Consider the following 55,634-nt stretch of genomic DNA (forward strand, 5'->3'; position numbering starts at 1 on the left):
CCAGGAGTTTGGGTCCTGAGATGGGCGGCGCGCGGCAAATCGGCAGCCAGATACTCGGCGTGTGGAAAACGCACGGTGACCTTCCATCTGGATTATCGGGAAGACAAAGCGTGGCGTCGAACAACTAGGGATTGAGACCTTTGTATCCATGGCATCGATGATTTTCATTCAAAAAATCGATTTTACCGATGTTGCCCAGCGCTACTACAAAAGCGCGAAATTCACCCGGTGTCCGACGCACCTCGGCTAGATTCAGCCCGAATTGAAGCGGCCGCGATCGAGCAGACGGATCCGACCGATCGCCGAGCTTTTGATGAGCGAGGCCGTGAGAAGGAACTCCGGCAGGCACCGCAAGCTGGGATCGTGGAGAGGGGTCGGGCGGCGACCGAACGATGCCATCGGGTATTCGAACCTGGTGGGATTTGCTCGGCACGGCAGGAGCGTCGTTCGGCATCCCCGCTGCCGAGCGTGAGCTAAACAGCACCGTCCAGCAAGCTGGAAAGAAGACCTGCTCGGGCTCCGACGCCCCAATGATATCGCGCACCGGAGGGCTGACGCTAAAGCTAGGGCGGTGCATACGGGCTCGGAAAAACTAGTTCCAGATCGCCGTATAAGCCTTAGCTTATCTTTTTGGAGCGCTTCGTAGCGGTAGATCACATCTCGATGACCTGCATGGATACTGCTGAAGAGTGCGGCGCTTCGACTGGACGTTATGATACAGGGCGGCAGGAGGAGCTTTCCGTGAGTACGAGAATTCCGATCCGGATCGAACTGGAAGCGCTCAACTCGCGTGTTATCGAGCTTTTCGAAAGGTCTCTCCGGAAGCATCCAGTAATCGAGGAATGCTACGCTGTTGCTGGCAACACCGATTACCTTCTGTTCGTCTCCGTAAAGGAAATCCAGGAGTTCGAGGCGATACACCGTAATGTTCTTTCGAAGCTTCCCGGTGTGAAGAAGATCAAAGCCGAGTTCCCCTTGCGGCGCGTGATCCCGATTTGATGGAAATTGCTCCACGAGCCGGGCTGGTAGACACCTTGGATATTCTCGGCCCAATTTCTTGAGGGCCCGTCCGCTTCACCGATTTCCAGGGCTGCCAGAATGTTGCCTCGGCCTCCACCATCACGCCGCGAGGAACGAAGCATCCGACTGCCTTCGGCATTACGACTCCGTCTTTCAAGGACACTGCGATTTCAAATCGAGCGACGACGGCGGTCAGAACGTCCTGGGTAGGAAGCCCGGCCTTGGGAGTGAAGCGACGGTTGCCGTGAGAGATCGTGGGGATGCTGCCGCACCTGCGCATGGCTGCCACGCAAGTCATGAAACGCTGGGCCCACTCCTTTGCCGACCGATGTTCCAGGAGACACCCTCGCGCTGCACTTTGCCAAAAACCTCTTTGCCGATATGCCGCTCGAGCACCGGCCGCCACGGGACCAGCACGAACTCGCGCGATTTCTCGATAATGGCGTATTTGCCGCTGACGAGCTCAACTGAGCGGCGGAGCGTGCCCTCTACCCGGTCTCCGGGTCGCGCTTCAGCATAGGACAGACCGAGCTCTTCCGAGAGCTGACCGGCAACCCGGTTCAGCTCACGCTGGCGAAGGATCGAAATCATGTTGGCGCGATAGACGGTCCGGTCCTGCTCTTCATACGCGAGTCCTTGAGCAATCAGCCACTGCCGCCTGCGGGCTTGCGCCTCCCGCACCTCACTGCCAAAGCCGGAGTTGCGCAGGGCCTCCGGTGTATCAGAAACCATCTCCCGGTCGATCCAGGTGGCGCCGTCGAAACCGACCTGTTGCTCCAGCGGCATTGATGAGAGCTCGTCGACGACAACAGGCGCAGCCGCGGCTCGCTTGCGCTCGTAGTCGGCGACGTGGTCGAGATGGTTCGGCGCGATGGTCCATGTGCCGTCGGCTTCGCGCTTGACCGTGCCGGTCTCGCGGCGAATGGCTTCCAACCGTCGCACGTGGGTTTCGGCGAACGGTTCGCGGGCAGATGGATCATGCTTCAGGTGGATATCAACATTGTAGCGCCCGCCATGGACGGCGGCGATCTCGACGACGGTGCGATCAACCTGCCTCGGCTCGGTGCTTCTCGGGGTGACACGGACGATGCAGCCCTCGGGCTTCGGTCCGGTGGCCTCGCCTTTGCCGACATCGATGTAGTGGCTTTTTCCGTCCACCCCATCCACGATGAGGTAGTGGCGGTCGTTGATCTCGTCGGCAAGGCCGCGCGCGACAACGCGGCCAACGACAGGTTGCGCGAACTGCCTGGATCGTTCGTGGATCACACAGTCGGCGGCACTTCGGAATAGTCCTTTGCCGGCAATTTCGCGGTGCATCGTCTTGATGATGTCACCGTGCTGGCCGATGCGCAGCAGTGTTGGTTCGAGTTCATCGTCGAGGCGCCAGCGGCCAGAGCTGATCTCCTCGGCCAGACCCATCCGCTCGAGTTTGCGCAGGCGACCCTGGTGCAGCGTCTGTCGAAAGGCGTCGCGACCGACCGGCGCAACCAGTCCGTCGCCGCCGCGCATGCTGATCAGCTGCCGGTCGATGCTGGTGAAGCGCTCCTGCTCCATTTCCTGGCGCAGGCGCCCCTCGATCTCGCGATCGGTTCGCGGGCCGAGATCGAGGCTGACCAGCTCGGCCGCCCGTTCGCGCATTCCGCTCGAGATATATTCCCGCGCTATGACGAGGTTCTCGCCGCGATCGTCCTTGCCACGGATGATGATGTGGGTGTGCGGGTGGCCGGTGTTGAAATGATCGACGGCAACCCAGTCGAGCTTCGTGCCGAGATCCTCCTCCATCTGCGCCATGAGCCGGCGCGCGAGTGGCTTCAGGTCATCATACTCGGTGCCGTCTTCGGGTGCCACGATGAAGCGGAACTGATGTCGATCGCCCTCGGCACGTTCGAGGAAGGCCTTGCCGTCGACGCGATCACCGTCGGCGCCGTATAGCTCGCCAGGCGCGCCCTCCCGGGTAACGCCGTCGCGCTGGATGTAGCGCAGATGCGCACGCGCCCCATCCTGGCCTTTGCCGGCCAGCTTGACGACGCGCGCCTTGACCACCACCCGCCGCTGCCGGAAGGCATCATATCTGTCGCGTGATTTCAGCAGCGCGGCGGCCGCGCCGCCGCGCCCTGCCCGGCTGCCGTTAAAGCGGCCGCCGCGCTGGGGCCTGCCGCCGGCTCTGTTGATCGCCGCCCGGACCTGGCTGGCGAAGCGTTTGCCTGCCTTCGAGCCGCGCGAGCCTATTCTGCCGAGCTTCGGCCTGAATTCGTCATCCTGCACCGTGGCCTCCCGACAATTTCAAGCAGAGTCAGAGACTTGCGCGTTCCACCCTCCCGGCTCGGCCGGCAGCCTCCGCGAAAAACGATGTGCAGACAAAGACTTCGCCGGCTCCTGGAGGCGATGCCTTTATCTTGCCTTACGCCGACCTTCCGCACCCGCCCTTTCCCGCCCCGCAAAACCCCGCCCCGCTCGCCGAGTCACCCGCCATTCGGCTCTTTCGTCCGAGCGCGATCAGCGCCGAGCGGCACGAAGAGATCGCCTTTCGCTTCGCCGGTGGGAACGCCATCACGGAGGAAGAAGAGCGAGCGTCCGGAGGGGGCGTTCTGGCTGTTTGGCGCCTTGGACTCCCCTTCGAGTTCATCCATGTCGGTGGCTAAAGCCCCCTTTTCCCTGAGCTGTTTAAGGTAGGCAACCGTCTCCTTCGGCAGCGGCTTCCCACGCTTCAAATGCTCTTCGTAACGCTCGGGTCCTGCGTTGTAGGCGGCAAACAGGCCGGGGAATCCGAAGCGGTCATACATGGCGCAGAGATAGGCGGTTCCGGCCAGGATATTGTCACGCGGATCGTGCGGATCGGCTCCCAGACGGTATTCGGCACGCATGTCCTCATAAGTTTCGGGCATGACCTGCATGAGGCCCATTGCGCCCGCGCGTGATGTGATCGGGTGGCCGTCGAGCATGGTCCTGCCACCGCTTTCGGCATCCATGACGGCGTAAATCCAGGCTTCGGGAATACGGAAGCGTCTGCTTGCTTGCGCTGTGAACTCGTGCCACCTTTGAAGCTGCGGACTTTGGGAGATGGCGACCGGCTCAGCGCCGATCGAGGCGGAACAGACGCATGACGCAAAGGCAATCGTGCCGAACATCAGGAGAGTCACTCGGTCCATATCGGCACGAGCCTCCCGATGACATTTGGAGCTGGGACAGGCCCGAAATAGCGGCTGTCGAATGACCGGATATTGTCGCTCCCGAGCAGGAAGACTTCAGTGTCGGCGAGCGTGCGGCATCCGTTCCACCATGGCAGCGGGCGGCCTCTGGTGTCAGTTGGCAGCCGTCGCGCAACGATCTCGCCGGCGATGATGATGGCGTCATTGAAGGCGCAGACATGGTCGTCGGGCAGCGCGGCAAGACGTTTTACCAGCGGCACGTTGCGGGGCAGATAGCCGCGCTCGGCGGCGAGTTCGGCGACCGATTCTGGCGGACGGACGAGCACGAGATGACCCGTAGCCGGTGCTGCAAACCCGACGCGATAGAGGCCGACGGGCGCGCTAGCGGAGGCGTTCCAGACCAGCCAGGGCGTTGGATTGACGAAGCCGGCGAAGCCGATCAGGGCCAGTCCAATCACGGCAGCGGCGATGGTTTTGCGTGCCCGGAAGCGCCGCAGCCGGCTGCCGATCAGATGGATGGAAGGGTGCCGGCTCATGAGCGGCCTCCCTGGCCGGTTTGGCCGGAACCGGCCTCACCACCCTCGGCAGTGGAGTGCTGCGGGTGTCCTTTCGACCAGCCGTCGAGTTCGTCGATGTGGTAGCGGACGTAGCGGCCGTGCTTGCGGAAATTCGGGCCGCCGCCCGTGAGCCGCATCTTTTCCAGCGTGCGCTGGGAGAGCCCGATATAGAAGGCGGCTTGGGCTGTGCTGAGAAAGGGACTGCCCTTTTTGGCGCGGGCCGCGCGTTCGTTTTCGTCGTCCATGATGATCCTCGTTTCGCTTCGGAGAAGTGAGGACGAGGATGGGCGAGCGAGATCGTCTCAGGGACGGGCGAAGAGTCGGGGGGGAGTTTTCGCCGCCCTTTCGGGCGGACGGGGTTTGAGTGGAGCTCCTGGGAATGAGCCCCGCGCCGGCTCGGCGCGAGGCTCGAGGTCGGCCGATCAGTCGGCCGGGTTCCAGATGATGGCGTAGGTGTCGTCATCGTCCTGGCCGGCGGCGCGGCCGAGATTGGCGTAGAGCTTGCGCGGTCCGAACTCCGGCGCTGCAATCGACAGGCTCACATAGTCCTTGCCGGAAGTTTCGCCGGTGCGGATCCAGCCGGCGCCAACTTCGACCCCTTGCGTCAGCACCCGGAAGTCGGGATGGTTGTCGGCGCTCTTGGCTTGATTGGGGACGATGTCGATGTCGGCGCGGACGCTGAGCGTCTTGAGCTGGCCCTTGTAGCCGCCGTTTTCCTGCTTGTTGACGTAACCGATCGCGGTCATTTCGAAGTCTCCTTTTGCTTTCGCCGGGGACCATCCCCTGCGATGGCGGACCGTGATGGGCGCGTCCGGACCGCCTGAACCCGACAGGGCCGAAGCGCTAGCGGAGGACCCGAGCGGGCAGCTTTTTTGAAGCGAAGCGGCGCGAGGAAGCCGCCGCAGGCGGCGGGGAAAAAAGCTGATTGGCGAGGGTTTCGGGCGGCCGGATCCGCCCATAGGTCACAAGCCAGCCGCAGGGGAATGGTCCTTGAAGAGAGCATGGAGATCGATCGTGGAAAGCGCGGTCGCTGCAGCCAGGCTGGAGGGCGGGGAATTGACAAGGCCTGCCGCTGATGCCGTGCCCATGCCGATCGAGACTGTGCCCGCAGGTCGGGCGCCAGAGCAGGCATCCGGCGGGCTGATCGATCCAAGGCATTAAGCAGTTTCCCGGCCTGGATTTTGCTGCGCGATGCCATGCAGCCAGTGCGACCGTGGTACAGTGCCAGCGCGGCGGCTACCGCGAAGCCGCCGCCAGCCGATGACCTCGATCAACGAGGTTTCGAGGGCGGCGGCGTCGCCAGTCCATGATGGCGCGGGCAAAGGATCGGGCCTCGCCGCGCTCGTCGGGGAGCGATTTCGCTGCGAAATAGCGTCGCCGTCCTGCACGATCTCTAAACTTCCGGCGAGCCGTTGGGCCGCACCAGAAGCGGCACGAGGACGCCGCGCGCGAACGGACGGGAGGATGTCGGCGATAGGCGGCGCGTTTTGCGTGGCGCATGTTGAGCGCGGACATGTTCAGTCGGTCAAGTGGAATATGGGCAGCTGCATGGTCTTTCTCCCTCGTTTGGGGTGCGAGTGTCCCGCCGGGAAGGCCGAAGGTCGATGCGGCGGGACGGTTTTGCTCTAGCGGCGCTGTTCCGCAGCGTCGGGCGGAAGCTCGGAATGGGATTTGGCAAGTGGTTCCGCTGCCTGCCGCAGAAGCCGCTCGGCTTCGGTGATCTGGCCGGCGCTACGCGCGGCCTTCGCATAAACGGCCAGCGGAAAACGCGCTTTGAAATGAAGATCGCGCTCGATGCCCAGTCCGAGCGGCCCCTTGACGCTTTCGAGTTCGGCAAGGCTGACGCTGCCGAGTTCAGGGAAGCCGAAGCCGAGGTCGCAAAGGCCGAACAGCGTGTCGCCGTCGGCATCGAGTTCGGTTAGAAGCCAGGTCGCGGGCCCGGTCGGATCGAACAGTTTCACGACAGGTGCGTGGTCGGTTTCTGTGTCGGCAACGCCATTGGCGAGGAGACGGGCGCGCAGTTCATCGGTGATCAGGATCATTGCGGAATTCCTTCAAAACGGTTCGGGCTGATTGAGGGCGGCTTTTTGAAACAGGCGGATACGAGCGGCTTCTGCGCCGCGCGGGGCATCGGCGCGCCTCAAAAGCGCAAGGCGGTCGCGCATGGCGATTGAGCGCGCTCATGCGGCGATATCGGCATGCGCCTCACCTTCGACGTCGGCATTGAGACCAAGCAGGAAATCGGCGGCTTTCGAGGCATGGCTGGCGGCGCGGAAAATGGCGCGATTGTCCTCGCGCAGAACCGTCAGCCATGAGCCGATGTAATCGGAATGGCGCACGGTCGGCTCAATGCCGAGACTGGAGCAGACGAAGGCGGCGGTGATTTCGGCGACCAGTTCCTCGCGCGCATAAGTCCTGGAGCCGAACGAGCCTGACAGGTCGCGCGCGAGTCTCGCCGGGTGGCCGGTCCAGTGGCCAAGCTCGTGAAAGCAGGTCCGGTAATAGTCGATCTGTTGGAAGAAAGCTGGCTGGGGCGGCACGTGGATGGTGTCGCTGCCGGGCATGTAGAAAGCGCGATCGCCACCGATACGGAAATCCGCACCGCTTCTGAGAATAAGTTGCTCGGCCTGCGGAACGATTTCGCGCGCCGGCAGCGGCTCGTCGGCGGCGTGGAGATGGTCGGGCAGATTATCGCACTGCGCGACATTGAAGACGGTAAAGCGCTTCAAAAAAGGCACGGCCTGCGGTTCGTCGCCATCGACCTTGGCGCGTTCCTTTTCGTCCTTGGGAACGAAGCGGTCAGCGTGAACGATGGTCGTGCCGCGCTCGCCCTTCCTGACATTGCCGCCAAGGGCAAGCGCCTGCCGGAAGGTGAGCCAGTTCTGGCTGGGGTATGAGCGCTCGATGACGGCGCCCCACAGGATCAGGATATTGATGCCGGAATAGCGGCGCTGGGTGGCTGCATTCCTGGGCAGGCCAAGGCCTGCCTTTGCCCTGCCCCAGGGCTTGACCCACGGCACGGTGCCTCGCTGCAGTTCGGCAACGATGCGGTCTGTGATCTCCTGATAAAGGCTGGCGCCTGAGCGCCCGCGCTTGCGTGCGCCAGCCGCTCGGCTGCCGGAACGCTTGTTGTTTGCACGCATTGTCTGGTCCTCCGTTCGCTAATCGCGCGCCCTCCCCCGGAAGCGGGGTGGGCGGCGAAAGCGACCGGAAAGGCCTGCCGTAGAAGGCCGACCGCATCCGAAGGACCGGAACGAAGAGGAGGACCCGGAGCCGCAGGCGGAGGGTTGCGGGGTGCCGCGGCTGGCCTAGAAGGGAGTGCCGCCCACCCGCGCCACCGGGGAAGGCCACCACAAAATCGACGCCGGCCAACTGGCCGGCGACCGTCAGCAGCCGACAGGCTGCCCGCGTCAGGGGGCGAAGCCGGATGGCCGAGACCGCCTGAGCCTGTCGAAGAAAAGCGGGCTCGGTGCACGAGCACCCGGCGCGCGCCTTCAGGCGCGCGGGCGCTCAGGATTCTGGTCCTCGAGAGCAGTTGATGCGGTCAAAATACCGATTTTGCAGCTGTGGAAGACTGAATCTTAGCCTTTGCGCGCACATCAGCGATGCAGCGTTGCAGCCCGGCCATCTCGACCACCCCGACTAGCACTTGGTCGCCGACCACCAACGCCGGCGGGCCGGTGATGAACAGGTCGTTGGCGAGTGCGTGATCGCGTGCGATGGCGTCGGTGATGGCCGGGTCTTGCATGTCCCGCTTGAGCTGCTCAACATCGAGGCCCACGCTTGCCGCAACGGCTAGAGTGGTCCTTTGATTGGCTGGGCCGCGGAAAGCAAAAAGGGCGCGATTGAACTCGTCATATTTTCCCTGTTTGCGAGAGGCGAGCGCCGCGCGCGCGGCGAATTGGGAAGGCGGTCCCAGGACCGGGAACTGTTTACGCACAATCCTCAGATTGGGATCATGCTCGACGGCTTGCTGGAGAATGAGGTCCATTCGCTCGCAGTGCGGACAGTTGTAGTCGAGGAATGAGACGATGGTAACGTCGCCTTGCGGATTGCCGGCGATCGGCGAGGCGGGGTCGTTGAGGAGGGCGTCGCGATGCTGCGGAATGAGTATCCGCCAGTCCGCCGCGAGCAGGCGACGGCCTTCCGGCAGTTGCAGGTTCCCGAGGGGATGTCGATTTTGCATTAGCGCCCCCAGCACGGACACGGCGAGGGCTAAGAGAGCGATCACGGCGGCATTTGGCTTCGGCATGGGTAGGGCTCCAATCAGCAGTGAACGGCAGGGCAGCGATGGCTGGCCCGTTGGCGAAAAAGTTGGTCGTTGCTTTGGACCGCTTGACCCGCAGTTCCGCCAGTATCGGCAGTCGTGGGGAGCAAATAAGTGTCGGTGCCGGCGCCATCTGGCGGTTCCTCCATGTCGCCTTCGCTCCGACGAGCCGACCCCAATCGCCGAGCGGCGTTCGCGTGAGTTGACCAGCAGCGGCCGCCGTTCGTCACGCCCGGCGACCTGAGCTTCCAACGCCAGAGCGCCGAAGGACTCGCTCGTGAGAGCCTCTGACAAACCTCCTTTATCCGGCTCGCTCTGTACCGTGCGGCAATGAGCGTTCCCACTGCGTTGCGGAGAAAGATCGCCAGCACACGGCACTCCGATATAAAGTGGTCGACGCGAAGAATAAGCGCCACGCCGGCACCCGGGACGGTCGGAACGACAAAGAGCATTGCAGCGAACGTGACGACGCCTGCATCGGTGATGCGAATTGTTCCCTTCGAAGGGAGCAAGGCGACGAACAGCAGCAGGATCCGACCGCCGATCGACAGATGCGTGTGCGTCGCCTGGGCGATGAACAGGGCGGGCAACGTCATGTAGATATTGATGCCCTCTCGATTGAAAAAATGTCCGGCCGGGATGACCAGGCCCAGGACCGAACGCCTGGCGCCCGCCCCTTCAACAGGCGCGGCTTGCATCAGGATGCCGACCAGCTTGAACACCGGCGCGAGGAGCGCCTGAAGCAAGGAAAGCACAGGCTTGCCCGTGTCCCCGACCATCGCCAGAGCGATGCCGAACAGAACCGAGAAGAACAGGACCTGCAGGATGTCGCCTTCGGCGAACGCACCAACGATCGTCGACGGGATGATGTTCATCAGGAAGCCGGTCACCGACTGCTCGTGGGCCTTTGCCGCATAGCCCATCACGGCCTGGCCATCGAGCGAGGCCGGATCGATGTCGAGGCCGGCCCCAGGCTGAACGACATTGCCGACAATGAGACCGACGATCAATGCGAGGCTCGAGAAGGTGACGAAATAGATCATCGCCTTGCCGGCGACCCGGCCAACCTTCTTGAGGTCGTTCATGCCGGCGATCCCGGTCGCAATTGTCAGGAAGATGACAGGTGCGATGATCATCTTCACCAGCTTGATGAACGCATCGCCGAGCGGCTTCAGAGCCTCTCCGGTCCCCGGATAGAAATAGCCAACTGCGACACCGAGGGAGATGGCAGTGAGCACCTGCACATAGAGCGGGGCGTAGAAGGCCTTGCGGGGCGCGGGATCCGCGCTGTGGACTTGTGGAGCTAACACCGTCGCTTTCCCTGACCGGATCGGGGCGGGCTCTTCCTCGCTTCAAGGCTTCTCCCGGGCGGCGCTCCGGTCGAACGCTGCTGCCCCCCGGGCGCAAGTGCCGTGCCAAACAGCGGCGCGACAACGTGGGGGACCTTTCACGCAGTGCTGCATCGCCGCAGGCGTGTGCCCGTCTTCGAAACAAGGGCAGACTGTTGGGGATTGGAGGACACGCAACCTGACAGCGGCCGAAAATCCGTCGAGGCAACCTGTTGCCTTGGGTGGCTGCGATCGGGATTTAGATGGTCCACATCTGGCTATGGCAATGTCCAAGGCCTCGCTCAGTCGGCTAGTATGTCGGATATCGAACAACTCGGTCGACAGGCGATCGCTACCACGACCGTCTAGTCTGCCGCCCCACAAGATGGAGTAAATCGACCGGCCGTGTTTATGACACAGGCCCTAAGCTGCCTCCTGGCGCGCGATCGTGCTGGTCGCACCACCCGCGAGCCACAATAAGTTTATCCCGTCTCTTACAATGATCCATCAAAGCGTTTACCTCGGCAATCACGAGGTCGGGCGTGATGTCGAACTTGCAGCGCACTTTGATCGGACAGGCCGCACCTTGTCCAGACCACATCCGCGACATTCAATAACGCTCATAAGCATGCTGACCAGGGGACCTCGAAACCCCCAAATTTCCGGCAGGTGTGACGCGGTGAAAATGCCGATGGTAGGGCGGCCAAGCTGGGCAGCGACATGTCCAGCGCCTGAATTGTTCGACACCACGAGCGCGGCCGCTTCGATGAGATGATTGAATTCCAATTCTGACAAGTCGACTGCCGTTCGGATCTCCACGGCTCCACGGTCGCGAGCTGTCATCGCGACCTCCTCAAGCGCTCCCGGCTTTCGCCACGGCCGACGAGACCACCTCACCACGGGCAGAAAGGGCAGCGGCAAGTTTGCCGAAATTTGCAAGCGGCCAATCTCGAAGGCTGGAATTCGAGAACGGGGCCACGACGATCGGGGCCTTGCTTTTCGTTGAACTCTGGCGGTGACCCGCTTGCCCTTCGCCGTCGAAACAGGCCGCTGCCTTCGCGACCAGAAAGAGGAGGATTTCCGACACATGCTGGAGACGTACCTGCTTGCGGTCAACGGACCAATCAAGCCATCTGCGAGGGAATTTGTCGGCGATCCTTATTTTTTGGGCGAGCTTGTAGAAGATGGTTCTGCGTAATTTCAGATTGAATGGCGCTATCGCAATATCGATCTGCTGCATGCCGTGACGATCAACTATCGCTGCACGATGCCTGGCTGGGACTTCCAGCAAAATCGGCCTTGTCTCATCCGGAACACGCATATCAATGGCAAGATCAAACTCTCCGGTCAGCAGCGGCCTTATGTCGGCCGCTTTTTTGCGCGTTTTGACCGTTGGGTCGCGATGAAAAAAATCAAAAGCAACGTAATCGTCGGCGAGGTCGAACTGTTTTGCAGTATCGATGTTCCAGCTTCCGACCACCAGCGTAATGTGGGCATGCGCAAAGCGCTGACGCAGGTCCTTCAGGGGCGCCAAAGACATCCAAAAGTCGCCGACATAATCAAGCTTGAGCACCAAAATTCCATTTTTGCGCTTGACTGTTCCGGTTCTTCCCAGCTTCCGCGAATGGCCGATGAGCGCGCCGGCAGGCCCCGGAAATCCTTCCGCACGCTCAGCGTCAAACACCAGGAAAGTCTGTCCGGCGATCGTCATCGTAGAGCCGGGATCTCCGTCCGACGCCCGGATGATGCGTAGCGCTTCCTCGGCCGAGTGTCGGGTCGGGTCGAGGATACGGTCGGACCTCCGGCAGGCGGGTCGCTCGCACCCTCTGCCCCAGTTCGCCGGCAGCGCCGCCCCTTCCCTGCGCTCGATGCGGCCGATCGCTTCGAAGACGCAGGCTACGGCAGCCTGGGTCACTTCATGTCAGTAGAGGCTCGACTTCCGAGCGGGGCGCATCGGAAATTCCGCCCAAGCCAGACGGGCCCCGCATCCATTTCCTCCCGAGCCTCGATCAGTGTGACGCCCCAGGTCGCTTCGCCGTCGAGGATCGCCCAGCACGAGGGCGCTCGGGCCGCGATCGCCACGGATGCCCGGATGGACGATCAGGCAGAGCGTTCCGCGCCAGACATCGGTCGGGATCGGCCGATTGAGGAAGGGCGCGATCACGAGGTCCGGCGAAAAGAGAACGACCGGCTCGCGAGTGAAGTCGTCATGGATGTCGAGCTCGACCGTCACTTCGTGACCAGCCCGTCTCAGGTCGACATGCAGGCGCTGGGAGAGCGAGTTGAAATCGTGGCAGAGAAGCAGGATGCGCATCACCCTCTCTTAGCAGATCCGGGGCAGTTGTTCGCCCGACAGCCAGTCGACAATCCGGCCGCCGCCAAACGAGGTCGTCATCTGGACAAAGCAGTTGTCGTCGGCCACGACGTGGCCGACCAGCGCCGCCTCACGGCCAAGCGGATGCGCGCGCATCGTCGCGAGCACGGCGTTAGCGCCCTCCGGCGCCACGACTGCTACCAGTTTCCCTTCATTGGCGACATTGAGCGGATCGAGGCCGAGGAACTCGCAGGCTGCAGCCACTTCCGGTTTGAGCGGGATCTTGTCTTCGTCGATTCGGAAGCCGACCCGCGACTGGCTGGCGATCTCGTTCAGCGTCGCGGCGATGCCGCCGCGCGTCGGATCGCGCATTAGCCGGATATGCGCCCCGCCAGCCGCGATCATGTCTGCTACCAGCCCGTGCAAGGCCGCGCTGTCGGACGCGATGTCGGTGTCGAATTCCAGGTTTTCGCGTTTCGACATCACGGCGACGCCATGGTCTCCGATCGAGCCGGAAATGATCACCGCATCACCGGGCCGGGCGGCGTCCGACTGGAGATCGAGCCCGTCCGGAACCATGCCGACGCCGGCGGTCGAGATGAAGACACCGTCGGCCTTGCAGCGCTCGACGACCTTGGTGTCGCCGGTGATGATCGGCACGCCGGCCTCGCGCGAGGCGGCGCCCATGCTCTGGGCGATGCGCTCGAGATCGGCGAACGGAAAACCCTCCTCGATGATGAAGCTTGCCGACAGATAGAGCGGTACCGCGCCCGCCATGGCGATGTCGTTGATCGTGCCGTGCACGGCGAGGGTGCCGATATTGCCGCCGGGGAAGAAAAGCGGCGAAACGACGTAGCCATCCGTGGTCATCACCATCCGCCCGCCAGGCACCGAAAAGGCCGACTGGTCGTTGCCCGCCCTCAGCCAGTCATTGTCGAAAGCCTTGTGGAAAATGCCCTCGATCAACTGGCCCATGGCGCGCCCGCCGGCCCCGTGCGAAAGGTCGACACGGTCGTTCGCTACATCGAGCTTGCGCCTGTAGGCCTTGATCATCATGTTCATGCGACCGCCCTCCCGACATCCACCTGCCGCGCCTTCTCGCGGAAGCGGCCATAGGTCCAGTGCGCGGCGCAGGCGCCCTCCGACGACACCATGCAGGAGCCCATCGGTGTATCGGGCGTGCAGACCGTGCCGAACAGCTTGCAGTCGGCCGGCCTCTTGACGCCGCGCAGGATCGCGCCGCATGCGCAGGCCGGGTTGTCCTTCGCGGCGGGCGTTACCATCGAAAAGCGCTTCTCGGCGTCGTAGACCACATATTGCGGCCGAAGCCGCAGCGCGCCATAGGGCACTTCGCCGAGACCGCGCCATTCGAAGCTCTCGCGCAGCTCGAAGAAATTCGCCACCTCGGCCTGGGCCTTTTCGTTGCCGAGCGCGGTCACCGCGCGGATATACTGGTTCTCGACCTCGTGCCTGCCGTCATTGACCTGGCGCACCAGCATCAGGATCGCCTGGATGACGTCGAGCGGCTCGAAGCCCGCCACCACCACCGGCTTCTGGAATTCCCCGGCGAAGAATTCGTAAGGTTCGGTGCCGATGACCGTCGAGACGTGCGCAGGACCGACGAAACCGTCGATCTTGATCGTGCCGAGCTTGCGAACGTCAGGGCTTTCCAGAATGTTCTGGATCGCCGCCGGCGTCAGCACGTGATTGCAGAAGATCGAGAAATTGCCGAGCCCCTTGGCTATCGCCGCCTTGAGCGCGAGCGCGGTCGGTGGCGTCGTGGTCTCGAAGCCGATGGCAAAGAACACCACTTCGCGTTCGAGCTCGGCCTCGGCGATCCTGAGCGCATCGAGCGTCGAATAAACCATGCGGATATCGGCGCCGGCCGCCTTGGCCTTCAAGAGGCTCGATCCGTTCGAGTCCGGCACGCGCATCAGGTCGCCATAGGTGCAGAGCGTGATCTCCGGCCGCATGGCGAGCGCGATTGCCGCATCGATACGGCCGATCGGCAGCACGCAGACGGGACAGCCGGGTCCGTGGATCATGCGCACATTGGCCGGCAGCAGGTCCTCGAGACCATAGCGGGAAATAGCATGCGTATGGCCGCCGCAGAACTCCATGAAGTGATAGGAACGCCCCGGATCGGCGAGAGCCGCGATCTGCCGGGCGAAATCCTTGGCAAGCCTGCCGTCGCGATATTCGTCGATATATTTCATGCCGCATCTCCCATGGCAGCAGCTTCGCGGATGAGGGCGAGCGTCCTTTCCGCCTCCTCCGGATCGATCTTCGCGAGCGCATAGCCGACATGAAGGACGAGATAGTCGCCCGGCCGGACATCGTCGATCAGCGCGGTCGAAACGATCTTCGATACGCCGTCGAGCGTGACCTTGGCCATGTTGTCGGGCAGTACTTCCTTGACCTGGACCGGTATCGCTAGGCACATGTCCGGCTCTCCTCCGCTGATGCGTTCTCGTTCATGATGACCTGCCGCGCATGAGCGGCTTGGCCGAGCGCGATGCCGCCGTCATTGGCCGGCGCGAGACGTGGCAAATAAGCTCTGAGACCGCGCTCCCGAAGCGCTTGCGCAAGTCCGGCCGCAAGGACCCGATTCATCAAGCATCCGCCGCCGAGCGCGACCTCCGGGATGCCGAGGAGTGCCGCTTCCCTCGCGGCCCATTCCGCAAGTCCCGCGATCAGCGTACCGTGAAAGAGATCGGCCGCGTCCGCGCCGCTCAGTCCTTCCCGCGCAAGATGCAGGATGAGCGGCCGGAAATCGAGCACCTCGTCCCGAATTGCATAGCCGTCGGAGAGACAGCGCGGCACCCGGACCAGGGCCTCGAGCTCCATCGCCGCCTGCCCTTCGTAGCTCTGGACGAGACGAATGGCTGCTATCGCCGCGGCGGCATCGAAGAGCCTGCCGAGGCTGGTTGTCCGGGACGGCTGCATACCGCGTTCGAACATCGCCGTGAGCTGCGCAACACCCGGATGACCTGGCCAGAGCTGCGACGCGAAATCAAGGCATCCGGCCTCCTGCAGGGCTGCCACCCCCATGCGCCAAGGCTCACGCGCCGCGCGGTCGCCACCAGGCAGCGGCAGCGATGTAAGCGATCCCGCTCGGCGCCAATGACCCTCATCGGCGATGAGCATTTCGCCCCCCCAACTCGTGCCATCGGCGCCGAAACCGTGGCCATCGAGCGCAAGCCCGAGAACCGGGCCGGAAAGCCGATGCTCCGCCACCACGGCCGCGACATGGGCGACATGATGCTGGACTGCCACTACCGGCAGGCCCAGGCTCTCTGCCATCCGCACCGAACGGAAATCCGGATGCAGGTCCGAGGCCGCGAATTCCGGCTTCACGTCCAGGATCGAACAGAGATGGGTGATCGCCTCGCGCTGGAAACGGATCGCCTCGGCATTATTGAGGCCGCCTATATGCTGCGAGAGAAAGGCCTCGCGCCCACGTGTGACGCAGATAGTGTTCTTGAGGTCGGCGCCGGTCGCGATCACCGCAGGTCCATCCTCGCCGAGATCGACGGGCTCGGGCACGAAGCCGCGGGCGCGACGGATGAACGCGGGGGCGCCATCGATGACCTGCATGACGGAGTCGTCGGCGCGGACGGTGATGTCGCGATCATGGGTGACGATCAGATCCGCAATCGCGGCAAGGCGGCGCGCGGCGTCGGCGTTGTCGCCCACAAGGGGCTCACCACCGGGATTGGCGCTGGTCGCGACCAGCGCTGCAGGTCGGTGCGGCGAATGGCAGGCGAGTTCGTCGAGCAGCACATGATGCAGTGGAGCATAGGCGAGCATCAGCCCAATCCGCGCGAGGCCGGGCGCGATGAGCTTAGAGAGCGCACCGGCATGTGCCTCGACCAACACGATCGGGCTCGCGGGCGAGGCCAGCAAGGCTTCTTCGGCTTCGCTCAGTCGTGCGAACTGCCGCGCCGCCTCGATGCCGGCGACCATGACGGCAAACGGCTTCTGGTCACGAGCCTTGCGCAGCCGGAGGAGATCGATCGCTGCATCGTCGCGGGCGTTGCAGAGCAGGTGGAAACCGCCGATGCCCTTGAGCGCGACGATGGCGCCGCCTTCGAGCCGCGCCGCAATCTCCGCGATCGAATGGCTGAGACTCGGGCCGCAATCGGGGCAGGCGACCGGCTCGGCATGGAAGCGCCGGTTCTCCGGATCGATATAGTCCGAGGCACAGGCACGGCACATCGGAAACGATGCCATCGAGGTCTGCGTCCGGTCATAGGGCAGCGCGCGAGTGATGGTGAAGCGCGGGCCGCAATGGGTGCAGTTGACGAAGGGATAACCGAAGAAGCGGCTCGCGGGATCGGTCAGCTCACACCGGCATTCGGCGCAGGTCGCGGCATCCGCGCCGATCCGGGTCGCGCTCTTGCCGCCAAGGCTCTTGAGTATCTCGAACCCCTCGCCACCGGCTGGCCAGAGTTCGAGCACGTGGATCGAGTCGATGCGGGCGAGCGGCGGGGCCTGGGTCCGGATCGCGTCGGGAAAGCGGCCCGCATCCGGACCCTCGATCTCTATCAGCACGCCGGCACTGTCGTTCAGCACGAAGCCAGATAGCCGCATAGTCCGCGCGAGCCTGTAGGCGAAGGGCCGGAACCCGACGCCCTGCACGGCGCCGCGCACCCGGAGCCGGAGTCGCCGGATCGGGTTTTCGATCGGTGGTGCGAGCGCCCTCGCCATGGTTCATGCCACCTTCGGTCACGCGGCCCGGTGGGCGGCGGATGCCTCGAGCCACGCATAGAAGGCTTCCATGCCCTCTCCCGTGCGGGCGGAGACCGTCAGCGTCTGGAGGCGCGGATTGACGCGCAGGGCGTTGGCGATGCAGAGGCCGACATTGAAATCGAGATGCGGCAGCAGGTCGGCCTTGTTGAGGATCATCAGTTCGGCGGCGGCGAACATGTTGGGATATTTGAGCGGCTTGTCCTCGCCTTCGGTGACTGACAGCACCACAACCTTGTGGGCCTCGCCGAGATCGAAGGCGGCGGGACAGACGAGGTTGCCGACATTCTCTATGAAGAGCGCAGAGCCTGGTTCGAGCGCGAGATCCTCAGCCGCGTGGCCCACCATGTGGGCGTCGAGGTGGCAGCCCTTGCCCGTGTTGATCTGGATGGCGCGGGCGCCGGTCTCGCGGATCCGGGCCGCGTCGTTCGAGGTCTGCTGGTCACCTTCGATAACCGAGATCGTGAGGCGGTCCTTTAGGTCATCGATCGTGCGGACCAGCAGGCTGGTCTTGCCCGAGCCGGGGCTGGAGACGAAGTTGAGCGCAAAGATGCCCTGGCGCTCAAAATATCGCCGGTTCTCTTCCGCATAGGCGTCGTTCTTGGAGAGGATGTCTCTCTCCACCTGGATGATCCGCTCCTGGCTCATGCCTGGTACATTGACGCCGGCGATCCCCTTGCCATAATGGTCGCTGCAGTCCGCGGCATGGTGATGATTATGCCCGCCATCGCCATGGTGGTGGTCGTCGTGGTCGTGATGATGGTCATGGCTGTGACGGTGCCCGCGCTCTTCGTGCTTTTCACCCTCGACGGAAGAAGTCCCGCAACCGCATACCGTGCACATCATCTCACCTCCATATCCCTGATCTTCAATTCGTCGCCTGCCGTCATCTGGACCCGATGCCGTCCGCAGTCCGGGCAGGCGCCGAACCGCTCCTCCAAGGCGACCGTCTTGCCGCAGTCAAAACACCAGCCCTCGCCGGCAATGCGGTTGATCTCGAGCGTCGCCTCGTCCGCAATCGTGCCGTGTCGCACGGCCGCATAACAGAACATCAGCGCAGCCGGTTCGACGTGGCTCAGCACGCCCACGTCGAGCCGGACCGACTTCACGCGTGTCGCGCAGTTCTGCCGCGCCGTGTCGCAGACGATCTCGATCACACTCTCCATCAGCGACATTTCATGCATGTGCGGCCTCGCGAACATTGACCTCAAAGGCCACGCAGGGATCGAACAGGACCGCGAGCCGCGACACCGATCTCACGGCGGCCTCATCGGTCCCGACGGGTGACGACAGCAGTGTCTCGACGAAGGGGCCGGCGGGATGAAAATTCCATTCGGTCGGGGCGAGGATGCGATAGGACGAAAGCCTGCCGTCACCGCCGATCTCGGCCTGATGATAGAGCCGGCCACGCGCGCATTCCACAGCACCGTAGCCACCGGCGCCCGGCGAGGTCCCGCCGCAGGCGAGTGATGTTCCGTCGTGCTTGCCGGTTGCTGCGAGAACCGTCAGTCGTTTGAGGCAGAGGCGCACGTCGTTGATGCGGGCTACCAGTCGTTGGACCAGATGAGAAGCCTCCACGCCATCGGCGGCGAGCCGGGCATAAGCGCCCGTCTCCGCGACGCGGCCTTGGAGATGCGGCAGGCTTGCATAGCCGGGCTCAGCGCAAAGCCGGGCGATGACTTCCGGATCGTCATTAATGGTCAGTGGATCGGGCCGCCGGCCATTGAAGACCCGATCGTCGCCTATATCCTGCAACATCGCGGCACAGGCTGATTCCGGCAAAGGTGTATCGCCCTGCCTCGGGATGCCGAGCTTACTGGCCGCCGCAGATAGCCGCGCAGCGGCGGCCGCCAAATGTGCCCTGTCGATTTGCCCGGCCTTGGCCGCGGCGATGATTGCTTGCGAGGCGGCGAGCGCTTCGCGGAGATGTCTACCGGCGGTTGCGCCGAGCGATCCCGGCAGGGGGCATGGCCAATGGAGGATGAGCGCCCGCAAGGTTTCGAAAATCCGCTCGGCGAGCAATCCGGCCCCGGAGCCGATCCGTTCGTCCACCTTGATCGCCATATCCGCTGCATTCAGGACGGCGAGCCGCGCCGCTACGGATTGCGCAAAACCGCAGAGCGAAAAGACTTGACCGGCAAGAGGGGACGCCTCTTCGGGCCTGCGGCCGACGAACATGCGCGTCAGCCCCTGCGGGCGGTTCGCCTTCACCGCGACGGAACAGGCAAGCGCGCGCCACACGGTTACATCGATCCTTATCGTGCCTGCCCCGAGAAGGAATGTCATTCCGACGCCTCCTCGCGCCTGCGGAAATGCCCGCCCAACAGGTCACGCCGGTTGACCGCCGCGGGCGGGGCGGGCGGCGGTTCGAGCGTGGCAGGATCAAAGAAGGCCCGGGCCGCTTCGTCCGCTGTTTCGAGGGCAGCCTCCATCGTCGCGAACTCGAAGACCGGCGAAAACAGCGAGCAGGAATCGACACGGTCAATCGCATCGAGTTCACCGGCAATGAACGCGACCTCACCCGCCGGCAAGCCGACACGGAAGGTCGTACCGGTGGCAGCTGGGGCGGAGGAAGGGCCCTGCGGCAGATCCGCTGCCACGAGATTCATGAACCATGGTGTAGTCACGATGCCGAACGCACGACCGCCGTAAGTCCGAAAACCGGTCGAGGCAATGCCAAGCGCGGGATTGCAGATCGGCACATCGGCCATGGCGGTCGCGTAAATGTGCCGGTAGCAGGCCTCGAGCCGCCGGCCGAGCGCCTGCGCGGGATCGATCTCGGCCCTCTCTGCGACGTCAGCGTCCATCACCTAGCCTCATGAACTTCGATTGCAGCGCATCGCAATTTGGGCAGCGCCAGTCTTCCGGCAGGTCTGCAAACGACGTCCCCGGAGCAATCTGCCAGACCGGGTCACCCTCAGCGGGATCATAGACATGCCAGCAGATACCGCATTCCATCTGGTCGTCGTCCGACACGGTCTCGCGCTTGCCGAAATTCTCGAAGGCGCTCATTTGAAATAGGCCTCCTCGATCTCACGCAGCCTCGCCTCGGAGTCGCGGAAATCATCCTCGGCGGCGATCGCGACCAAGGGAATGTCGCAGATCTCCAACGTATCGAGGATGATCGTGTCCATGGCGTTGTAGAACTGAACCGACCAGACATTGCGCGCGCCGGTCACCACGATGCGGCAGGTGCCATAGCCGCGCGAGGTGAGCTGCACCGGCCCGGCACCCAGCGTTTCCTGCAGGAAGGCCATGTCCTCCGGGCTCATCGGGAAGAGCGAGAAGGTGATGATATGGCCCGGATCACCGTCGCTGTAACGGGCGATGCGATCACCGATCTCGGTCAGCACGGGCATGACGTTCATGGCGCCGGTCGGCGCCGGCCCGTGGCTGATCGACTCCGGCAGCGCCGAGCACGCCTGTTTGACAGCGGCGGGAATGCTCGCGACCTCGACATAGTCGGCAATGATCCGGCCCTCACCGTCGGTGAAACGGACGCGCCAGACGCCAGCCATCACCGCCTCCTGGATCTGGGCCGTGATGCCGTTCGCCAATGCCGCGACGCCGGCGACCTCGCCCACGCCGAGAGTCTGGGCGATCAGTTCCTTGTCGTCGTCGGGGAAATCGGTGATGTCGAATAACCGGCCCGGCCGGTCGGCCTTCTGAACGGCGAGCGCGTCAGCGAGTTCCGGCAGGAGCATCGCCGTCCGCCGACATCGGCGGATCATTTCCTCGGCGCTGCTGGTGGCGAGGAAATTGAGCTTGCGGGCACGCAGCGGCGCCTCGGCGCCGATCGGCATCACCGTCATCGCCGCATCCTCGCCCTCGGGGGCGACCCAGAGTCCGGCCTTCATCGCACGATCTCCTTGCCGGCATGGGTGATCTCGACCTTCGGTCCGCCCGAGGGCACCATGACCGGCGCGTCGGGCGCGAGCCAGGCACTGATCTTCTCGACATATTCGGACCAGTCGCGGATCTTGCCCAGCACGCCGACCGGTTGGTCTCGACGAGTCACGGCGAGGCTCGGCATCACAACGACGTTAAAGCGGGCCTTTAGCTTGTCTGCGGCCGTGCGGAGGACCACGGCGCCGCGCAAGCGGCCTTGGAAGGCCTGGAGGATATGCGGGAGGACGACGGCGACGTCATCGGCTTCCGGCCGCTGCGACGGATCGCCGGTGAAGAATAGCACGGCATTGTCGGGTTCACCCGCCGCCGGAGCGAGGAAGGCATCGATGTTCGTCTCGTCGATGAGGGGCAGGCGCGCCCGCTCGCTCAGGGCGCGGACCAGGACAGATGGCATAGTCTCCTCCACAAATCACGATGCAAAGCATTCAAAGGAAATGATAAGCAAGCGGCGTGCCAGACTTGGGAAAGTGAGCACCAAGATTCATGCAGCCGGCGATGCGCTCGGGCTACCGGTTCGCCTGATCGCCAGCCCCGGACAGCGCAACGATATCGCCTTTGCCCATGATCTCGTCGATGGCTTCGAGGCTGGTGCCACGATCGCCGACAAGGGCTATGACGCCGATCACCTGCACGAAAAGATCGCTGAAACGGGAACTGAAATCCGTCATCCCACCGAAGCGCGGCCGCAAGGTCCAGCGTCCCTACGACACTCACCTCATCGAGCGCTTCTTTGCACAAGCAGTTCCGCCGTGTCGCAACCCGCTACGACAAGCTGCTGGCAAACTTCATGGGCTTCGTTAAACTCGCAGCTATCGCTATCTGGCTCAGATGTTAAATCGTCACTACGGCCTAGATGGAAAGTCCTTCCCCTTTGGAAATTTTCTTCTCACTCGCTACGCAGATGCGGCGGCAGTTCCGGCTCGCGCGAGGTGAGATCGGCAAATAGGGCGTCGAAAGCCCTCCCCTCGACAGCTTCAGCAAGACCCGCGAGTGCGTTGTCGATGGCGCGGGCCTCGTCGGCGTCCAGCACCCGGATGGCGGAGCCGAGATGGGTGAGTAGGTAGGTTCCCGGCGGTTGTGGGCCGACCAGCATGAGGGAGATCGAGGATATCCGGCCATGTCGCTCGCAGTGCGCGACGAACTCATTGCCGGCGACGACCCGCATGGGAATGCCGATGCACATGATGCTCCTCCTCCGTCGTCCCAGATCTTATGAAATCGGGAGCCGCGGGCCCTGGGAGAAGTTCAGCCAGCCAGCTGGACTGCACCGGCAAGGGCAATGGCCACGCCGGCGGTCCGCGCGGCAATTCGCTGGGCGTTGCCGAACCTCAACAAGGCCAGCCCGAAACCGGTAAGATGCAGGATGACCGTGGCAGCCATGAAGCCCGCCACATAGCCGCCCGCATGCGCCATCGCCGGAAGTTCGGTGCCATGGGCGTGGCCATGGAAGAGCGCGTATGCTCCAACCACCGTCGCCGCGACCGACGTTGAAACCTTCACTTCGAAAGCAACCAGCAGACCGAGCAGCGCGACGGTCAGCGCGATCCCGGTTTCCACCATTGGAAAAGCGAGGCCATAAATACCCAGGCCGCCGCCCACCGCCATAACCGTCACGAAGGCCAAGGGAACGATCCATCGGGCTTTACCGCCCAGCGTCAAGGCTCAGAAGCCGACCGCGACCATCGCCAGGATATGATCGAGACCACTGAACGGATGGCTGAAGCCGGCAAGCGCGCCTACGGTGTGAAGGCCGACATGCGCGTGGCGATGTCCGGTAGCGCCATCGCGACGAGCGTCGCCGCAACCCTAAGGAAATGCATGATATCCTCCTCAATAGCCCAATGCGGCCGATTCGGCTCGGCGCTCGTAACGTTCGAAATCGATGTCGTTTTCAAGTAGTGGCGGAACCGCGGCCCCTTCCGGTCGCGCAGTGACGACGACGCCCCAGTCCCGCAGTATTCCTACTGCCGTTTCGATTGCGCGCGGTATGACTGCCTTGACAGGCGTCGTCAGCGGGCCGCCCCAGTCCTCGAGATCCAGCGGCTGGCACCCGATGAGAACCAGCCGATCGGGACAGTGCCCCATGAGGTCAGCGGCGCTCAGCACCTCCTGGAAGCCGGTCTGATGCAGGCTCATCTTCTTGGCGCCAGTAAATTTCGGCACCTCGTCGTCTTCCACGATCTTTATCGTGCCCGGCTCGAGGCCGTAGTCGATGGCGTCGAACACGATCAAACGATCGTGTTCATTGACGAACTGCACGAGATAGAGCCCCTGCGTGCCGCCATCGAGGACGGTGACGTTGTCGGGCACCCGATACGCCTTGTGGAAGGTTTCCACCGCGCGCACGCCGAAGCCTTCATCGGCCCAGAGGATATTGCCTATGCCAAGCACGAGAATCCGAGGGGAAGGCGAAGAGGCCAAGGGATTTGGCGCGACCATCTAGTCCTCACTGTCCTTGAAGAGCCGTTCGCCGGAAATCATCGACGAGATGATGCTCTGTCGGCTCATAATGTCCTCGCGGATCGCCACATAAATGTGAACCATGACGAAGACGAGGATTACCCACATGCCGAGATGGTGGAATGTGTGGATGTCCTGGCTGTTGGGCCAGATCGAGAACACCCAGCCGAAGAGCGCATATTCCCAGCCGTCGCGGCCGGCACCCTCGCTATAGAGCCCAAAGCCGGTGATCACCATGAAGAAGAGCGGCACGGTGAACATCAGGAACATGGTGAACTGGGAAAGCGGGTTGTGGCCGACATACTTCGGCTGCCGGGCCAAGAACGTGTACCACCGCAACTCATGCAGCCATTCCTTCCAGAAGCGGCCGCTCCAGAAGGGCACATAGAAGATCTGGCGGGCATGGATATTGCCGACAAAGGCCCAGTAGACCCTGAGGATAAGGAACACGGCAAGGACCTGCCCCGCCGCGAAGTGGATGAAGCGGATATACCCCATCAGGAAATTGGCGATGGCCTCGCCCGGCACGGAAGGCAGCGGCGAGCTGATGAAATAGCCGGTTAGCGCAAGCGTCAGGATCGAGACGGCGTTGACCCAGTGCCAGATGCGCACTGGGGCTTCGTAAACATAGATGCTCTGGTGCTCGACGGCCTTTTCACCGTGGGCGTCGGCGGCTGCGAGAGTTTCATGGATATGACTTATCCTCCTCACCGGACCTGGACCTTGGCCATTTCCTGACCGTCCGGGCTCATGACATGCGTCGAGCATGCTAGGCACGGATCGAAGGAATGGATGGTCCTGAGGATTTCGAGAGGTTGGGTGGGGTCTGACATCGGCGTATCCATCAACGAAGCCTCGAAGGCGCCAATATTTCCTGCCGGATCGCGAGGGCTGCCGTTCCATGTGGTGGGCACGACGCACTGGTAGTTGTCGATCTTGCCGTCCTTGATTTTGATCCAGTGCGCAAGCGCGCCGCGTGGGGCCTCAGTAAAGCCGACGCCCTTGACCTCCTTGGGCCAGGTTTCCGGCTTCCACTTGTCGACATGGGCCGTAGAGAGGTCGCCGGCCCTAATATTGGCAATCAGCTTGTTCCGGAAATAGCGCATCTGGTGGCCGGCCCAGCTCGATTCGAGCGCACGGGCTGCCGTGCGGCCGAGTGTCGAGAAGAGGGCTGAAACTGGAAGGCCGAGATCCTTGAGCACCTTTTCGATCGGATCCTTGAACTCCGCCTTGTTCTGGGCGTAGCCGACGACCCAGCGGGCGAGTGGCCCGACCTCCATGGCATGGCCGCGCCAGCGTGGCGCCTTGATCCAGGAATATTTAGCGGCCTCGTCGAGCTGCTCGATATTGGTCTTCGTCCCCTTGGCGTTGGGGCCGAGTTCGTAGTGTGGCTCGGTAACCCCGTCCCAGGGATGCAGGCCCTTTGTCTCGTCGGGATATTTGTACCAGGAATGGGTAACGAATTCCTGGATCTGTTCGGGATCCTCATGGTCAACCGGCAGCACTTCGGCGAGATTGCCATTGATGATCGCGCCGCGCGGCAGCTTCAGGCTTGCCTCGGAGTAGTCGTTGACGTGCTCGGGTACGTCGCCATAGGCTAGCACGTTCTTGCCCGACAGACCGCCTCCATAGAGCCAGTCCTTGTAAAAGGAGCCGATGGTCATGATGTCGGGAACGTATACCTTGTCATTGAACTCGATAATCTGGTCGATGATCGAGGTGACCATGTTAAGCCGCTCCATGTTGATCGCGCCGACCGCACCAGTACCGTCGATATTGATCGGACAGGGTACCCCGCCAACCAGCCAGTTTGGATGCGGGTTCTTGCCGCCGAAGATCGTGTGGATCTTGACGATCTCCTTCTGGAAGTCGAGCGCCTCCAGATAATGCACCACCGCCATGAGATTGGCCTCCGGCGGCAGTTTGTAGGATGCATTGCCCCAATAGCCGTTCTTGAAGGGTCCGAGCTGGCCTGACTCGACGAATTTCCTGAGCCGGGTCTGGATGTCTTTGAAATAGCCGGGAGAGGAAAGCGGCCAGTCGGACACGGACTGCGCGAGCGCCGAGGTCGCCTTCGGATCGGCCGAGATCGCAGAGATCACGTCCACCCAGTCGAGCGCATGAAGATGGTAGAAGTGCACGACATGGTCATGAACCTGCAGCGCCAGCTGCATCAGGTTGCGGATCGAATTGGCATTGTCCGGGATGGTGATGCCGAGCGCATTCTCGACCGCGCGTACAGAGGTCAGCGCATGCGTGCCGGTGCAGACGCCGCAGATGCGCTCCGTGAAGGCCCATGCGTCGCGGGGGTCGCGGTTCTTTAGGATGACTTCGATGCCGCGCCACATGGTGCCGGTCGAGACCGCATTCCGGATGATGTTGTTCTCGTCGACATTGACCTCCACCCGCATATGTCCCTCGATGCGGGTGACGGGATCGACGACGATACGCTTGCCCGAATTGTCCAATGTGAAGCCGTTGGGTGTTTGAATTGTCACGATGCTGTTCCTCCCCGAGAGTGATTATGATGGGTCGGCTTTTTCGCGCTTGGTGGTCACGCGCTTGAAGGCGGTTACCGCGGCATGGGCGGCGATTGCGCCACCCACGATGCCGGCGGCGGTCATGCCAACCCTGTCGGCGTTGGCCTCGACGCCGAACTGGTGGAGGTTCGTCAGCCGGTCATAGAAGCTGCCGTTGTCCCAGAAGCCGTCTTCCGAGCAGCCGATGCAGCCGTGGCCTGACTGGATCGGGAAGGAAACGCCCCCGTTCCAGCGCACGGTAGAGCAGGCATTGTAGGTGGTCGGGCCCTTGCAGCCCATCTTGTAGAGACAGGAGCCCTTGCGTGCGCCCTCATCGTCCCACTCCTCGACAAACTGGCCGGCATCGAAATGCGGTCGGCGGTAGCACTTGTCGTGGATGCGCTGCGAATAGAACATCTTGGGCCGGCCCTGCCGGTCGAGTTCCGGCAGCTTGCCGAAGGTCGTGATGAAGGTGACGACCCCGGTCATCACCTCCGCGATCGGGGGACAGCCTGGTACCTTAATGATCGGCTTGTCGAGGATGACCTTGTCGATCGGTGTCGCCTGGGTCGGGTTCGGCTTGGCCGCCTGGACGCAGCCCCAAGAGGCGCAGGCGCCCCAGGCGATAATCGCCATGGCATCCTCGGCCATCCACTTCAGCTTCTCAACGAAGGGTTTGCCGCCGTCGATGCAGAACATGCCGTCCTCGTTGAGCGGCGGATTGCCCTCCACGGCGAGGATGTACTTGCCCTTGTACTTCTCCTTCGTCTCTTTGAGAATCGCCTCCGCTTGATGGCCGGCGGCCGCCATGATCGTATCGTCGTAGTCGAGCGAGATCATCGACAGCACGACGTCTTTGACGAGCGGATGGGCCGAGCGGATGAAGCTCTCCGAACAGCAGGTGCATTCGAGCCCATGCATCCAGATGACGGGAACACGTTCCTTGGTCTCGAGTGCTTCAGCCATCGCTGTCGCGGCACCCGGGCCGAAACCGAGGCTCGCGGCCGTCAGGCTGCAGAACTTGGTGAAGCTGCGCCGGGTGATCCCCTGGCGACGAATGACGTCATATAAGGTTTCGGCAGCTGGCATGTTGCTACTCTATGCCCCATCGCATCGTCCGGATGGACGCCGGGCTCTGTCAGAATGCTTGCAGCAAGAAGCGGACCAATTTTCATCATTTCGACCATTTTCTTGCTAGAGATTTGAAATGTATGGCGTATTTTTTAAGCGGCCGCCCGGTGGGCGGTCGGCATGGCGAAAGGGGGCCGGAAAGTCGGCTTTCACCGCTGAAAACTGTCTTACCGCCGCCGCGCGGCGCCAACTGCATCCCAATGCGCGGTGCAGTCCATGCAGGGATCGAAGGAGCGGATCACATGCTGCAGCACCGCGGACTTCGAGCCCAGTCCACCGGTATCGAGCCCGGCAAGCGCCGCTTCGAGCGGCCTCTTCCTGGAAGGCCGCCTATAAAGCGGGCAGCTGAACTTCTTCGGTGAGATCGTCCATCTGACGGAGCCCGCCTCCTTCAGTCGCCGGCTTGCCGAGGTCCGCCGCCGCGAGTGCTGCGGCTGCCGCCGGTTCGCCAACGGGGTTCTGGCGCATGTCTGGACACCCGGCGGTCCAACAGGCTCTGCGCGACCACTACTTCGAGGAGCTCGGTCTTCCTCGCCTCTATGTCTCCGCCCAAGCTTAATTCGGCCGAACCGTCGTGGTACGTGACCCGTATGCCCGGTGGTGGGAGGGGCACCGCCGCGAGGCGGCTCCTATCCGACCAATGTCGGATTTCCGACGATGTCGGATTTCCAACAGGATGGCAAATCCGCTAACTCATTGCGTGACGCTGTCACGTTGTCTGCGTATGAACGCGCTGAAGCGGTGTACGCTGCTGTCAGCAGAGCGCAGTCACGGCCTTCCACTTCGCAATTGCGTTCAGACGGTGAAGATGGATCTGAAACGCGGAGTGTCTTGAGCGAGGTGGAACGAAGCGGTTGCGCAGGGGCGGAGAAGATCGAGACGAAGCGCTGAGGGGTTTCCGGTGATCGGAAGCCCTGCATCGTTCGCTCCCGTTTTCGCAACGGCACATGGCCCCAGTGCATTATTGGGACACAGATTACGGTAGGGATGTCGGCGATCATGAGGCGCCAATCCTAAGCGGCAGGAACCCTTCACCATCGACCATGAGATGGTCTGACCAGACGTAATCGCCCGTGATGTTGATATGGTCCCAGCCCAACGGCGAGAGCTGGTGGATTATCCGCTTATCGAATGCCGTTCCGCGCCGGCGCGAGAACGTGCGCTCCATGTACGCTCATTGCGGAATTGCTCGCGGCGGATTCGCTTACAGAATGCGGATCGATCGTGATCGATCAGTACTTGGGCGCTTCATAGCATAGGCGAAACATTTTAGACTCTCATTTACGAGCATTTGCCAGAGGTCAGCCGGAGCGCGAGCCCGGCGTCGGCGGTGAGCCACTTGGACGGCAGCAACGTCTTCAAAAACCGTTGGAATGTGCGTGGGGCCGGTGGACGAAGGCGTGGGATCGGCCTAGACGACGTTCGCAACTCCCCGAATCCCTCCGAAAGTACCACTATGAGGCAGCAGCAGCGCCCCTTTGTCGTCGAGATCAAACAGAAGCGTGGGCTCGTGAAGCGGCCACAGTCCATCTGGGGCGGCGTCGACCTGGCCGCGATCGCGAACGATGTCGCGGAAACGAAGACGGACGGTGCGATCGCGGAAACGACGCCGCAGCCGATATTTCCCGATGAAGATGTTCGTTCTCAGCCCATACTCACCACCGGTGAAGTAGTATCCGACGCCAAGCACGTGACCATGCCCGACGCGTCGCTTCCCGAGCCGTCAATGGCTGAGGAAGCGAGGGTTCCGGAGACATCGAACGCACCGGCTGGCGTCAGACGGACCCGCAGCAAGAAGCGGTAGTAGAAGATGCGCCTTTGCCGTGTGGTGAACGATGGAAGGGACGCGGCGCCTGCCAGTGAGTGCTGCGGCAGAGCCGACATCACCGATAGGCGACGGCATCAGGATTGAATCTGCCCTTGTCGAACTATCCGATGGCGGGAAAATTTCTTCTTTGGCGGCAGTACCGTGCTGACGTTGGCCCGCCGAATTTCCGTCCTGCCGGAACGCGCATCGTCACCAACATGATCGATACAGCCATCGCAGCTGCCGACGAACATCGGCACGTCATGCTGGGCGGCGATTTCAATGTCGATCTCCAGACCGCGACAGTATTTGCCGGTCTGCGTATCTTGGCGATCAGCACGATATCGCTTTCATCGCCGTGCATCCAGCGCTTAGCGTCTTCGACCCCATGAACAGGCGCGGAAAATTGTCATTCTCGCCGAACACACCAAATTCGGCTCGTTGGCGCGCTACCGGATCCTTCTCATTCCGCGAAACGTCACACATCGGCACTCACGACGATCCATATGCGCCCTGATGATAGATCAATGCCGGGCCCGGCTCTCCGCTCGCCACATATCGGACGCTGCCGAGGATCAGCGCGTGGCTGTGGCGGACGATCATGTCTTCGACCGCGCAGTCGACGGCGGCAAGCGCCCCGTCGAGGGCCAACGCGCCGGTTGCAAGTCTAAGCCAGCGGGCCCCCTCGTAACGTTCTACCCCCGTTAGGCCATCGCGTCCGGCGAAGCGGTCGGCAATCGCGACCTGGTCGGCACGCAGCACGTTCACGCAGAAATGCCTATGCCGCCTGATTGCTGCCCAGGTTGACGAGTTCAGGTTGATACTGACGACCATCACCTCCGGCTCGACGGACAGTGAGTGGGCGGTCGTAACGGTTGCGCCCGTCCTTCCGGCGCCAATACCTGCGGTAACCACGGACACGGCTCCAGCCAGGTGACGCATGGCAGATTTCAGGGGGGTCCGGGTTTCAATCAGGGGAACGCGCTCGGTCAGTGTCATCTGGACAGCCTCATTGTGTTTTGCAGCTTTACGACGCCTCACGACGCAAGGCCGTCTGGTATCCAAACCATTGATGAATTTCGGCGGCGATGCGCTCGGCATGCGCGGTGACTTCGGGAATTCCCATCAGTTCGCCAACGCTGCCGCGCGCCAGCGGTCCGCTGACGAAAATGCTGCCAATCGGCCGCCCGGATGTGCCGACCGCACGGCCTCGCGGATCAGTCTCCAAGCCGAGTCCAATCGGGTCGAGCCGGGCCAATCCCATCCGCGCGAGCGCCGCAATCGCCGTGTTGGTCCGCAAGATATCGGCATGCGCCGGCCCGGTTGTCACGATCACACTGTCAAAAGCCTCGGCAATGAGACGCCGTTGGCCACGCAGTCGCTGCCTGACGCGAATGCGTCCGTCGATCTGATCGGCGCCGACTATCGATGCGGCGCGATAGGCAAGCCTGCCCCCGGCAACTTGGCGATCGAGCACGTCCATGATCTGTGGCGCAACACGGAAGCGATGCACATCCCACAGCGCGCGAAGATGGCGCACCACACGGCGCTGCTCAGCGAGCGGCAAAGCCTGCCAGATGACCTGTCCCTGCCGCCGGACGGCGTCGAGGACGGGATGCCAGTCTTCGCCCGCCCGAGCGGCTGTAGCAATCGCGGTGCGGATGCGCCTGAGCAGCACTGTGGCGCTACGTGAAGGTAGGCTGGTAAAGTCGCCGGCCGGACCGACTGCTTTCAAAGCATGTCCACGCGATCTGTAACCATGGCGCGAAAGTGCCGTGATGCGGCCGCGATGGCCCTTGCGGTGAAGCGTCGCGATCACGTCCGCCGATGTCAGTCCGGTGCCGATGATGAGAACATTGTCATTGCGGCCAACCGCTTCCAGCCTCTCCAGATCATAGGGATTGGCCACCAGCCCGGCCTTGCCAGCCACGGACTGCAGGGCCAACGGCAAGGCCGGGGGCGGATGCGTCGTCGCAATGACCAGAGCGTCTGCCACAAGCGCTGCGCCGTCAGCAAGGATCAGCCGGTAGCGCTCACCACTGCGTTCGACCGAAGCAACGGCCGATCTGACATGCCGGATCGTTTTGCTTTGGAGAAAGCGCTGGAGGTGGTCTTCCACGTAACGGCCGAAAATACGGCGCTGCGGGTAGATCGCGCCGTTTGCGGCAACAGCCTCGGCATCGTCCGCGATGGCGCTGGTTTGCTGCAGCCAGTCGGCGAAGTGGCAGTCCTGGCCAGAGATCAGCGTCATCCGCGATGCCGGCACATTGGTGCGGTGTGAAGGATCACCGGTCGAATAGGCCAGCCCATAGCCGAGCCCTTCGCGCGGTTCGATGACCACGATATCGGCAGCACCGGCGGGCAATAGCCGCGCAAAATGAAAGGCGGTCGCCGCACCGGAAAAGCCGCCGCCGATGATGGCTAGGACCGGTCCCCTGCCCGATTCTCTGGTGCTCAAGATTGACTCGCGCGCAGCGCCGATGGCCGATGATCGCCGGCCACCGTTTCGCCAAAAGGTCCCATGTTCACGGCCGTGGGTCGCGTCGAGATTTCGTGATCGAGCGGCAACAACGGCAACACCAATTCGCCAAATCGATAGGCCTCCTCCAGATGCGGATAACTGGAGAGGATGAAGGTATAGATTCCGATACGCCGGTATTCCTCGATCCGTTCCGCCACCGTCGCCGCGTCCGCGCAGAAATCACGGCGCACCGCAGGGATGTGCTATGCAGCATTTTCATAGATCGGTAAAATTAGTTGTTTGGATAAGACCCATCCATGTCCCAAATTGTTGGAGGAGCCAGTAGACGAAGTGGTTTGCGCAAAACGACCACCTATGCGCCAGTGTGTTGAGGCGGTGCAGCAGAGGTTGCATAGCCAGCAGTGTTGCGAACGGAGATCGTGTCTCAGGAAGTTCTCTAATCGCTTTCATCAATAGGCTCCTTCTCTCCTCGTTGGTGCAGCGCCTGCCGGGCTCAGGGTTCTCTCCGGGGTCGATCGCAAGGATCGCCGCATGTTTGCGTTGGAACGGGTGGGTCGAAGTGGTGTTCCCGGTTCCGTAGGACCGCATGCATGGGAGCGACCTCGTCCGCGCAGCGTCCCGGCAATGACGCATCTCGGGAACTGGAGTTGATCGGGAAATCGAAAGCTCCTTGTCAGGCTGCAGCGACGGCGGGGCGGAACGGCTCATTCGTCTTCCACATGGCGGAGGATGACGGCAAGCTTGCGCGCCACCGCGATCTTCGCCTTCTTGGGATCAGAACAAGAGCTGCTCAAAATCGATGGGATGGAAGGCTCCCGCTCCGCCGGTGCTAGATAAGCATCGGGTTCATGCGATTGATGCCGCCGGCAATGTTATCGTTCGGCGACAGTTGCGTCGCCAGCAGCGAAGGCCAAATGCAGCATCGCCTGATAGCGGATGCCGGAGGATCCGACGCGGGTCCGGCGCGTCGAGCAGAACCTGCGTCTCGTCGCGGGTGAGATGACTGACGACGGCCTCGTCGACCTTCTTCATCGGGATCGCCCGGATCCGGCGCGCCTGATCCAGACAGAACGGCAGCCTATACTCGAGGAAGCGGAAGAAGGCTTTGATGGCGGTAAGACGGACGTTGCGGGTGCGCGGCGAGTTGCCGCGTTCTTCTTTGATGTGTTCCAGGAAGGCGAGAATGGGCGGCGGATTGAGCTGCTCAATCTCGATGCCGGACGGGGTGGTCCGCAGTCCGGCAGCCGCGAAGCAGAGCAGCAGTTGAAAGCTGTAGGCGTAGGCCGCGCAGGTGTGCGGGCTCGCTCGCCTCTCGTGCGGCAGATGCTCGCGCAGGAAGGCGGTGAGATGCGGAGCCAGCGCGATCATGAGACGGCTCCTTGGTGCAAGGCCTCGCCGACCGCCGCGATCTGCCTCATCAGGATCGGCGTTGCCTGAAGGTACCAATATAGGTGTCGGTGACATGGGCATGGCCGAGGTAGGTGCTGAGGGCAACGATTTGGTGGCCGACGGCATCGCGATCGTGGAGGCACTGCTCGTCTTCGGTGCTTTCTCGCTGGGACTGTCAGGAATCTTGTGCGCGAGGTCATGATGATGGAAAGGAGAGAATCATCACATGGCTATCGAGAAGGAACTGTTGGACCAACTGCTTGCCGGTCGCGATCTGAACGAGGTGTTCGCCAGGGACGGGTTGCTTGACGATCTGAAGAAGGCACTTTCGGAGCCCATTCTCAACGCGGAGCTCGAATGGATGAGGAGCGAAGCGATGGCGGCGACAATGGTTGTAACGGCCAGTCGAGGAAGACGGTGCTGACGGGCACGTCGAAGATGCAGCTTTCAATCCCGCGCGACCGGGCCGGTACCTTCGACCCGAAGCTGATCGCCAAACACCAGCGCCGCTTCCCGGACTTCGACGACAAGATCATTTCCGCTTGTTTTCTTCGACGCGATCCGGGTGAAGATCAGGGACGAAGGCTTCGTGCGCAACAAGGCCGTCTACATCGCACTCGGCATCCTGCCGGACGGCACGAAGGAGATTCTCGGCATCTGGATCGAGCAGACGGAAGGCGCCAAGTTCTGGCTGGGGGTTATGAACGAACTGAAGAACCACGGCGTCGCTGACATTCTCATTTTGGCGTCGTCGACGGCCTGAAGGGCTTTCCTGAGCCATCAACGCCGTCTTCCCCCAGACGGTCGTGCAGACCTGCATCGTTCACCTGATCCGCCATTCGCTCGAGTTCGTCTCATGGAAGGACCGCAAACCCGTCGTACCGGCGCTGCGGGCGATCTACCGGGCAAAGGACGCCGAGGCGGGGATGAAGGCGCTGGACGAGTTCGAGGCCGGCTATTGGGGCCAGCGTTATCCGGCAATCGCACTTAGCTGGCGGCGCAATTGGCAGCACGTCGTGCCCTTCTTCGCTTTCTCCCGAAAGCGTGCGCCGCATCATCTACACCACGAACCAAATAGAAGCCTTGAATTCAAAGCTGCGGCGCGCCGTTCGAACCAGGGGCCACTTCCCGAATGACGATGCGGCCATGAAGCTGCTCTACTTGGTACTGAACCACGCGGCCGAGGAATGGAAACGACCGCCGCGCGAGTGGTTCGAGGCCAAGACCCAGTTCGCCGTCGTCTTCGGCGAGAGATTCGTCGGTCAATGACGAAAACCGGCCTCGCGCACAAGATTCCTGACAGTCCCTTCTCGCTCTCTCCACTTCATCAACATCTACCAGCTGCTGCTGAATTTCACTGGCGAGCGCGAGTAGCGACTGTCCGTTGTGAGTGAGGGAGAGGTAGCCGGAGAGATCCTCCGGCCACAATTCGTTGCGCAACACCCGGCCACACCTTGAGTCCCCAAGAGCTTTTGCTTAGTCTGCCACAGCACCGGCCTTCAACACCCGCCCGCGAGGACATGTGGCACAAGACAGCCAAACCCTTCATGGCGACGGCATCTCAGCTGTTATAGTCGGGCAGGGTGCCGAACTGGTGTCGCTGCAGGATGCGCAAGGATTTGAGTTCTTGTGGCAGGCCGGGCCGGCGTGGCGGCGCCATTCTCCGGTGCTGTTTCCGATTGTCGGCCGGCTAAAGGGCGATCAACTGCGTCACCGCGGCCAGACCTATACGATGACGCAGCACGGCTTCGCGCGCGACAAGCCTTTTGTGTGGGCGGACAGAGGGCCTCGATCCTGCACGCTGGTTCTTACCGACGACGCCGACACCCGCGCGCACTACCCCTTCGCTTTTCGCCTGGCCGTGACTTACACGCTGGAACGCCAGCAACTCGGCGTGACCTTCGAGGTCACCAACACAGGCGACGAGCTGCTGCCGGCCTCCATCGGCGCGCACCCGGCGTTCAACTGGCCGTTGCTGTCGGAGTTACCTAAGGAGGCCTACCGCCTGACCTTTGCCGATGATGAGCCGGCGCCGATTCCTCGCCTTAAGGATGGCCTCCTGCTCGCAGCACCGCGGCCGACGCCCATCGAAGGCAGGACGCTTGCACTATCCGAACGGCTGTTCGATGACGACGCCGTCATCCTGGATCGGCCCGCAAGCACCAGCGTGCGCTACGCGGCAGAGCGTGGTCCGGCGATCGAAGTATCATGGCGGGGATTTCCAGAACTGGGCATCTGGTCAAAGCCGGGCGGCGCCCCGTTCCTTTGTATCGAACCCTGGCACGGCACAGGCAGCCCTGTGGATTTCAATGGCAACTTCATCGATAAGCCGGGCCTGATGCTGGTCGCACCGGGGGCGAAGCGGTCGCTTAATTACCGGATCAGGCTGGAGCAGGGGCCGCGGTAATCCCCGGACCCGGAGAACCAACGCCGTGCGGTACCCAATGAAACTTGGCTTCGTCGGCACCGGCGCGCTTACTTCAGCCCCGTTAGCCGATCGGCAGATATGTTGAGTAATCGCTGCTCAAATACCGCAGGTGGCAAGGAATTACCGCCGCGGACTCCGCATAATCCGGCGCTCCACATAATTGCGGAAGTCGACCGGCTTCGTGGCCACCATGACCTTGACCACGCCCGTCGGCCCGATCACGACGTCGCCTTAAGCGCGCGGATTACAGCGGCCACCGTCTTGGTGTCGCTTTGCAGTTAATGAGGGTCTTCCTTGAGTGGAAACCCGATGATCTGCGACTCCGGGTTGTCGGACATTGCCACGCGGCTTTGCGCTCGCGTAGCCGACCGCGCCCTCATTGATGACTATGCGCCACCAGGCCGACAGGAAGGCATCGCCGCGAAAGGCGCTAAGATGGGCTAAGGCCCAACACAGGCCTCCTGCAAGATGTCCTCGGCCTCGGCGTCATTGCGCAATAGGCATGCCAATGCGGTGGACGGTAGAGCAACTGGTTATGAGTTTTGATATGGGGTTGGAAGGCATCCGCCTCGCGCTTCAAATGGCGCGCACCTGCGCCATGGCGGCGGCCATGCCATCATCGGTCCTAGCAAGCGCGACCGTGGGTATTGCCGACTTTCTCATCGGTCTCTACTCAAACAGTGTTCATCCGAAGATTGGATGCGCCTGCCGGCAGAAGGGTCTGAACCTGCGATGTTCGGATGGCCGCTATGCTACTGCTTTGAGCGGCGACTCGTCTGCCGTCTGCAGGCGCGCCGCCGCCGCCAGCAGGTCGGTCTGGGTGATCAGGCCGAGGATGCGCTGCTCGGCATCGACGATGACGACGGCATGGCTGCGGCCGTCGGTAAGTACGGGAAGGAGGCTCATCGCCGGCGTGTCGGGCGGGGCGGTGCCTGCCTTCGACGTCACGCCCTTGACCGTGTCGGTCGCTCGCGTCAGCTCGCGCAGACCGACGGCGCCGACCAGCTTTGCCTCGGCATCCACAACTGGCAAGGTGCGGATGTTGTGGTCGGGAAGCTGCTTTCGGGCCTCCTCGGCGGTGGCATTTTCCGGCACCGAAATCACGTCACGGGACATGATGTCCCGGCAAAGCAGCGTTCGGTGCGAGCGCACCATGGCGTGCAGTTCGACCTGCCGCAGCAGCCTCTCGAGGTCCTCGCGGCCAATGTCGAAAGTTTCGTCCAAAGCGGCGAGTGCCGCATCGACATCCTCGGGACGGAAGCCGACGCGCTTCGTGGCCGGTGGATCTGCGGTGCCGTGGGTGCTGGCCGCGGGTACATGGGCATGCGGATAGTTGCGCCGCGACAGCCGGTGGAAGAGCAGGCCGAGCGCCACCAAAATTGTCGAGTTCAGCGCCACCGGCACTAACGGGAACAGGAAGCCGAAGCTGAGCACGGCCGGTCCGCCGAGCACGGCCGTCAGCGCCGCGGCACCGCCTGGCGGATGCAGGCTACGCGTGAATGACATGGCGGCGATCGCCAGCGCCACAGCGACGCCCGACGCGATTACCGGGTCGTGCACGAAAAGCGCCACGGTCACGCCGACCAGTGCCGAGATCGAATTGCCGCCGATGATCGGCCAAGGCTGCGCGAGCGGGCTCGACGGCACAGCAAAGAGCAGCACGGCGGATGCGCCGATAGGGGCCACCAGCAGCGCCACATGTGGCCCGCTGCCTATAGCAAGCCCGCTGATCACACTGGTCAGCGCAATACTGATCGTGGCGCCGATGCAGGCGAGCAACCGCACGCGCAAGGTCGCGCCGGCGAGGATTGGGACGAAGAGGCGAAACGCCATGCTAAGCCTTGGAACGAGAGGAACTCTGCGCTGTTCGCAATGCCGCCGAAGCCACGGATTTGAAAGTCAAACAAATCCGAATGTTCAGGGCCAGAGAGAATATTATTGCGCGCAGCAAGGTGGGCAGTCCGCCGCCAGCGGCTTGTGCCTTTCAAATTGCGCCAGAGCCTTGGCGCGAAGAAACTTCTACTGCAAATGGATAATATCGAATTCCTCCTGGCATGGCGGAACGTTCTCGCTTACCGCTGATCATTCTGGTGAAAGAATTCGCGTGAGCATTGGGTCGATGCGCAATAGTTCGGCCAGATGCGCGGACGAAGATTCTCAAGATCAGCATTGGCGGGGATGAACTCATCAACCGGATTTTGTGCCTGCACTTTCGCTCGGTAGCGAAACCAGTTTGGGCGCGCTCGCCTGTCCATGAAAACAAGCGCCCAGCTTGAAGGAACACGGTGACAGGGTGAACCACACCGTGCTCACTCGGTTGCGCGAGAGCTGTCCCGACGCGAAGATGAACGAATCCTTGGGCCATCGTCCCAGCATTTAATCGCTGCGCAGGATCTTTGCTTCAAGCGCGGCTGCCACAAAAGCTCTTTGAGCAGCTGGTGGATGAGCCTCACCACGCAATACCTGCAGACAGGCGTCCATCGCTACCCACCGTTTCTCGATCTCACGATGAAGATCACGCAGCAGGATATTGGCCGCCTCATTGACATCGAACATCATACGCTCTGTGCTGTGGCGGCCAACCCGGACAACAACCGGCCTGTCAAATCTCCTCAAGCCGGTCATCTCTCCGCCCTCCAAATGCGATCATGCGTCAAGAGGCCCAGTTCGACTTCTTTGCCGAGCCGAGCCGGTAGCGCTGCCTGAATGTCGACAATGCCCTCTTGACCAGCCCCGCGCCAGCCTCGCGGGAGTCGCCGACGCCTAGGCTCGCTCTTTTCCGCTGCCCGACTTGCAGGCAGCGAGCCATTGCATGGCGGAGGTTGCATCCTCCAATATGGCGGCCCGCTTCGCAAAGCCGAAAAAAGCATTGCGCGCTGCACTTACAGGCTTTCGCCCGTCGTATGCATCATAGCACGCCTTGAGGGCGGCTTCGTGGATCAGGTCTCTGCGATCTGGTGGCCATTCATTGAGGAAATCGACAGCGTCCGCGAGACTGGCAATCTCTTGCATTATGTACGCTGCACGTCTGACGAAGAGCGGCCTGAAAGCCTCAGGGTTCATTCGATCCTCCCGACCTGCTGAACAGCTAGTGGCGTGAACAGGCGCCTCGACACCCGTTGACCGTTGCAAAATGTCTTGTCAGGGCGATGACGATTTCAAGAGAAAAGTAGCGGCGTGATGTCCCCATGCGAGCAAGCCGACTCCGCTGCCGCGGGGCTCACCAAGTGGCGAATCGACACGATTGCGAGGAAAAATCGTTGGGACATCGTCCGGCTTTGACCCGCCACCCCCGTCTTGCTGCGCCGGCCAGGCACGAGCGGCCGCCGCTGACCTGCATGGCCACGCACAGACGCATCGGCGCAGCGAATCTTCTGCCTGTACGAAGAGCGGAGTTTGACAATGAATAGACGTCAGCGGAAGCCTACATTCCCGCAGCCCCGGATGTCACACCGTTCTTGTGGCGGACGCCTAATCACGTCTGACAAGCAGAGTGTGTCGCCGCCCGTTCACCCTCATTTACGCCAACAACTCCTTGTAACCGGTTGTCATCATCCAGTTCGCCCGATCAAGATGGCTTCGCGCGGATGACCCGCGCCATCTCCTCATAAATGGCATCGTCGGCGGAGGCATCCAGGAACCTCAGGTAAGTCGTGACGTGCTGCTTGTCGTAAGCGGTGAGGCTGTCCGACCATGGAACTTCGTCTTTAAGGTCTGGTTCAACGTCTGCATATTTCATCACGATATCGGGCTCACGGAAATAAGGAATCGAAGATTTCGCTTCGATAGGCTACCCGAACCCGAGGGGAACATCGTCCTTAAGACGACATTCCGATCATGGTCTGCAAGTGCCTGCCGAAGCGATAAGTGCTCCTTTTAGCGATGCAACTTCAGGTTAGGGATGAATTGCAAAAAAGCTCAAGACTGTTCGGCTGGCCGTCGATTCTGGCCGACTGCTCGGCCATCAATTTCACATAATTTCACATTCCACACAGAGACGAAAGTCGGCCCAGAGCTTAGTCGAAAGACGCGTAGCGGCTGACCGCACCTGTTGCGGAAATGCGCCACCCACCGCGGCAAGAACGCCGAAACCGCCGGATCGTGGACCCTCTCGCGGGCGGTTTGCCTACAAAACCAGTTGGCAGGCAGGAGATTGCTTCAAATATTTGCTCTTCGCCCTCTCCTCGTCCGCCCCCTCGTTCGTCTGTCGGTAGCTTTTCAAGTTGTCTGGTTTTGGTAGCACATCAATTGTCCGCTTCAGTTTTGCGTCGGAGCGGTTCACGCGGCTTGCCCTGTGCGGCAGGTCTCTTGGATTGCGGCGCCGTCAGGCATGTATCGAGCAATGCGGCGAGGGCCATGGAAGACCGCGAGCGTGCCATCCGGGTAGTGCCTGATCTTGACCGTGGCTTTGACGAAGTGATGTCGGACGGGCTCTGCGGCAGCTGCAATCGCAGCAGCGCGAAGGCGATCGTGTTGTCGCGGGCAACGACGCGCTCCTCCTCAAGGCACAGGATCTGAGCCAATTGTTGCGGGTCGGCGGCGACAAAGGCGCTGTCTTCGACCGCGGCCGGCCTGGCGAAGCGGGCATTGTGAGCCGGCAGGTAGGTCTGTGCGATGAAGCGGTTGGCGGCCTGGATATCAGCAATGCCGGCCAGTGCCAGTTCCTTAGGCAGCCGACCTGCAAAGTGGAGAACATCCGCTCGGAGCGGCCCCTGGCTTCAGGCGAATAGGCCGGGATATGCTCGATGCCCAGTTGCCGCAACGCCCGCCCGACCTGGGTCAGCCGGCTCTTGTCGACCGGCTCCCCGGCCTTGAGCGTCACGAAATAGTGGCTGCCGCGATCGGTGTAGAGGCTCGACGGCAGTCCCTTGGCGACCAAGGTCTCCAGAAGTCCCTGAAAGCTCGACGCCGTGCCTTCCTCCTCGATCAGGAAGGCTGAATAAGGCTGAATAGAGCGTGCTCGTCATAGAGCGTGCTCGTCGCGTCGTCCATCGTCACGATCAGATCCAGCATCGGCTGGCCTTCCAACCAGGTATGCCGGCTGCCGTCCTGATGCAGCATCATCCCCTCGCACGGCTTCCTTTCCCGCTTGCGCCGGTGAGCACCGCGCCGCTTGGCCCGTCCCACCAGGCCGCCGCGTGAAGCTGCGTCTTGATGAAGGTGTTGCCCCAGCTGAAGTCGTAATCGCGCAGCAGGTGCTCGTGAAAATGCTTCACATTCCATCCAAGGTAGCGATGACGATAAAGCTCCAGCATCTCTTCAATCGCTTCCGCAGGCACCCGGCGCGTCGAAATCTTGCCCAAACGCCGGTCGAGCAACCCAACTTCCCCAGCCTCTTCGTAACGGTCGCGGTAGCGGCGAAATTGCCGCTGCGACATGCCCAGCAACTCGCCTGCCGCGAGCGCATGGCATCGCCATGTATTGAAGTGAACATGGATACCATTGGTGGGATGAGCGGCGGCGCTGTCGTCAACCTGCGCTGGTTTCCCAGCCTCCTACAGCACTTCCGACTTAGCTTTACGCCAGCGACGTCGATCAAATGGGAACATAACGTAATCGCGCACGGTGAGCGGCTCGGGCTGGTTTCGGAGGCCAACTTCCGGCCACTCGTTCTTTTTTGGCCAGTATGCCGTTGCAAAAATCGTGTCCCAGATAGTTGTAAAGAACCCGTAGTTTCGGCTCCGGTGATGCGGCTCCAACGAGTGGTGAATGCGGTGGAACTTATTGTCGCCAATGATGTATCGAAGCGGCCCAAGATTGATGCGGGTGCTAGAGTGTGAAAGATGGGCCTGAAAAGTAATCAGGGTCATGGCAACAGCGGGCACTACGCCAGATTCGAAGTGGAACAGCGCGAGTGGTAGTGCCACAAGACCTGCGTAAACGAGTGGCTCGGAAACGTGATGATGGCAATTCCATGCCGTCAATTCGCGGATCGAGTGGTGAGTAGCGTGCATGCGCCAGAGGAATGGAACAGCATGCTGAGCGCGGTGCATCCAGTAGTAGAAGAAGTCGCCCGCAATCGCGACCAAAACCCCTGAAAGGACGGCCAATCCATTGCTGATGATTACGTTGTCAGAGTGAAGCAACGTACCGAAATTGATCGTCACGAGCGGCTTTATCCCTAACCAGGCCAAGCTCACAGCGTAGAAGTGCCAGATAAAAGCACCGAATCCGAGACGAATAATCCAATTTCGTACGCCGCGAACGTATGATGCGAAGCTGTATCGATAAGCCGGAAAGGTTAGCTCCAGCGCGGCGCAAAAGGTTGCGAACATTACAACCAGCCCAAACGATTTCACGAAGATCTGGGTCACGTGGTTAATATCGAGAACGTGCATTTGTTTGCTCCTGCGAATCGTTCAAATGCTCCAACCCAGGTCGGAGGGACTCCCATCAACGCAGTCGTCCTCGTCAAGAGGCAGACCAATGTTATGAATCTCAAGCGCAGCCCTACGAGTCTGCATCCGGACCGATATCCGCGCAGAAATCATGGCGCACCGCAGGGATGTGCTATGCGGCATTTTCATAGATCGGTAAAATTAGTTGTTTGGATTAGATCCATCCATGTCCCAAATGGTTGGAGGAGCCCAGTAGTCGAAGGGGTTTGCGCAAAACGACCAACCATGCGCCAGTGTGTTGGGGCGGTGCAGCAGAGCTTGCATAGCCAGCAGCGTTGCGAACGGGAGATCGTGTCTCAGCAAGTTCTCTAATCGCGTTCGTGAATAGACTCTTGCTGAGGCAGTAGCCCTTCGACACGCACCAAGGCGTCAAAGGCGCCGAGTTCAATCGGGCCCTAGTCGGGGTCCCGACCGCCAGGATGGCTGATTCCGAAAAGAGAATGTCATCACCATTCAACGGCGCTGCGGTGATGCCTACAGTGTAAGTCAGCCTGCCGCAACCGAAACGCGCTAAGGCGTCGAGTGGCGGATCTGGAAACGGAGCGGAGGCGACAGCGGACGTAGCGGCTATCGACGCGCGAATTAAAGGTGTCGAAGAAAGCTTGAAACCTAGAGCACATCCTGTGATCGATGAATCGATTGTGATGTGACAGCTGCGTTTTGTGCTGATTCAACATCCACCTCGATGGAGGTGGACGATGGGAAGAGCATTGAGCGGGGATCTTCGATCGCGGGTTTTGAAGGCTTCGGACGAGGGGATGTCGGCGCGGCAAGCGGCTAAGCGGTTCGGCGTGGGAGTGTCCAGCGCGATCCGCTGGATTGCGCGGGCGAAGATCGGCGAACTGGCACCACGCCCGCAGGGCCGCCGCCGCGCCTCCAGCCTCGATGCGCATGAAGCCTTCATCGTCGGGCTGATCGAGGAACGCAAGGACATCACGCTGAACGAGATGGTGGAGCGGCTGGTCGCCGAGCAGTCGGTGCGGATCAGCCGCAGCGCCTTGAGCGCCTGGCTTCGCGGCCACGGCTGGACATTCAAAAAAAGTCCGCGCACGCACTGGAGCAGGATCGCCCCGACGTGCTGAAGCGGCGCCGGGACTGGTTCGACGGTCAGCTCGATCTCGATCCGGCGAAGCTCGTATTCATCGACGAGACCGGCCTCTCCACAAAGATGGCCCGCCTGCGTGGAAGAGCGCCGCGCGGCGAGCGCTGCCGGGCCGGCGTGCCGCATGGCCATGTGTGGACGCCCCCTCGGACGCAAGAAGAATCTTTGGTACAGGCTGTTGCGCGTGATCGGGTGCTGCCATGTGTTCGGCCTCTCTTGCGGCTCGTCATGGCCGCGGGCCCGTATGGGAGTTCGAGGATCAGGTCCACATCACTGGAACGCGCTCGAAGCGCTCCCCATGCGCCTGGTTCTCCTGATCCCGCCTCACCGACGTTGCGCCATACCTGTCCTTTGACCTCCTCACGCCGTCAACGGCCTCGCGCCCGTCCCGCTCAAGCGGGCACGACCGGAGCCCGATAGCTTTCTCCCTTCGTCAACAGCGCCCAGACTATGCGGGCGTTCTTGTTCGCCAGCGCCACGATCACCAACATCGGCGGTTTGCGCTCGAGCATCCGGCCGAGCCAGGATCCTTTAGGCACCCCTTTGCGCTTAGCCCACCGCACCACGGCGCTGGCTGCAATAATAAGGAGCCGCCTCAGTGTGCGCTCTCCGATCCGAGATGTTCGGCCAAGTCGTTCCTTGCCGCCCGTAGAGCGCTGAACCGGCGTTAATCCGACCCAGGCAGCAAAGTCACGGCCCGATCGGAACGTCTCCGCTGGCGGCGCGAGCGCCTCGATGGCGGTGGCGATCAGGGGGCCGATCCCAGGCACGCTCATCAGACGCCGAGTCGCGTCGTCGGCTTTGGCGCGGGCAGAGATCTCCGTATCCAGCGCGGCGATTTGGTTCTGCAGATGGCGCAACCCCTCGGCGAGGAGGGCAAGGCAGGAGCGAGCAGCTTCCGGCACAGTCGATGTGGGATCCTCGATTTGAGCGATGAGGCGTCCGACATGGAAAGGTCCTTGCGGCGCGATCAGGCCGTATTCGGAAAGATGGCCGCGGATCGCGTTGATGAGTTGAGTGCGCTGGCCGACCAGGATATCACGGGTCCGGAAGATCACGGCGGAGGCCTGCTTGGCTTCGCTCTTCACAGCTACGAAGCGCATGGTCGGGCGCTGCGCTGCCTCGCAGATCGCCTCCGCATCGGACATGTCGTTCTTCTGCCGTTTGACGAAAGGCTTCACATAGGCGGGTGCGATCAGCCGCACGGTGTGGCCGAGCTTCCCGATCTCCCGACCCCAATAGTGGGCACCCGGGCACGCCTCCATTGCCACCAAACACGGTGGTTGGATGGCAAAGAAAGCCAGCACCTGGTCGCGCCGCAGCTTCCTACGGAAGATGACCGCTCCGGCAGAGCTCGCTCCGTGTGCTTGAAAGACATTCTTGGCCAGATCCAGGCCGATGGTGCTAACTTCCGTCATTGGCGCCTCCTTTGAGTGGCTGAGAACACCTCCACTCTGGCACATCGATGCCGTCGGGGGGCGTCCACCCCATCACTGGAAGACCACGACCTTCACCGGAGCGCTGCGGCTGACGGGCATGACTGCGCCCTTCGTCTACGACGGCGCTATGAACGGCAACGTGTTCCTGGCCTATGTCGAGCAGGTGCTGGTCCCGACATTGGCGGAGGGCGACGTAGTTGTCATGGACAACCTGCCCGCTCACAAGACCGCCGGCGTGCGCGACGCGATTGAGGCCGCAGGCGCGAGCCTGCTCTACCTGCCGCCCTACAGTCCCGACTTCAATCCGATTGAGAACGCCTTCGCCAAACTCAAGGCGCTGCTGCGAGCAAAGGCCGAGAGAACCATCAAGGCTCTGTGGGACGCGGTCGGCGCGGTCGTTGACCTCTTCACCCCAGCCGAATGTGCCAACTACTTCAAAGCCGCAGGATATGAACCGGATTAAACAGGACGTGCTCTAGCGCTGAACGCCTCAAGCAGACGGTCTCTCAGAAAGTCGAAAAGCTCGACCAAGCATCACCCACGAAACGGCGGAACTATCTCGACATTTTCGCAACGACGGTCCCCGATCCAGTCGAACTTGGGCTGGAGGCCGTGGAAGCCCCAGCATAAAGAGCTACGAATTGCGGGCTTTATGCGAAATTCACACAGCGAAGTGTAGCGCTCAGAAGAAAAGTGCAATGCCAGCGTATCCATACGGCCGAGTACGGCCGAGACCGCGTTGGCTATGGTCTCGGGCGATTTCCTCGGCAGGTCTTGGCGGACCGTGACCGGGAGCCCTGCGCTCGTTGACGATGTGGCGAAGGTTGTCGATGCCGTCTTCGGCGAAGGGGACGATAGATTCGCTTAATTCGGATGCGGGATGGTCGTCGTGGCGCTCAGCCAACCGCCTTCAGAGAACATCTCGATCAAGCGATCGCGCAGGACTCTAACCATGAAGACTCTCGTCATCTGCCACGGCGGACTGGATTCCGTTTCGCTTGCTCAAAGGTAGCGGCGGAACGCAAAACCTCAAGGCGGGCGCTTAATGCTCGAGATTATTCAGCTTCGCCCGTTCAGGCGCTTCCGCGATCCAAACGAGTTGGCTTCGGTCTCCAACCCGGTCAGCGACAAGCTGGTCAAGGACCTCAACGGCGGGGTGGCCCAACCCCCGGATCAACTCACGATAAGAACGCCTGAGCGCCGCTGCCCGACCGGCCATCGCCAAGCGTATCAGCAGTTCGGGCCAGGAGCTCCCCGTCCTTCAGCGCCTTGATACCGCCTGTGCGATCGGCAAACCCTTCTCGGTAGCGGCCGCCTCGCGTGCTGCCACGGTGACCAGAGTACGGTAGTCGATCGCCCGGACATCTCGCAGCCCAAGAGCGGCAATGATCTCGCGCGCATGTTCCCGGCATGTTTCTTCACGTCGCGCATAGCGGCTGAAAACGGCAGAGCTGATCGGCGACTACCGAGATAGTTGCCTGAGGACGGAGCTTCGTCCGCCCGCAGAGGCCGCCCCAAGTCCCGGACCAACGCAAGCTGGATCGCAAATTCCAACCGGCTGTGCGAACGGCAATGCCCTTGGGGAACGCAATATCCTCGACCGAAAGCGCATAGCGCGCCAAGGCCTCTTCATACGCTTCGGGTGGCGCAAACAGTGTGGCACGCGACTGCGCATCGAGGGAGGACATTGATCATACCCGCCCTTAAAGCGAGGTTTCAGGCGCGTCTTTCTTCGGCCCCCGGTCCATCAACGCTGGAATAGGCCGCGCTAAGGGACACCTGGTGTCCGGTTTGTTGACTCTGCGACACAGTTGCATTCGTCCCGGCTTCCTGCACTCGCATTCAAGCCTTTGAATATATCTCAAATTGCGACCCGGGGGCACCTCCTGCGGCTGGCACGGTTCTTGCGCGCTCCCTCGTCGCAAGGCGACAGGATCTGCCGGCCGACTACCATGCCGAGTTTGATATTGCTCGATGGAGCGAAAGATGGAGGTGACATGAAAGAGGCCGCGCCCACCATTGAAAGGACGGGTTGAGGGAAATGTCATGCTTCGATATCTCAGACGCTGGTCGCGGGGACGCTGATATGAGCAGCGCTCTGACCGGAATTTTGCCACTCGGGGAGGGACGCTCAGCGCCGGCAGCCCGGTCTCCAGGCTGGATCTATCGCGACCTCGGGGTCGAACCGATAATCAATTGCACCGGCGTTCGTACCAGCTATGGCGGTTGCAATCAGACGGCCGAAGTTCTGGCCGCAATGGTGGCAGCGAGTGAGGCCTTCGTTGACGTCGACGAACTGCAGGAGGCTATCGCGCGCCGTCTATCCCGACTGACGGGCGCAGAATGGGGGATCGTGACCGCAGGGAGTGTCGCAGCCTTGAGCCTAGCGGTGGCGGCTTGCGTGGCGGGGAACAATCCCGAGAAAATGCTATTGCTGCCACACGACTTTGGAAAGACCGTTTTGGTCGCGTATGATCAACGAATGCCCTACGAGCATGCAATCAGAGCCGTGGGTTGCTCAGTTACTCCAATCAAAACCCCGTTGGAGATTGGAAACTATTCTTCGGAAAAAGCCGCCGCAATATGCTTGGTCGGCCACGATATTGCCGTTTCAACCCTTCCGTTCGAAGAAACCGCCAGTTTCGCAAAGCGACAGGGCATACCTCTCATCGTAGATGCGGCAGGGCTCGCCCCCAGATTCCCGAATGAGTGGCTCGCCGGCGGCGCGGATCTGATCGTTCACTCAGGCGGCAAATATATCCGCGGCCCCCAGTCGACCGGCTTTCTTATTGGAGACGAAGCGCTTTGCCGCGCCGCCTTTTTGAACGGGCCACCGCACCAATCATTCGGCCGATCCATGAAAGTCGGGAAGGACGAAATGGTCGCCGCCTATGTCGCTTTGGAGCGCTGGGTGCAAGACGACGAGTTGAGCAGCAGAATGTTGAGTTGGCGCGATTGTATCGATGCCATGTTGGAAAAGTTTCGGCTGAGCCCATTGGTCGAGATCGAGATTCTTGAGCCGGATGGCGCTTTCTGCAATCCGAGGCTAGCTATCTCCTGGGCCGATCTGGACCATCTGCCTACGGCTCATCTGGTAGCCGACCGCCTATCGAAAGCTCGGCCGCGCATTATTCTACATGACTACTGGCTTCGGCCACGACGAATTATCGTCGATCCGACGAACCTCACAATTGACGAGGCGCGGATCGTCGCGGATTCTATTATCGCCAGTCTATCCACCCCCCCTGATGAGTTTAGTCGATCGGCAGAGGAACCAGCGGCAAATGTCGACGGCACGTGGGATATAGCGATTTCATTCCTATTTGGAGCATCACAGCATCGGTGGTGCCTTAAGCAGCTTGGAAACCATGTTACTGGGCGCCACTTCGGCGATCTGTCGTCAGGCCCGGCACGCGGGCAGATCCACGGTGCTTCAGTATCGCTAATAAGCGAGGTCGCCGGCGACCCAATGACTAGGCATTTCGCATTCGAGGGCACCGTGTGCAGAAACACGATGTCGGGTTCCGTGTGCCTAGGTGCAGCCACGGCGAAACACGCAGGGTCGACATTCAAGCGACAGTTTGGTGCCGCGACTTGGTCCGCTGTCCGGAGATCACCAGAACAAGAGCGGGAGTAACTCCATGACCCATCATCACAAACAGACGTTCGGAAACTTCTCCCTCGTGGCGGATTCCTACACGAAGCGCCCACCTTTTTCGGGATTGTTGCTCGAGTGGCTTGTCGATCATGTGCGTCGATCGTCCGCGGAGCCAATTTTTGCCGACATCGGCGCCGGCACCGGTGCGATTGCATATGCGTTGGCGGAGTTGGGTCTAAGCGGGTACGCCATCGATCCAGACGCTGAGATGGTGGCGGTCGGAAGCCGCTCCAGTTCAAAGTATTCGGATGTTACTTGGATAAACGCGCCGGGCGAGAGCACTACCCTTTCGGACTCATCGCTCGACTGGGTTTGTTACAGTTCTTCATTTCATTGGACTCAAACGCAGGAGGCGGTCCGTGAAAGCCTCCGAATCCTCAAACCAAAAGGGCACTTCACGATTACCTGTCATCTGCTTGATCTAACCACAGATCCTTTCCACATCGAAATCGAAAACCGCATCCGCCAGATGGCTCCGGCTCTTAGGCGCGCTCGGCCGCCGATAATGGCACAGATGGATACCTACGAGGCTATGCTCGGCCAACACCCCAACTTCGGCAATTGCCTCGCAATGGGAATTACCGAAGCAATTCCGATGTCGAAGGAGCAGTACGTAAATTATTGGGCAGGCTCCCACGACATTCCCAGCCAGACTGATCCAGCTTTGTGGCAGGAGATTCTTGAGATGATCGGGAACCTCTTCGTCCATCGCAGCCCGTCCGAACTTAGGTTCAGGTCGACAGCCTGGCATGTGCAGAGGAGATGATCTGGAATGCGTTATGGTCATCGAGCAACCTCAATTGCCGCTTCATGAGGCCGCAGAGCAAGACGACCGTTACATCTCGTATCGACGAATACGAGCGCGCCCGTGCTGCCGGCCCTACGTGGGATTTAACATCAGGGCCGTGGCGTCTCCGGGTCGTCTACGATGGCGAGTTCATTTATGGCGATGTTCTTCTCCACGAGGCGAATGGTGCCATCAACGGATCCCATCGCTTCGGAAACGTAGACTGCTGTGTGTTCGGTATAGCGACGGCAGGAATGGTAGCCATCATTCTATGCGATGTGCCGCAATTTTCTCGCAAACCGTGCGAGCTCATTGGACTGCTCGCGGATAATTTGCTCGTCGGCCACGCTAAACTTGGCAGGATTGTGGACGATCGGGCATTTGAACCCGATGTATCCTGCCTCCCGTTTTGCTGGCAGGGGGAACGGATAGTCGTTTAGGAGCGAGGGATGTCTAGCCTCGGCAACGAACACTCCACCGGGAACTCGATGGCTGGCGCATTTGGCACGGACGGCGTATCCGTTACCCCTCCGACTGGAACGATCGTCTTCGTCCTTGGCGTAGTGCAAATCCTTAGCTACGGAACGCTATATTATAGCGTGGCGAGCGTGTCGGGCGCCGTGGCAGAAGACTTCGCCGTGCCCGCCTCTTGGGTCTATGGTGCGTTCTCTCTGGCGCTTTTCGTTTCCGCTCTCTTGCCGACGGCTGCCGGCAGGCTGATGGACATCTATGGCGCGGGGCGGTTAATGGGCGTCGCCTCCATCGCGTCGGCAATCAGCTTGGCAATCGTCGCGAGTTCGCCATCGGCCGCCCTTTTTTTGGTCGGCCTGGTTGGGATGCAGATTTCATCGGTGTTTCTATTCTATGAGGCGGCATTCATATATTTGGTTCAATTTCACACTGCGACGGCGCGGAAACATATCACGCAACTAACGCTGATCGTTGGATTTTCTTCGACAATATTCTGGCCGCTAACCGAATTTTTAATGGACGTTATGTCTTGGAGATTCGTCATGGCCGCCTATGCGACAGTCAATCTGGGGGTATCGGCCCCTATTAATTTTTGGCTTAACCACCAATCGTGTGCGCATCGGAGTGGTCCCACGCGCTCCCTGTCTCAGCCCGTTGAACTTGCGACGCAGAGACTGAGACCTGACGTCAATCGCCTCGTGATGTTCCTGGTGACGCTGGGCTTTACACTCACTACGTTCATCTTTTCAGCAATCCTCGGTCAGATGGTTCCGATTCTCAGCGCGCTTGGATTGGGTCCAGCCGCGGTCTTAATATCCGCCGTCTTTGGGCCCGCTCAAGTGCTAGTACGCGTTCTGGCAATAGGTTCGATTGCAAAGTGGAACGCGCTGGTTCTTACGCTGATTTCCTGCGTACTTGTCTTCGCGGCGCTCGCAGTGCTTGCTGCAAGTTTCCCGCTGGCTCTGGGAGCAATTGGATTTGCTTTCATATTCGGCTTCGCCTCTGGGCTAAACAGTATTTGCCGCGGAACCCTTCCACTCGCTCTATTCGGCGAGGTGGCGTATGGCGCTCGCGTTGGGCGTATTGCCACCGTTCGCCTGACCGTAGCCTCCCTGGCGCCATTCATTCTTGCGATCAGCCTAGAAAGATTGGGCGGTGTTGGCGCTATCTCCTTTCTGCTCGTGATAGCGGCGTTGAGTGTCGCCGCTTTTCTGACAGTTGGCTTTCTCATGTCATCAAAGAGGTTCGTTGCACAAAATTGAACGGTGTTATCTTGGGCCGGTCACCTACAATTCGCCTTCTGGCTCAATGCAGAACTCCACGCGGTCAGCGCACCACCGGGTTTCTGAGTAACCTAGAACGGTCCCATCAAGGGCAACGTCCGTCTTCTTGGTTACGAGGATCGGGCGGGATTTTGGTTGGTTCAAACGCCGCGCTTCATCATTCGTCGGGAGGCGTGATCTGATCTTGGTACCACCACGCTTATATTCATGCACTCCCGCCTGCGCGTAGATTGCAGATATGCTTTTCAACTCACGAAAAACCGATGCTGCCTGCGGCAATCGCTTTCTGCAGAAATACAGATCACTGTTGGCAATGATTACCTCTCCCGACAGCGAGTCGACATTTAGTCTGAAAACCGGTGCATCCTGTCCTATCCTGAGGAAGTTACTTACTTCATCAGTCGCCTCACACTCTTCTACCGACCGCAAGGCATAACGAGGCTCACGACCAAGCCGCTGCAGATTCTCGGTGAAACGCGATCGCTCGGAGAGGCGATAGTGAAGGATCGAGTCGTGCACGAATGTGCCCCGTCCCTGCTCTATGCGTACTAGCCCGTTCGCTTCAAGCATCGCCATTGCTTGTCTCAGTGTGTGTCGTCCAACGCCGAATTGCGCGATCAACTCGGGCTCGGTGGGCAGCTTTGTCCCGGGCGGATAGCGGCCGCTCGTGAGCTCCCCTACTAGCCACTCTTCAATTTGCTTCCATACGACTGGCCCGGGACGGCGCCCACCCCGTGGAGCTTCGTTTGGAAAGAAAGGTGTTGGCTGGCCAAGAATACGATTACGCACAGATGTGACACCCGTTGTCATAATGCTGAAATGATCCGGATGTTTTATCCGCGAAACCTCGCGGAGCCCGGAGTCTTATGATGCAATCACTGAAGCGCAGCCCACATCCGTCCAAATCCAAATCTCGCCCCCTCCAGCGGGTATCATTTCGTTCTACACGAATATTTACCTTCATATCAGTCCTCTGCGGCGGAATCGCAACCCTGGGGAGCACGGCGACGAGCGCAACTCTCCGCGTTGCACACGAACTTGGCTACGGTGGCCGCGAATCATTGGATCCAATATCGCCAACGCGTTTCTTCCCGGCAATCCAGATGATTTACGATCCCCTCATCCAAACCGACGGAATTGGCCAGCCAAATCCAGCTCTGGCTTTGTCGTGGTCGCATTCAGATGATCTGAGGGTTTGGACATTCAAGCTCAGAGACGGCGTGCGGTTTCACAATGGCGCATCGTTCGAGGCGCGAGATGTCGTCTATTCTCTGAAACGAGCCCTTAGTGCAAAGCTGGCGAGCCCAGTGAAGTCAGTATTGGGTATAATCGATCGCGTCGAGGCAGTGGATCCGCTGACTGTGCGAGCTGTTCTGCAGCAGCCGCACGCCGATTTTCCACGTCTTCTCATGGACTACCGTGTCAAAATTGTCTGGGCTGGAAACCACCCGGAGGACACCGACTCGCCGAACAACACCGGTGTTGGAACCGGGCCATTTAAGGTCGAGCAACTACAGCCCGGTGGAACGACCGTCCTGGCGGCCAATAGCGCTTACTGGGGCGGAGCCCCGGGGGTTGATCGCATTGAGCTCATTGGAATCGCCGACTCCGACACGCAGACTCAGGCATTGCTGGCAGGTCAGATCGATATGGCCACGGTCGCCGCCAAATCTGCCGCACTTTTCGCGGACCGGGCCGGTTTCGTGGTTCAACGCATCCCAACGGGCGCGTGGAATCCGATCGTCATGCGGACCGACACGAAACCTTTCACGGATGTCCGCGTTCGAAAAGCCTTGAAACTAGTAGCTGACCGGCAAGCGATCATTGATACTGTCGCAGGCAGAGGAAACGGCGTTATTGCATGCGACAATCCGCTTTGGCCTGGCGATCCGTACTATGATCCCAGTATAAAGTGCCCTGCCGACGTTGACGGCGCAAAGCAACTTCTAAGCGAGGCCGGTTTCAAAGATGGTCTGACCTTAGATTTATACACCTCAGACGTGAACCCCACGATGGTGCAGGTGGCTCAAGTCTACCAGGCCCAAGCGGCAAAGGCCGGAGTCACCGTGAATATCAAGGTCGCCCCATCCAATGGCTATTGGACCACGGTTTGGCTGAAGCGGCCATTTCTGGTCGGGAATTGGGGGCAGCGACCAGCAGATCAGGTTCTAAATGAAGTGTTTCGATCTGGCGCAAAATGGAATGAGACTTTTTGGGCGACGCCGGAGTTCGACGCGCTGCTAGATAAGGCTCGCCGCACACCTGAGTTCGGTGAAAGACGAAAGCTATACCAGCAAGCTGCCCGTATGCTTACGGACGAAGGTGGTTCTATCATCCCCTTCTTCTTGGTCCAGGCGCGGATCGTCAGCGAAAAACTTGGTAACGTTCCCACAGTGCCGGACATCTCATTCCGCTGGAACCTCGTCACCAAGCGCGACTAGGGAGCGACTAAATGTTTGGCTCGTCGTTCCTCACGAGGGTGCTGTCAATCGTCGGCATCCTTGGTCTCTCCTTCATCGCTCTGCAGCTGCTGCCGGGCGATGCCTGCACTGCCTTTCTCGGACAAGACGCTTTTGGCGACACCTTGGCGAAATGCCGCCTCGATCTTCAGTTGGACCGCCCGCTTCTTCTACGCTTCTTTGATTGGGTCTCCGATATGGCAGCGGGCCGCTTTGGGACATCGCTGACAACCGGCACCCCGGTTGCGGAGATCCTTGCGCCGCGTGTTCGCAATACATTTCTTCTTGGCGGAACAGCCGCATCAATCTCTGTCCCCCTATCGATAGGACTTGGTGTCCTCGCAGCCGTCTGGCGGGATTCAGTCTTCGATCTGCTGGTTTCATCGACTGTCCTCGTTGCGGTGGCTACGCCCGAATTCGTTATCGCGACCATTCTGATTTTCGTATTCGCCCTCGAACTCCAATGGCTCCCAGCCATCTCCGTTTTTCCGGCCGATGCTCCTATCACCGCCATGTTGCCGAGCCTTGTTCTGCCGGCAGTCGTGCTATCGTTTCACATGTCAGCTCATATCATGCGTGTCACTCGAACCCGTATGATCGAGGCGCTCTCCAGCGATTTCATCTTGGCAACTCGATTGCGTGGCATTCGTCGGCTGAGGCTTTACGTCGTGCACGCACTCCCGAGCGCGTTACCGCCGGTCCTAAGCATTTCGGCATTGAGCATAGCATCCTCGCTCGGTGGCGTCGTCGTCATCGAGCGAGTGTTCAACTATCCCGGGATTGGAACCCTCACGCTCCAGGCCATCTATGACCGAGACATGCCGGTTTTGCAGGCAACTGTCCTTGTCTTCGTGTGCACATACGGGGCACTGACTTTTCTCGCTGACATCATTTCAAAGAGGATCGATCCTCGGATGGGAAAGTCGGCATGAGCTCGTCGACCCCAACACAACTCGCATTTAGCGGAACCACCTCTATTCTGGGACAGATCCTCTCGCGGCCATCGGGAATGGTTGGCGCCGGGCTGACGATCGTGCATCTGACCCTCGCAGTCTTCGGCGGGTTGCTTATTCCGCACGATCCGCTTGAACAACTGTCGAATACGATCCTGCTGCCGCCTTCGCTCGCGCACTTGCTCGGAACCGATGGTCTCGGACGAGATGTATTCTCACGTACGATCGTTGGTGGGCAATCGGCGCTGCTCGTTACCGGCGTCGCGACTTTGCTTGCCGTGACATGGGGCGCCATGGTGGGTGTTTTGTCCGCCTATAAGGGTGGGACGGTCGACGAAGTGATCCAGCGCCTCGTCGAGGTGATCGGGGCCTTTCCTTATCTCCTTGCCCTGCTCCTCCTCGCTGGAATAGCGAACTTTGGGGTGTTCGCGCTCATACCTGCGCTGGCGATATTCTACGGCAATGGCGCTGTTCTCGTTGCGCGATCGGCGACGAGAGCTGTAGCGACGGCTGATTTCGTTGCTGCCGCACGGGCCAGAGGCGAGACATCCATAAGGATTCTCCTCAGCGAGATCCTACCCAACATCGTCGATGTCATAGCGGTCGATGGAGCCATACGTTGGTCCTCGATGCTTCTGGGTTTCAGTTCATTATCATTTCTTGGCTTTGGCGTCGCGCCGCCATCACCCGATTGGGGGCTTATGATTTCCGACGCGCGCAACGTCCTGAGCGTCGCCCCATGGGCTATCTTAAGTCCTTGCGTCGCCCTAGCGAGCCTCATCGTTGGCTTGAATCTTCTCGCAGACGCTAGTGCCAAGGCGATCGGAGTCGATCGAGCTCTCCAAATCTCGTCGCAGGAGCAATAAATGAGCGGAAACGCACATCCACACTCGTCTCGGCGGCGAGTCTTGGAGGTTCGGGATCTGACGATCTCCTGCGCCAACGGTCGAGGGCGCCCGGTAGTGGACCGAACGGCATTACGTCTATTCCCAGGAGACGTACTAGGGATTGTCGGTGAGTCGGGTAGCGGCAAGAGCACGCTTGCGCTAGCCATGTGCGGCGCCATTAAAGCCGGACTTGTGGCTCGATCGGGGAGCGTGTGGATCGACGAGCTTGACCTCCTGAGAGCCTCCGCGCGTCAGCTGAATGACGTTCGACGCCGGGAAATCTCTTACGTTCCGCAGAACGCAGGTCTTGCGCTAACGCCGACGCGCTCCATTGGCGCGCTGATCCGAGAAGTCTTGAGGTTCAGAATCCGGGGTGATGTTCGACGTCTAGACGCAATCGCACAATCCCTTCTCAACTCTCTCGGTCTTGATGGCGAAGCGGTAATTTCGCGGCACCCACACGAGCTCTCCGGCGGTCAGCAGCAGCGCAGCGCCCTTGCTCTCGCGCTCGCCGCAAAGCCGCGAATTCTAATTCTGGACGAGCCGACCGCTGGCGTCGACGCGAGCGCCCAAGAGGCGATTCTTCATCTCCTGCGGAACTTCGCGACGAAGGAAGGCGTAGCAATCGTCTGCATTACACATGATCTCCGCGTTGCCGCCAGCTTATGCACACGTCTCGCGGTGATGT

At 61.1% G+C, this 55,634-nt stretch carries 55 protein-coding genes and 7 pseudogenes (2 of these 62 cut by a window edge); 16 read left to right on the plus strand and 46 right to left on the minus strand.

The features are described from left to right. Positions 1–168, minus strand: partial view of a hypothetical protein gene (locus ACZ89F_RS22390; RefSeq protein WP_476094253.1) — the 5' portion only. The gene continues 102 nt to the left of window position 1, outside the view; 168 of the gene's 270 nt are visible here — the first part of the coding sequence; it begins with the start codon at positions 166–168; the stop codon falls past the left edge of the window. Positions 169–672: 504 nt separating this feature from the next. On the opposite strand from ACZ89F_RS22390, the gene ACZ89F_RS22395 reads away from it, so the two are divergent. Then, positions 673–999 carry an Lrp/AsnC ligand binding domain-containing protein gene (locus ACZ89F_RS22395; RefSeq protein ID WP_476094255.1) on the plus strand — a complete coding sequence of 109 codons (327 nt, stop codon included), beginning with the start codon at positions 673–675 and terminating at the stop codon, positions 997–999. Between the two features lie 315 nt (positions 1,000–1,314). On the opposite strand, the gene rlxS is transcribed toward ACZ89F_RS22395, so the two are convergent. From rlxS to ACZ89F_RS22510, 23 genes are all read right to left on the minus strand, one after another. Next, the gene (gene rlxS / locus ACZ89F_RS22400) at positions 1,315–3,285 is read right to left on the minus strand and encodes a relaxase/mobilization nuclease RlxS (protein WP_476094257.1); all 1,971 of its coding nucleotides are present in this window, start codon (positions 3,283–3,285) and stop codon (positions 1,315–1,317) included. Between the two features lie 197 nt (positions 3,286–3,482). Continuing rightward, positions 3,483–4,169, minus strand: a complete 687-nt coding sequence (locus ACZ89F_RS22405; protein WP_476094259.1) for a lytic transglycosylase domain-containing protein — start codon at positions 4,167–4,169, stop codon at positions 3,483–3,485. Next, positions 4,157–4,705 (minus strand): S26 family signal peptidase, encoded by a 549-nt coding sequence (locus ACZ89F_RS22410; RefSeq protein ID WP_476094260.1) that lies wholly within the window; start codon positions 4,703–4,705, stop codon positions 4,157–4,159. The genes ACZ89F_RS22405 and ACZ89F_RS22410 overlap by 13 nt, the downstream gene beginning before the upstream one ends. Next, a complete protein-coding gene (locus ACZ89F_RS22415; protein ID WP_476094262.1) occupies positions 4,702–4,971 on the minus strand; it encodes a helix-turn-helix transcriptional regulator in 270 nt (89 codons plus the stop codon). Before ACZ89F_RS22415 ends, ACZ89F_RS22410 begins: the two co-directional genes overlap by 4 nt. A 177-nt stretch (positions 4,972–5,148) precedes the next feature. Next, a complete protein-coding gene (locus ACZ89F_RS22420) occupies positions 5,149–5,472 on the minus strand; it encodes a DUF736 domain-containing protein (RefSeq protein ID WP_065010508.1) in 324 nt (107 codons plus the stop codon). 879 nt (positions 5,473–6,351) lie between these two features. Then, positions 6,352–6,768, minus strand: coding sequence for a DUF2958 domain-containing protein (locus tag ACZ89F_RS22425; protein ID WP_476094264.1), 417 nt, complete (start codon positions 6,766–6,768; stop codon positions 6,352–6,354). Positions 6,769–6,906: 138 nt separating this feature from the next. Continuing rightward, a complete protein-coding gene (locus ACZ89F_RS22430; protein WP_476094266.1) occupies positions 6,907–7,869 on the minus strand; it encodes an ArdC family protein in 963 nt (320 codons plus the stop codon). A 401-nt stretch (positions 7,870–8,270) separates the two neighbouring features. Continuing rightward, entirely contained in the window at positions 8,271–8,978 is a 708-nt protein-coding gene (locus ACZ89F_RS22435; RefSeq protein ID WP_476094267.1) for a DsbA family protein, read from the minus strand. Between the two features lie 14 nt (positions 8,979–8,992). Next, on the minus strand, positions 8,993–10,303 hold the full coding sequence (locus ACZ89F_RS22440) for a cation:dicarboxylate symporter family transporter (protein ID WP_476094269.1): 1,311 nt from the start codon (positions 10,301–10,303) through the stop codon (positions 8,993–8,995). A 546-nt stretch (positions 10,304–10,849) separates the two neighbouring features. Further along, positions 10,850–11,164, minus strand: a complete 315-nt coding sequence (locus ACZ89F_RS22445; RefSeq protein ID WP_476094270.1) for a glycosyltransferase family 9 protein — start codon at positions 11,162–11,164, stop codon at positions 10,850–10,852. A 10-nt stretch (positions 11,165–11,174) separates the two neighbouring features. After that, a complete protein-coding gene (locus tag ACZ89F_RS22450) occupies positions 11,175–12,236 on the minus strand; it encodes a hypothetical protein (protein WP_476094272.1) in 1,062 nt (353 codons plus the stop codon). A gap of 6 nt (positions 12,237–12,242) precedes the next feature. Continuing rightward, positions 12,243–12,635, minus strand: a complete 393-nt coding sequence (locus tag ACZ89F_RS22455) for a formyl transferase (RefSeq protein WP_476094274.1) — start codon at positions 12,633–12,635, stop codon at positions 12,243–12,245. Positions 12,636–12,644: 9 nt separating this feature from the next. Next, positions 12,645–13,697 carry a hydrogenase expression/formation protein HypE gene (gene hypE / locus ACZ89F_RS22460; protein ID WP_476094275.1) on the minus strand — a complete coding sequence of 351 codons (1,053 nt, stop codon included), beginning with the start codon at positions 13,695–13,697 and terminating at the stop codon, positions 12,645–12,647. Continuing rightward, a complete protein-coding gene (gene hypD / locus ACZ89F_RS22465; protein WP_476094277.1) occupies positions 13,694–14,851 on the minus strand; it encodes a hydrogenase formation protein HypD in 1,158 nt (385 codons plus the stop codon). The genes hypE and hypD overlap by 4 nt, the downstream gene beginning before the upstream one ends. Then, positions 14,848–15,078 (minus strand): HypC/HybG/HupF family hydrogenase formation chaperone, encoded by a 231-nt coding sequence (locus ACZ89F_RS22470; RefSeq protein WP_022718985.1) that lies wholly within the window; start codon positions 15,076–15,078, stop codon positions 14,848–14,850. The genes hypD and ACZ89F_RS22470 overlap by 4 nt, the downstream gene beginning before the upstream one ends. Continuing rightward, positions 15,069–17,345, minus strand: a complete 2,277-nt coding sequence (gene hypF, locus ACZ89F_RS22475; RefSeq protein WP_476094279.1) for a carbamoyltransferase HypF — start codon at positions 17,343–17,345, stop codon at positions 15,069–15,071. The genes ACZ89F_RS22470 and hypF overlap by 10 nt, the downstream gene beginning before the upstream one ends. A gap of 18 nt (positions 17,346–17,363) precedes the next feature. Then, positions 17,364–18,227 carry a hydrogenase nickel incorporation protein HypB gene (hypB, locus tag ACZ89F_RS22480; protein ID WP_476097339.1) on the minus strand — a complete coding sequence of 288 codons (864 nt, stop codon included), beginning with the start codon at positions 18,225–18,227 and terminating at the stop codon, positions 17,364–17,366. Further along, positions 18,227–18,568, minus strand: a complete 342-nt coding sequence (hypA, locus tag ACZ89F_RS22485) for a hydrogenase maturation nickel metallochaperone HypA (protein ID WP_476094281.1) — start codon at positions 18,566–18,568, stop codon at positions 18,227–18,229. The genes hypB and hypA overlap by 1 nt, the downstream gene beginning before the upstream one ends. Then, on the minus strand, positions 18,561–19,625 hold the full coding sequence (locus ACZ89F_RS22490; protein ID WP_476094283.1) for a nickel-dependent hydrogenase large subunit: 1,065 nt from the start codon (positions 19,623–19,625) through the stop codon (positions 18,561–18,563). The genes hypA and ACZ89F_RS22490 overlap by 8 nt, the downstream gene beginning before the upstream one ends. 41 nt (positions 19,626–19,666) lie before the next feature. Further along, positions 19,667–20,191, minus strand: coding sequence for a [NiFe]-hydrogenase assembly chaperone HybE (gene hybE / locus ACZ89F_RS22495; protein WP_476094285.1), 525 nt, complete (start codon positions 20,189–20,191; stop codon positions 19,667–19,669). After that, positions 20,181–20,396, minus strand: a complete 216-nt coding sequence (locus ACZ89F_RS22500) for a rubredoxin (protein WP_095494259.1) — start codon at positions 20,394–20,396, stop codon at positions 20,181–20,183. The genes hybE and ACZ89F_RS22500 overlap by 11 nt, the downstream gene beginning before the upstream one ends. Next, positions 20,393–21,241, minus strand: coding sequence for a hydrogenase expression/formation protein (locus ACZ89F_RS22505; RefSeq protein WP_476094287.1), 849 nt, complete (start codon positions 21,239–21,241; stop codon positions 20,393–20,395). Before ACZ89F_RS22505 ends, ACZ89F_RS22500 begins: the two co-directional genes overlap by 4 nt. Further along, a complete protein-coding gene (locus tag ACZ89F_RS22510; protein ID WP_476094288.1) occupies positions 21,238–21,687 on the minus strand; it encodes a hydrogenase accessory protein in 450 nt (149 codons plus the stop codon). Before ACZ89F_RS22510 ends, ACZ89F_RS22505 begins: the two co-directional genes overlap by 4 nt. 40 nt (positions 21,688–21,727) lie before the next feature. Between ACZ89F_RS22510 and ACZ89F_RS22515 the strand changes: the two are divergent. Further along, positions 21,728–22,128 (plus strand): annotated as a pseudogene (locus ACZ89F_RS22515) (transposase). Positions 22,129–22,179: 51 nt separating this feature from the next. On the opposite strand, the gene ACZ89F_RS22520 reads toward ACZ89F_RS22515, so the two are convergent. The 8 genes and pseudogenes from ACZ89F_RS22520 to ACZ89F_RS22555 all read right to left on the minus strand — a co-directional run bounded on the left by ACZ89F_RS22520 (position 22,180) and on the right by ACZ89F_RS22555 (position 28,571). Next, on the minus strand, positions 22,180–22,476 hold the full coding sequence (locus ACZ89F_RS22520) for a HypC/HybG/HupF family hydrogenase formation chaperone (protein WP_354464701.1): 297 nt from the start codon (positions 22,474–22,476) through the stop codon (positions 22,180–22,182). Between the two features lie 62 nt (positions 22,477–22,538). Beyond that, positions 22,539–23,000 (minus strand): annotated as a pseudogene (hupE, locus tag ACZ89F_RS22525) (nickel permease HupE); the annotation flags it as partial. A 123-nt stretch (positions 23,001–23,123) separates the two neighbouring features. After that, entirely contained in the window at positions 23,124–23,732 is a 609-nt protein-coding gene (locus ACZ89F_RS22530; RefSeq protein ID WP_476094290.1) for a HyaD/HybD family hydrogenase maturation endopeptidase, read from the minus strand. Continuing rightward, positions 23,733–24,464 carry a Ni/Fe-hydrogenase, b-type cytochrome subunit gene (cybH, locus tag ACZ89F_RS22535; protein WP_476094292.1) on the minus strand — a complete coding sequence of 244 codons (732 nt, stop codon included), beginning with the start codon at positions 24,462–24,464 and terminating at the stop codon, positions 23,733–23,735. Beyond that, positions 24,461–26,251 (minus strand): nickel-dependent hydrogenase large subunit, encoded by a 1,791-nt coding sequence (locus ACZ89F_RS22540; protein WP_476094294.1) that lies wholly within the window; start codon positions 26,249–26,251, stop codon positions 24,461–24,463. The genes cybH and ACZ89F_RS22540 overlap by 4 nt, the downstream gene beginning before the upstream one ends. Positions 26,252–26,275: 24 nt before the next feature. Further along, complete coding sequence (locus ACZ89F_RS22545) at positions 26,276–27,361, minus strand: hydrogenase small subunit (protein ID WP_476094296.1); 1,086 nt, start codon at positions 27,359–27,361, stop codon at positions 26,276–26,278. A 796-nt stretch (positions 27,362–28,157) separates the two neighbouring features. Further along, positions 28,158–28,353: pseudogene (locus ACZ89F_RS22550) on the minus strand (IS6 family transposase); the annotation flags it as partial. A 47-nt stretch (positions 28,354–28,400) separates the two neighbouring features. Then, on the minus strand, positions 28,401–28,571 hold the full coding sequence (locus ACZ89F_RS22555; protein WP_476094297.1) for a Tn3 family transposase: 171 nt from the start codon (positions 28,569–28,571) through the stop codon (positions 28,401–28,403). Between the two features lie 288 nt (positions 28,572–28,859). Between ACZ89F_RS22555 and ACZ89F_RS22560 the strand changes: the two genes are divergently transcribed. Together ACZ89F_RS22560 and ACZ89F_RS22565 are read left to right on the plus strand one after the other, a co-directional pair. Next, the gene (locus tag ACZ89F_RS22560; RefSeq protein WP_476094299.1) at positions 28,860–29,207 is read left to right on the plus strand and encodes a hypothetical protein; all 348 of its coding nucleotides are present in this window, start codon (positions 28,860–28,862) and stop codon (positions 29,205–29,207) included. Positions 29,208–29,323: 116 nt separating this feature from the next. Beyond that, a complete protein-coding gene (locus ACZ89F_RS22565; RefSeq protein WP_476094301.1) occupies positions 29,324–29,602 on the plus strand; it encodes a hypothetical protein in 279 nt (92 codons plus the stop codon). Between the two features lie 100 nt (positions 29,603–29,702). On the opposite strand, the gene ACZ89F_RS22570 is transcribed toward ACZ89F_RS22565, so the two are convergent. From ACZ89F_RS22570 to ACZ89F_RS22585, 4 genes and pseudogenes are all read right to left on the minus strand, one after another. After that, positions 29,703–30,209, minus strand: coding sequence for a flavin reductase family protein (locus ACZ89F_RS22570; RefSeq protein ID WP_476094302.1), 507 nt, complete (start codon positions 30,207–30,209; stop codon positions 29,703–29,705). 28 nt (positions 30,210–30,237) lie between these two features. After that, complete coding sequence (locus ACZ89F_RS22575; protein WP_476094304.1) at positions 30,238–31,668, minus strand: FAD/NAD(P)-binding protein; 1,431 nt, start codon at positions 31,666–31,668, stop codon at positions 30,238–30,240. Next, positions 31,665–31,901: pseudogene (locus ACZ89F_RS22580) on the minus strand (alkanesulfonate monooxygenase); the annotation flags it as partial. The pseudogene ACZ89F_RS22580 and the gene ACZ89F_RS22575, both read right to left, overlap by 4 nt. Before the next feature lie 637 nt (positions 31,902–32,538). Next, positions 32,539–33,060 carry a site-specific integrase gene (locus tag ACZ89F_RS22585; RefSeq protein WP_476094306.1) on the minus strand — a complete coding sequence of 174 codons (522 nt, stop codon included), beginning with the start codon at positions 33,058–33,060 and terminating at the stop codon, positions 32,539–32,541. A 94-nt stretch (positions 33,061–33,154) separates the two neighbouring features. Between ACZ89F_RS22585 and ACZ89F_RS22590 the strand changes: the two genes are divergently transcribed. The 3 genes and pseudogenes from ACZ89F_RS22590 (at position 33,155) to ACZ89F_RS22600 (ending at position 35,488) form a co-directional block, all read left to right on the plus strand. Beyond that, positions 33,155–33,283: a hypothetical protein gene (locus ACZ89F_RS22590; protein WP_476094308.1), complete on the plus strand. Its 129-nt coding sequence runs from the start codon at positions 33,155–33,157 to the stop codon at positions 33,281–33,283. A gap of 24 nt (positions 33,284–33,307) precedes the next feature. After that, a pseudogene (locus ACZ89F_RS22595) lies at positions 33,308–34,350 on the plus strand (IS256 family transposase). A 253-nt stretch (positions 34,351–34,603) separates the two neighbouring features. Beyond that, the gene (locus tag ACZ89F_RS22600) at positions 34,604–35,488 is read left to right on the plus strand and encodes an aldose 1-epimerase family protein (RefSeq protein ID WP_476094310.1); all 885 of its coding nucleotides are present in this window, start codon (positions 34,604–34,606) and stop codon (positions 35,486–35,488) included. Positions 35,489–36,256: 768 nt separating this feature from the next. On the opposite strand, the gene ACZ89F_RS22605 is transcribed toward ACZ89F_RS22600, so the two are convergent. The 7 genes from ACZ89F_RS22605 to ACZ89F_RS22635 form a co-directional block, all read right to left on the minus strand. Next, positions 36,257–37,342, minus strand: a complete 1,086-nt coding sequence (locus tag ACZ89F_RS22605) for an HPP family protein (RefSeq protein ID WP_476094312.1) — start codon at positions 37,340–37,342, stop codon at positions 36,257–36,259. A 543-nt stretch (positions 37,343–37,885) separates the two neighbouring features. Then, positions 37,886–38,134, minus strand: coding sequence for a DUF982 domain-containing protein (locus tag ACZ89F_RS22610; RefSeq protein WP_476094314.1), 249 nt, complete (start codon positions 38,132–38,134; stop codon positions 37,886–37,888). Positions 38,135–38,272: 138 nt separating this feature from the next. After that, the gene (locus tag ACZ89F_RS22615) at positions 38,273–38,572 is read right to left on the minus strand and encodes a DUF982 domain-containing protein (RefSeq protein ID WP_476094316.1); all 300 of its coding nucleotides are present in this window, start codon (positions 38,570–38,572) and stop codon (positions 38,273–38,275) included. A gap of 505 nt (positions 38,573–39,077) precedes the next feature. Then, entirely contained in the window at positions 39,078–39,248 is a 171-nt protein-coding gene (locus tag ACZ89F_RS22620; RefSeq protein WP_476094318.1) for a hypothetical protein, read from the minus strand. Between the two features lie 1,187 nt (positions 39,249–40,435). Beyond that, on the minus strand, positions 40,436–40,573 hold the full coding sequence (locus ACZ89F_RS22625; RefSeq protein WP_476094320.1) for a hypothetical protein: 138 nt from the start codon (positions 40,571–40,573) through the stop codon (positions 40,436–40,438). After that, positions 40,570–40,896, minus strand: a complete 327-nt coding sequence (locus ACZ89F_RS22630) for a helix-turn-helix domain-containing protein (RefSeq protein WP_476094322.1) — start codon at positions 40,894–40,896, stop codon at positions 40,570–40,572. The genes ACZ89F_RS22625 and ACZ89F_RS22630 overlap by 4 nt, the downstream gene beginning before the upstream one ends. Before the next feature lie 108 nt (positions 40,897–41,004). Beyond that, a complete protein-coding gene (locus tag ACZ89F_RS22635) occupies positions 41,005–41,847 on the minus strand; it encodes a sterol desaturase family protein (protein WP_476094324.1) in 843 nt (280 codons plus the stop codon). Positions 41,848–42,605: 758 nt separating this feature from the next. On the opposite strand from ACZ89F_RS22635, the pseudogene ACZ89F_RS22640 reads away from it, so the two are divergent. Further along, positions 42,606–43,141 (plus strand): annotated as a pseudogene (locus tag ACZ89F_RS22640) (helix-turn-helix domain-containing protein); the annotation flags it as partial. A gap of 260 nt (positions 43,142–43,401) precedes the next feature. Here ACZ89F_RS22640 and ACZ89F_RS22645 read toward each other — a convergent pair. Further along, positions 43,402–44,427, minus strand: coding sequence for an IS110 family RNA-guided transposase (locus ACZ89F_RS22645; protein ID WP_476094326.1), 1,026 nt, complete (start codon positions 44,425–44,427; stop codon positions 43,402–43,404). Between the two features lie 61 nt (positions 44,428–44,488). Here ACZ89F_RS22645 and ACZ89F_RS22650 point away from each other — a divergent pair. Beyond that, a pseudogene (locus tag ACZ89F_RS22650) lies at positions 44,489–44,911 on the plus strand (IS630 family transposase); the annotation flags it as partial. Positions 44,912–45,709: 798 nt separating this feature from the next. Here ACZ89F_RS22650 and ACZ89F_RS22655 read toward each other — a convergent pair. Further along, entirely contained in the window at positions 45,710–45,904 is a 195-nt protein-coding gene (locus tag ACZ89F_RS22655; protein WP_476097340.1) for a DUF4158 domain-containing protein, read from the minus strand. Positions 45,905–46,534: 630 nt separating this feature from the next. On the opposite strand from ACZ89F_RS22655, the gene ACZ89F_RS22660 reads away from it, so the two are divergent. The 3 genes from ACZ89F_RS22660 to ACZ89F_RS22670 all read left to right on the plus strand — a co-directional run bounded on the left by ACZ89F_RS22660 (position 46,535) and on the right by ACZ89F_RS22670 (position 50,626). Beyond that, positions 46,535–48,085, plus strand: a complete 1,551-nt coding sequence (locus tag ACZ89F_RS22660; RefSeq protein WP_476094328.1) for a hypothetical protein — start codon at positions 46,535–46,537, stop codon at positions 48,083–48,085. A gap of 4 nt (positions 48,086–48,089) precedes the next feature. Further along, complete coding sequence (locus ACZ89F_RS22665) at positions 48,090–48,872, plus strand: class I SAM-dependent methyltransferase (RefSeq protein ID WP_476094329.1); 783 nt, start codon at positions 48,090–48,092, stop codon at positions 48,870–48,872. Between the two features lie 470 nt (positions 48,873–49,342). After that, positions 49,343–50,626, plus strand: a complete 1,284-nt coding sequence (locus ACZ89F_RS22670; protein WP_476094330.1) for an MFS transporter — start codon at positions 49,343–49,345, stop codon at positions 50,624–50,626. A gap of 24 nt (positions 50,627–50,650) precedes the next feature. Here the strand turns inward: ACZ89F_RS22670 and phnF are convergent, their stop codons facing one another. Continuing rightward, positions 50,651–51,457, minus strand: a complete 807-nt coding sequence (gene phnF, locus ACZ89F_RS22675; protein ID WP_476094331.1) for a phosphonate metabolism transcriptional regulator PhnF — start codon at positions 51,455–51,457, stop codon at positions 50,651–50,653. A gap of 293 nt (positions 51,458–51,750) precedes the next feature. Between phnF and ACZ89F_RS22680 the strand changes: the two genes are divergently transcribed. The 4 genes in view from ACZ89F_RS22680 to ACZ89F_RS22695 are tightly spaced (at most 11 nt apart) and all read left to right on the plus strand, a layout consistent with a single transcriptional unit that may run on beyond the window. Then, on the plus strand, positions 51,751–53,088 hold the full coding sequence (locus ACZ89F_RS22680) for an ABC transporter substrate-binding protein (RefSeq protein ID WP_476094332.1): 1,338 nt from the start codon (positions 51,751–51,753) through the stop codon (positions 53,086–53,088). Between the two features lie 11 nt (positions 53,089–53,099). Further along, positions 53,100–54,038: an ABC transporter permease gene (locus ACZ89F_RS22685; RefSeq protein WP_476094333.1), complete on the plus strand. Its 939-nt coding sequence runs from the start codon at positions 53,100–53,102 to the stop codon at positions 54,036–54,038. Next, positions 54,035–54,925, plus strand: a complete 891-nt coding sequence (locus ACZ89F_RS22690; protein ID WP_476094334.1) for an ABC transporter permease — start codon at positions 54,035–54,037, stop codon at positions 54,923–54,925. The genes ACZ89F_RS22685 and ACZ89F_RS22690 overlap by 4 nt, the downstream gene beginning before the upstream one ends. Continuing rightward, a protein-coding gene (locus ACZ89F_RS22695) for an ABC transporter ATP-binding protein (protein ID WP_476094335.1) crosses the window boundary here: on the plus strand, positions 54,926–55,634 show its start. It continues 1,166 nt past the right edge of the window; only the first 709 of its 1,875 coding nucleotides appear in the window; it begins with the start codon at positions 54,926–54,928; its stop codon lies off the right edge, out of view.

It is taken from the genome of Mesorhizobium sp. USDA 3734 (assembly GCF_056279665.1).

Excerpts from the sequence above, each read along its gene's own strand:
- ACZ89F_RS22395 (WP_476094255.1), top strand. The coding sequence starts at position 673 with ATGGATACTGCTGAAGAGTGCGGCGCTTCGACTGGACGTTATGATACA.
- ACZ89F_RS22405 (WP_476094259.1), bottom strand. The coding sequence starts at position 4,169 with ATGGACCGAGTGACTCTCCTGATGTTCGGCACGATTGCCTTTGCGTCA.
- ACZ89F_RS22410 (WP_476094260.1), bottom strand. The coding sequence starts at position 4,705 with ATGAGCCGGCACCCTTCCATCCATCTGATCGGCAGCCGGCTGCGGCGC.
- ACZ89F_RS22415 (WP_476094262.1), bottom strand. The coding sequence starts at position 4,971 with ATGGACGACGAAAACGAACGCGCGGCCCGCGCCAAAAAGGGCAGTCCC.
- ACZ89F_RS22420 (WP_065010508.1), bottom strand. The coding sequence starts at position 5,472 with ATGACCGCGATCGGTTACGTCAACAAGCAGGAAAACGGCGGCTACAAG.
- ACZ89F_RS22425 (WP_476094264.1), bottom strand. The coding sequence starts at position 6,768 with ATGATCCTGATCACCGATGAACTGCGCGCCCGTCTCCTCGCCAATGGC.
- ACZ89F_RS22430 (WP_476094266.1), bottom strand. The coding sequence starts at position 7,869 with ATGCGTGCAAACAACAAGCGTTCCGGCAGCCGAGCGGCTGGCGCACGC.
- ACZ89F_RS22435 (WP_476094267.1), bottom strand. The coding sequence starts at position 8,978 with ATGCCGAAGCCAAATGCCGCCGTGATCGCTCTCTTAGCCCTCGCCGTG.
- ACZ89F_RS22445 (WP_476094270.1), bottom strand. The coding sequence starts at position 11,164 with ATGACAGCTCGCGACCGTGGAGCCGTGGAGATCCGAACGGCAGTCGAC.
- ACZ89F_RS22455 (WP_476094274.1), bottom strand. The coding sequence starts at position 12,635 with ATGCGCATCCTGCTTCTCTGCCACGATTTCAACTCGCTCTCCCAGCGC.
- hypE (WP_476094275.1), bottom strand. The coding sequence starts at position 13,697 with ATGAACATGATGATCAAGGCCTACAGGCGCAAGCTCGATGTAGCGAAC.
- hypD (WP_476094277.1), bottom strand. The coding sequence starts at position 14,851 with ATGAAATATATCGACGAATATCGCGACGGCAGGCTTGCCAAGGATTTC.
- ACZ89F_RS22470 (WP_022718985.1), bottom strand. The coding sequence starts at position 15,078 with ATGTGCCTAGCGATACCGGTCCAGGTCAAGGAAGTACTGCCCGACAAC.
- hypF (WP_476094279.1), bottom strand. The coding sequence starts at position 17,345 with ATGGCGAGGGCGCTCGCACCACCGATCGAAAACCCGATCCGGCGACTC.
- hypB (WP_476097339.1), bottom strand. The coding sequence starts at position 18,227 with ATGTGCACGGTATGCGGTTGCGGGACTTCTTCCGTCGAGGGTGAAAAG.
- hypA (WP_476094281.1), bottom strand. The coding sequence starts at position 18,568 with ATGCATGAAATGTCGCTGATGGAGAGTGTGATCGAGATCGTCTGCGAC.
- hybE (WP_476094285.1), bottom strand. The coding sequence starts at position 20,191 with ATGGACGCTGACGTCGCAGAGAGGGCCGAGATCGATCCCGCGCAGGCG.
- ACZ89F_RS22500 (WP_095494259.1), bottom strand. The coding sequence starts at position 20,396 with ATGAGCGCCTTCGAGAATTTCGGCAAGCGCGAGACCGTGTCGGACGAC.
- ACZ89F_RS22505 (WP_476094287.1), bottom strand. The coding sequence starts at position 21,241 with ATGAAGGCCGGACTCTGGGTCGCCCCCGAGGGCGAGGATGCGGCGATG.
- ACZ89F_RS22510 (WP_476094288.1), bottom strand. The coding sequence starts at position 21,687 with ATGCCATCTGTCCTGGTCCGCGCCCTGAGCGAGCGGGCGCGCCTGCCC.
- ACZ89F_RS22520 (WP_354464701.1), bottom strand. The coding sequence starts at position 22,476 with ATGTGCATCGGCATTCCCATGCGGGTCGTCGCCGGCAATGAGTTCGTC.
- ACZ89F_RS22530 (WP_476094290.1), bottom strand. The coding sequence starts at position 23,732 with ATGGTCGCGCCAAATCCCTTGGCCTCTTCGCCTTCCCCTCGGATTCTC.
- ACZ89F_RS22545 (WP_476094296.1), bottom strand. The coding sequence starts at position 27,361 with ATGCCAGCTGCCGAAACCTTATATGACGTCATTCGTCGCCAGGGGATC.
- ACZ89F_RS22555 (WP_476094297.1), bottom strand. The coding sequence starts at position 28,571 with ATGGAGCGCACGTTCTCGCGCCGGCGCGGAACGGCATTCGATAAGCGG.
- ACZ89F_RS22560 (WP_476094299.1), top strand. The coding sequence starts at position 28,860 with ATGAGGCAGCAGCAGCGCCCCTTTGTCGTCGAGATCAAACAGAAGCGT.
- ACZ89F_RS22570 (WP_476094302.1), bottom strand. The coding sequence starts at position 30,209 with ATGACACTGACCGAGCGCGTTCCCCTGATTGAAACCCGGACCCCCCTG.
- ACZ89F_RS22585 (WP_476094306.1), bottom strand. The coding sequence starts at position 33,060 with ATGATCGCGCTGGCTCCGCATCTCACCGCCTTCCTGCGCGAGCATCTG.
- ACZ89F_RS22590 (WP_476094308.1), top strand. The coding sequence starts at position 33,155 with ATGGGCATGGCCGAGGTAGGTGCTGAGGGCAACGATTTGGTGGCCGAC.
- ACZ89F_RS22605 (WP_476094312.1), bottom strand. The coding sequence starts at position 37,342 with ATGGCGTTTCGCCTCTTCGTCCCAATCCTCGCCGGCGCGACCTTGCGC.
- ACZ89F_RS22610 (WP_476094314.1), bottom strand. The coding sequence starts at position 38,134 with ATGACCGGCTTGAGGAGATTTGACAGGCCGGTTGTTGTCCGGGTTGGC.
- ACZ89F_RS22615 (WP_476094316.1), bottom strand. The coding sequence starts at position 38,572 with ATGAACCCTGAGGCTTTCAGGCCGCTCTTCGTCAGACGTGCAGCGTAC.
- ACZ89F_RS22620 (WP_476094318.1), bottom strand. The coding sequence starts at position 39,248 with ATGAAATATGCAGACGTTGAACCAGACCTTAAAGACGAAGTTCCATGG.
- ACZ89F_RS22625 (WP_476094320.1), bottom strand. The coding sequence starts at position 40,573 with ATGATGCTGCATCAGGACGGCAGCCGGCATACCTGGTTGGAAGGCCAG.
- ACZ89F_RS22635 (WP_476094324.1), bottom strand. The coding sequence starts at position 41,847 with ATGCACGTTCTCGATATTAACCACGTGACCCAGATCTTCGTGAAATCG.
- ACZ89F_RS22645 (WP_476094326.1), bottom strand. The coding sequence starts at position 44,427 with ATGACGGAAGTTAGCACCATCGGCCTGGATCTGGCCAAGAATGTCTTT.
- ACZ89F_RS22660 (WP_476094328.1), top strand. The coding sequence starts at position 46,535 with ATGAGCAGCGCTCTGACCGGAATTTTGCCACTCGGGGAGGGACGCTCA.
- ACZ89F_RS22665 (WP_476094329.1), top strand. The coding sequence starts at position 48,090 with ATGACCCATCATCACAAACAGACGTTCGGAAACTTCTCCCTCGTGGCG.
- ACZ89F_RS22670 (WP_476094330.1), top strand. The coding sequence starts at position 49,343 with ATGTCTAGCCTCGGCAACGAACACTCCACCGGGAACTCGATGGCTGGC.
- phnF (WP_476094331.1), bottom strand. The coding sequence starts at position 51,457 with ATGACAACGGGTGTCACATCTGTGCGTAATCGTATTCTTGGCCAGCCA.
- ACZ89F_RS22680 (WP_476094332.1), top strand. The coding sequence starts at position 51,751 with ATGATTTACGATCCCCTCATCCAAACCGACGGAATTGGCCAGCCAAAT.
- ACZ89F_RS22685 (WP_476094333.1), top strand. The coding sequence starts at position 53,100 with ATGTTTGGCTCGTCGTTCCTCACGAGGGTGCTGTCAATCGTCGGCATC.
- ACZ89F_RS22690 (WP_476094334.1), top strand. The coding sequence starts at position 54,035 with ATGAGCTCGTCGACCCCAACACAACTCGCATTTAGCGGAACCACCTCT.